Source organism: Candidatus Nanopelagicales bacterium, from assembly GCA_037045355.1.
Classification (GTDB): Bacteria; Actinomycetota; Actinomycetes; order S36-B12.
This window is the reverse complement of sequence record JBAOHO010000022.1, coordinates 1-57,671: the sequence shown is the minus strand read 5'-3', so window position 1 is coordinate 57,671 and position 57,671 is coordinate 1. Positions and strand designations below refer to the sequence as shown.

47 protein-coding genes, 1 tRNA gene and 2 pseudogenes (1 of these 50 running past the window's edge) are annotated in these 57,671 nt (G+C 66.2%); 12 read left to right on the top strand and 38 right to left on the bottom strand.

Going from position 1 to position 57,671, the window contains the following annotated elements; translation table 11 throughout:
- Positions 1-1,467: the 5' portion of a TIGR03767 family metallophosphoesterase gene (locus V9E98_12260; GenBank protein MEI2717738.1), read on the bottom strand. 330 nt of this gene lie to the left of the window's left edge; 1,467 of the gene's 1,797 nt are visible here — the first part of the coding sequence; it begins with the start codon at positions 1,465-1,467; the stop codon falls past the left edge of the window.
- A gap of 154 nt (positions 1,468-1,621) precedes the next feature.
- Here V9E98_12260 and V9E98_12255 point away from each other — a divergent pair, with 154 nt between their 5' ends.
- From V9E98_12255 to V9E98_12245, 3 genes are read left to right on the top strand one after another with little or no spacing between them, the layout of a single operon-like run.
- On the top strand, positions 1,622-3,709 hold the full coding sequence (locus V9E98_12255) for a DUF6421 family protein (protein MEI2717737.1): 2,088 nt from the start codon (positions 1,622-1,624) through the stop codon (positions 3,707-3,709).
- Positions 3,706-4,401, top strand: a complete 696-nt coding sequence (locus V9E98_12250) for an SDR family oxidoreductase (GenBank protein MEI2717736.1) — start codon at positions 3,706-3,708, stop codon at positions 4,399-4,401. The genes V9E98_12255 and V9E98_12250 overlap by 4 nt, the downstream gene beginning before the upstream one ends.
- Positions 4,398-5,432 carry a beta-eliminating lyase-related protein gene (locus tag V9E98_12245; GenBank protein ID MEI2717735.1) on the top strand — a complete coding sequence of 345 codons (1,035 nt, stop codon included), beginning with the start codon at positions 4,398-4,400 and terminating at the stop codon, positions 5,430-5,432. Before V9E98_12250 ends, V9E98_12245 begins: the two co-directional genes overlap by 4 nt.
- 9 nt (positions 5,433-5,441) lie before the next feature.
- Here V9E98_12245 and V9E98_12240 read toward each other — a convergent pair whose 3' ends face one another.
- From V9E98_12240 to V9E98_12230, 3 genes are all read right to left on the bottom strand, one after another.
- Entirely contained in the window at positions 5,442-6,338 is an 897-nt protein-coding gene (locus tag V9E98_12240; protein ID MEI2717734.1) for a phosphatidylinositol mannoside acyltransferase, read from the bottom strand.
- A 283-nt stretch (positions 6,339-6,621) separates the two neighbouring features.
- Positions 6,622-7,845: a type II secretion system F family protein gene (locus tag V9E98_12235; protein ID MEI2717733.1), complete on the bottom strand. Its 1,224-nt coding sequence runs from the start codon at positions 7,843-7,845 to the stop codon at positions 6,622-6,624.
- Positions 7,846-7,850: 5 nt separating this feature from the next.
- Positions 7,851-9,068: a type IV pilus twitching motility protein PilT gene (locus V9E98_12230; GenBank protein MEI2717732.1), complete on the bottom strand. Its 1,218-nt coding sequence runs from the start codon at positions 9,066-9,068 to the stop codon at positions 7,851-7,853.
- Between V9E98_12230 and V9E98_12225 the strand changes: the two genes are divergently transcribed.
- A complete protein-coding gene (locus V9E98_12225) occupies positions 9,067-9,228 on the top strand; it encodes a hypothetical protein (GenBank protein ID MEI2717731.1) in 162 nt (53 codons plus the stop codon). The two genes, V9E98_12230 and V9E98_12225, sit on opposite strands and share 2 nt — an antisense overlap.
- Before the next feature lie 76 nt (positions 9,229-9,304).
- Here V9E98_12225 and V9E98_12220 read toward each other — a convergent pair whose 3' ends face one another.
- From V9E98_12220 to V9E98_12170, 11 genes are all read right to left on the bottom strand, one after another.
- Positions 9,305-10,969 carry an ATPase, T2SS/T4P/T4SS family gene (locus V9E98_12220; GenBank protein MEI2717730.1) on the bottom strand — a complete coding sequence of 555 codons (1,665 nt, stop codon included), beginning with the start codon at positions 10,967-10,969 and terminating at the stop codon, positions 9,305-9,307.
- 432 nt (positions 10,970-11,401) lie between these two features.
- Positions 11,402-12,274: a shikimate dehydrogenase gene (locus V9E98_12215; GenBank protein ID MEI2717729.1), complete on the bottom strand. Its 873-nt coding sequence runs from the start codon at positions 12,272-12,274 to the stop codon at positions 11,402-11,404.
- Positions 12,271-13,434 carry an endolytic transglycosylase MltG gene (gene mltG / locus V9E98_12210; protein ID MEI2717728.1) on the bottom strand — a complete coding sequence of 388 codons (1,164 nt, stop codon included), beginning with the start codon at positions 13,432-13,434 and terminating at the stop codon, positions 12,271-12,273. The genes V9E98_12215 and mltG overlap by 4 nt, the downstream gene beginning before the upstream one ends.
- A 3-nt stretch (positions 13,435-13,437) precedes the next feature.
- Complete coding sequence (ruvX, locus tag V9E98_12205) at positions 13,438-13,935, bottom strand: Holliday junction resolvase RuvX (protein MEI2717727.1); 498 nt, start codon at positions 13,933-13,935, stop codon at positions 13,438-13,440.
- Positions 13,932-16,607, bottom strand: a complete 2,676-nt coding sequence (alaS, locus tag V9E98_12200; GenBank protein ID MEI2717726.1) for an alanine--tRNA ligase — start codon at positions 16,605-16,607, stop codon at positions 13,932-13,934. Before alaS ends, ruvX begins: the two co-directional genes overlap by 4 nt.
- 95 nt (positions 16,608-16,702) lie before the next feature.
- Positions 16,703-17,059, bottom strand: coding sequence for a hypothetical protein (locus V9E98_12195; GenBank protein ID MEI2717725.1), 357 nt, complete (start codon positions 17,057-17,059; stop codon positions 16,703-16,705).
- 367 nt (positions 17,060-17,426) lie between these two features.
- On the bottom strand, positions 17,427-18,689 hold the full coding sequence (locus tag V9E98_12190) for an APC family permease (protein MEI2717724.1): 1,263 nt from the start codon (positions 18,687-18,689) through the stop codon (positions 17,427-17,429).
- 144 nt (positions 18,690-18,833) lie between these two features.
- Positions 18,834-20,144: a replication-associated recombination protein A gene (locus V9E98_12185; GenBank protein MEI2717723.1), complete on the bottom strand. Its 1,311-nt coding sequence runs from the start codon at positions 20,142-20,144 to the stop codon at positions 18,834-18,836.
- Positions 20,145-20,678: 534 nt separating this feature from the next.
- Positions 20,679-22,481, bottom strand: a complete 1,803-nt coding sequence (aspS, locus tag V9E98_12180) for an aspartate--tRNA ligase (GenBank protein ID MEI2717722.1) — start codon at positions 22,479-22,481, stop codon at positions 20,679-20,681.
- 131 nt (positions 22,482-22,612) lie between these two features.
- The gene (gene hisS / locus V9E98_12175) at positions 22,613-23,875 is read right to left on the bottom strand and encodes a histidine--tRNA ligase (GenBank protein ID MEI2717721.1); all 1,263 of its coding nucleotides are present in this window, start codon (positions 23,873-23,875) and stop codon (positions 22,613-22,615) included.
- Entirely contained in the window at positions 23,872-24,714 is an 843-nt protein-coding gene (locus V9E98_12170) for an MBL fold metallo-hydrolase (GenBank protein MEI2717720.1), read from the bottom strand. The genes hisS and V9E98_12170 overlap by 4 nt, the downstream gene beginning before the upstream one ends.
- Positions 24,715-24,809: 95 nt before the next feature.
- On the opposite strand from V9E98_12170, the gene V9E98_12165 reads away from it, so the two are divergent.
- The gene (locus tag V9E98_12165) at positions 24,810-24,989 is read left to right on the top strand and encodes a hypothetical protein (GenBank protein ID MEI2717719.1); all 180 of its coding nucleotides are present in this window, start codon (positions 24,810-24,812) and stop codon (positions 24,987-24,989) included.
- Between the two features lie 62 nt (positions 24,990-25,051).
- Positions 25,052-25,891: pseudogene (locus tag V9E98_12160) on the top strand (DUF349 domain-containing protein).
- Positions 25,892-25,938: 47 nt separating this feature from the next.
- Here V9E98_12160 and V9E98_12155 read toward each other — a convergent pair.
- The 14 genes from V9E98_12155 to V9E98_12090 form a co-directional block, all read right to left on the bottom strand.
- The gene (locus V9E98_12155; GenBank protein ID MEI2717718.1) at positions 25,939-28,554 is read right to left on the bottom strand and encodes a bifunctional (p)ppGpp synthetase/guanosine-3',5'-bis(diphosphate) 3'-pyrophosphohydrolase; all 2,616 of its coding nucleotides are present in this window, start codon (positions 28,552-28,554) and stop codon (positions 25,939-25,941) included.
- Positions 28,555-28,700: 146 nt separating this feature from the next.
- On the bottom strand, positions 28,701-29,795 hold the full coding sequence (secF, locus tag V9E98_12150; protein MEI2717717.1) for a protein translocase subunit SecF: 1,095 nt from the start codon (positions 29,793-29,795) through the stop codon (positions 28,701-28,703).
- Between the two features lie 2 nt (positions 29,796-29,797).
- Positions 29,798-31,519 carry a protein translocase subunit SecD gene (gene secD / locus V9E98_12145; protein MEI2717716.1) on the bottom strand — a complete coding sequence of 574 codons (1,722 nt, stop codon included), beginning with the start codon at positions 31,517-31,519 and terminating at the stop codon, positions 29,798-29,800.
- Positions 31,520-31,551: 32 nt separating this feature from the next.
- A complete protein-coding gene (gene ruvB, locus V9E98_12140) occupies positions 31,552-32,694 on the bottom strand; it encodes a Holliday junction branch migration DNA helicase RuvB (GenBank protein MEI2717715.1) in 1,143 nt (380 codons plus the stop codon).
- Positions 32,691-33,290: a Holliday junction branch migration protein RuvA gene (gene ruvA / locus V9E98_12135; GenBank protein MEI2717714.1), complete on the bottom strand. Its 600-nt coding sequence runs from the start codon at positions 33,288-33,290 to the stop codon at positions 32,691-32,693. Before ruvA ends, ruvB begins: the two co-directional genes overlap by 4 nt.
- Positions 33,287-33,790, bottom strand: a complete 504-nt coding sequence (gene ruvC, locus V9E98_12130; GenBank protein MEI2717713.1) for a crossover junction endodeoxyribonuclease RuvC — start codon at positions 33,788-33,790, stop codon at positions 33,287-33,289. The genes ruvA and ruvC overlap by 4 nt, the downstream gene beginning before the upstream one ends.
- Positions 33,791-33,924: 134 nt before the next feature.
- Positions 33,925-35,706, bottom strand: coding sequence for a wax ester/triacylglycerol synthase domain-containing protein (locus tag V9E98_12125; GenBank protein ID MEI2717712.1), 1,782 nt, complete (start codon positions 35,704-35,706; stop codon positions 33,925-33,927).
- Positions 35,707-35,910: 204 nt separating this feature from the next.
- Complete coding sequence (locus V9E98_12120) at positions 35,911-36,660, bottom strand: YebC/PmpR family DNA-binding transcriptional regulator (GenBank protein MEI2717711.1); 750 nt, start codon at positions 36,658-36,660, stop codon at positions 35,911-35,913.
- 53 nt (positions 36,661-36,713) lie between these two features.
- Positions 36,714-37,322, bottom strand: coding sequence for a pyridoxal 5'-phosphate synthase glutaminase subunit PdxT (gene pdxT, locus V9E98_12115; protein ID MEI2717710.1), 609 nt, complete (start codon positions 37,320-37,322; stop codon positions 36,714-36,716).
- The gene (gene pdxS, locus V9E98_12110; protein ID MEI2717709.1) at positions 37,319-38,221 is read right to left on the bottom strand and encodes a pyridoxal 5'-phosphate synthase lyase subunit PdxS; all 903 of its coding nucleotides are present in this window, start codon (positions 38,219-38,221) and stop codon (positions 37,319-37,321) included. Before pdxS ends, pdxT begins: the two co-directional genes overlap by 4 nt.
- Positions 38,222-38,311: 90 nt before the next feature.
- Positions 38,312-38,860 carry a hypothetical protein gene (locus V9E98_12105; protein MEI2717708.1) on the bottom strand — a complete coding sequence of 183 codons (549 nt, stop codon included), beginning with the start codon at positions 38,858-38,860 and terminating at the stop codon, positions 38,312-38,314.
- Between the two features lie 118 nt (positions 38,861-38,978).
- A complete protein-coding gene (locus tag V9E98_12100; GenBank protein MEI2717707.1) occupies positions 38,979-40,199 on the bottom strand; it encodes a glycosyltransferase family 4 protein in 1,221 nt (406 codons plus the stop codon).
- Between the two features lie 69 nt (positions 40,200-40,268).
- Positions 40,269-40,937, bottom strand: a complete 669-nt coding sequence (locus tag V9E98_12095) for a hypothetical protein (protein ID MEI2717706.1) — start codon at positions 40,935-40,937, stop codon at positions 40,269-40,271.
- A gap of 168 nt (positions 40,938-41,105) precedes the next feature.
- Positions 41,106-41,789: a CDP-alcohol phosphatidyltransferase family protein gene (locus V9E98_12090; protein ID MEI2717705.1), complete on the bottom strand. Its 684-nt coding sequence runs from the start codon at positions 41,787-41,789 to the stop codon at positions 41,106-41,108.
- A 300-nt stretch (positions 41,790-42,089) separates the two neighbouring features.
- Between V9E98_12090 and V9E98_12085 the strand changes: the two genes are divergently transcribed.
- Positions 42,090-44,123 carry an elongation factor G-like protein EF-G2 gene (locus tag V9E98_12085; GenBank protein ID MEI2717704.1) on the top strand — a complete coding sequence of 678 codons (2,034 nt, stop codon included), beginning with the start codon at positions 42,090-42,092 and terminating at the stop codon, positions 44,121-44,123.
- A gap of 103 nt (positions 44,124-44,226) precedes the next feature.
- Here V9E98_12085 and V9E98_12080 read toward each other — a convergent pair whose 3' ends face one another.
- From V9E98_12080 to V9E98_12045, 8 genes are all read right to left on the bottom strand, one after another.
- Positions 44,227-44,988 carry a hypothetical protein gene (locus tag V9E98_12080; protein ID MEI2717703.1) on the bottom strand — a complete coding sequence of 254 codons (762 nt, stop codon included), beginning with the start codon at positions 44,986-44,988 and terminating at the stop codon, positions 44,227-44,229.
- Positions 44,989-45,006: 18 nt separating this feature from the next.
- Positions 45,007-46,815: a substrate-binding and VWA domain-containing protein gene (locus tag V9E98_12075; GenBank protein MEI2717702.1), complete on the bottom strand. Its 1,809-nt coding sequence runs from the start codon at positions 46,813-46,815 to the stop codon at positions 45,007-45,009.
- Between the two features lie 45 nt (positions 46,816-46,860).
- The gene (locus tag V9E98_12070) at positions 46,861-47,640 is read right to left on the bottom strand and encodes a His/Gly/Thr/Pro-type tRNA ligase C-terminal domain-containing protein (protein ID MEI2717701.1); all 780 of its coding nucleotides are present in this window, start codon (positions 47,638-47,640) and stop codon (positions 46,861-46,863) included.
- The gene (thrS, locus tag V9E98_12065; GenBank protein ID MEI2717700.1) at positions 47,522-49,375 is read right to left on the bottom strand and encodes a threonine--tRNA ligase; all 1,854 of its coding nucleotides are present in this window, start codon (positions 49,373-49,375) and stop codon (positions 47,522-47,524) included. Before thrS ends, V9E98_12070 begins: the two co-directional genes overlap by 119 nt.
- A gap of 184 nt (positions 49,376-49,559) precedes the next feature.
- On the bottom strand, positions 49,560-49,988 hold the full coding sequence (locus V9E98_12060; protein ID MEI2717699.1) for an SsgA family sporulation/cell division regulator: 429 nt from the start codon (positions 49,986-49,988) through the stop codon (positions 49,560-49,562).
- A gap of 279 nt (positions 49,989-50,267) precedes the next feature.
- Entirely contained in the window at positions 50,268-50,924 is a 657-nt protein-coding gene (locus V9E98_12055; GenBank protein MEI2717698.1) for a response regulator transcription factor, read from the bottom strand.
- Positions 50,921-52,135: an ATP-binding protein gene (locus V9E98_12050; GenBank protein MEI2717697.1), complete on the bottom strand. Its 1,215-nt coding sequence runs from the start codon at positions 52,133-52,135 to the stop codon at positions 50,921-50,923. Before V9E98_12050 ends, V9E98_12055 begins: the two co-directional genes overlap by 4 nt.
- 260 nt (positions 52,136-52,395) lie before the next feature.
- A complete protein-coding gene (locus tag V9E98_12045; GenBank protein ID MEI2717696.1) occupies positions 52,396-52,794 on the bottom strand; it encodes a hypothetical protein in 399 nt (132 codons plus the stop codon).
- A gap of 197 nt (positions 52,795-52,991) precedes the next feature.
- Here V9E98_12045 and V9E98_12040 point away from each other — a divergent pair.
- Positions 52,992-53,063: transfer RNA gene (locus V9E98_12040), tRNA-Val, on the top strand.
- Between the two features lie 53 nt (positions 53,064-53,116).
- Here V9E98_12040 and V9E98_12035 read toward each other — a convergent pair.
- Positions 53,117-54,444: pseudogene (locus tag V9E98_12035) on the bottom strand (ISL3 family transposase).
- Between the two features lie 356 nt (positions 54,445-54,800).
- Between V9E98_12035 and V9E98_12030 the strand changes: the two are divergent.
- The 4 genes from V9E98_12030 to V9E98_12015 all read left to right on the top strand — a co-directional run.
- A complete protein-coding gene (locus V9E98_12030; protein ID MEI2717695.1) occupies positions 54,801-55,157 on the top strand; it encodes a hypothetical protein in 357 nt (118 codons plus the stop codon).
- A gap of 127 nt (positions 55,158-55,284) precedes the next feature.
- The gene (locus tag V9E98_12025; GenBank protein ID MEI2717694.1) at positions 55,285-56,007 is read left to right on the top strand and encodes a hypothetical protein; all 723 of its coding nucleotides are present in this window, start codon (positions 55,285-55,287) and stop codon (positions 56,005-56,007) included.
- A 101-nt stretch (positions 56,008-56,108) separates the two neighbouring features.
- Positions 56,109-57,344 carry a hypothetical protein gene (locus V9E98_12020; GenBank protein ID MEI2717693.1) on the top strand — a complete coding sequence of 412 codons (1,236 nt, stop codon included), beginning with the start codon at positions 56,109-56,111 and terminating at the stop codon, positions 57,342-57,344.
- 144 nt (positions 57,345-57,488) lie between these two features.
- On the top strand, positions 57,489-57,671 hold a 183-nt coding region (locus V9E98_12015), incomplete at its 3' end, for a hypothetical protein (GenBank protein MEI2717692.1).

The window sequence follows — 57,671 nt, the reverse complement described above, 5'->3', positions numbered from 1 at the left end:
GTCGATGCAGGAGGCCGCTGTGACCTCCCAGAAGCCGCCCTTCCCGTTGGCTCGGGGGTGGGCCACGATCGTGTTGATGTGGGTGTGACCGTTCGACCAGGCGATCACATTGGGATAGTCCAGCAGCATGTCGATGAACTGTTCGGTGTTGATCAGCGGCTCCGACTCCCCCACTGTCGCGACAGCCTTGTTCTCCAGCGTCTTGCTGTTGTGGTGGCTGATGACGATCGCCATCTTGTTCTCATCGCGGGCCGCGGCGAGTTCGTCGCGCAGCCAGTCGAACTGCGACTGCGGCACGGCTCCGTCGGCGCCCATCACCTGATTGCAGGTGTCGAGACCGAACAGTCGCAGGTGCGGGCCGATGTCGGCAGCCCAGAAGGTCTTACCGGTGTCGAGGTTGTCCTGCGTGAACCCGTGCCCGATCGGGCCGGGGTTCGGTTGGGTGGTGAAGTGCTCGGCCATGAACTGCAGTTGGTCGAACATCTTGCGCTTCGGGTCAGGTGTCACGGCCCTGATGCCGTCCTGGCGCCCGAAGTTCGTGGTCAGCACATGTTCCAGCCGGGCCAGAACGTTGCTCTCGCTGCGCAACCCGTCGAAGTACAACTGACCCAACGCCGGATACAGGGCCGGTTTGCGATCCCCGACCGCGAGCGCTCGCAACGCCTCACCGATCTCGAAGGCGCCGAAGTACAGCGTGTCGTGATTGCCGTACACCGCGTACCAGGGGATCGGCAGCCCCCGCGAGGCCACATTCTGAGACACGGCGGCCGTGAGCAGGCCCTCGACTCGAGGGAACCCATAGGCACCGAACTGGTCGCTGTCGGGATCCTCCGGGTGCCAGGCGTAGATGGCCTCCTCCCACACCTGCGGGCCCTCGTACTGACCGACGAGACCGCTGTTGGGGGTGATCGGGACGCCGTCCATGTTGTCGATGTACCAGCGCAGCTCCAGGGTCGAGTGCTGGTCGGCGCTGTCGCCGGTGTTGTACACCGCGGCCATCGGAGCGCCGGTGAGCGGGCTGTACTTGGCGGCCGTCATGGCGGCGATCATCTGCGCCTGAACGTTGACGGACATCGTGTCCTGGGGACGGATCGCGCCCTGCCACGTGCCGGGGCTTTGGGCCATCAACGGCTCGAGACGGGCGGGTGATTGCGCGTCGATGACGTGAATGTCCGTCATGTGCCCCAGGTAGACGATGGAGCGCCGACTCCCCGTTCGTCCCGGGCTTCCCTCACGCCCCAACAGGTCGTAGCGGGGGATGTACGGCTCCCCGGCGGCGGTGGCCAACGTGCGGTACTGCTTGTTTCCCACCGTGCGCTGGCGGATGGTCTGCAGCAACGTCGTGGGGACGTCTCCTCTAGTCGCGGGCGCAGCCAGTGCGCTACCCAGTTCACCGAACGGCATGCCCCACATCGCCGCGAGCCCGGAAGTGGCGGCCAGGAAGCCCCGTCGTGACAGACCCGCCATCGGTTGCCCTTTCGTTCGGTATCGACCCGTTCCTACCAGAACGGACCCGCGCAAGTAGTCGGAACGCACCACCCGGTCGCCTCCGACTTCGCCAGCGGTTGGGACCGCGATGGCGCGGCGATACCCTCGGCAAGTAACCCACTCAGGAGGCGAGATGCGACCGTACGCACGGGTGTTGATTGACGAGGCTCACCAGCAGGCATGGTCCACCCGACCCGAGATCGCGGTCCAGATGAACCCGGGCAACCCTGCCGACGCCGGGTATGTGCGCGCCGCCGAATCACTGACCGCCGCGGGACTCGTCACCACCGCACACATCGACGGTCCCCTCGACGCGGAGGCGCTGGCAGATGTGGACGTCCTCGTACTCCCCCACTGCTCAACCGCCGACTGGGAGGCGACCACCGGCATCGGATCCCCGACCTACAGCCCCGCCGAGATCGACGCGATCGAGGCTCATGTGCGCGGCGGCGGCGGTCTGGTGCTGCTGGGTGAAACCGAACAGGCCAAGTACGGCAACAACCTCGCCGATATCGCCGCACGGTTCGGAGTCACGATGCACAACACCACCGTGCAGGACCCCGGCCACCGGTTCCGCGACGTCCCCACTTGGGTTCTCGCGCAGCCAGTCGCCCACTCCCACTGGGACGTGTGGGCCGGCGTCAACTCCGCATGCGTGTACCGCGGCGGAACCCTGTTCCTCGAACCCGACGCCGACGACCGTGGCTGGCTGTTCGCCGTCACCAGTCCCACCGCGACTCCCCCGGGGGCCGGCCTGATCGCCGGCGTGGAAGCCGACCTCGGGCGGGTAGTCGTCGCCACGGACTCCGACCTGTTCGGCGACGACTCGATCGGCGACCTCGACCACCTGACGTTGTGGCACAACCTCGTGACATGGACCATCGCCGGGCCCGCCGCATTGCCCGCCCAGCGCACGGACTCCGCCGACAGTGACGCCTGGCAGCGACTGGCCACCGCCGTCGAGACCCTGCGCCCCCTGCAGGCCAAAGATGGTTCGGTCGCCGAAGCCGACCGTGACACCGCTTTGACCGCGGTCGCGGACATCGTGTCGGCCATCGAGGAACTGGCACCCCACTTCCCCCACCAGGCCGAGCACCTGGCCGCCACCGTCGTCGACTTCCGGCGGTGGGCGGACGAAGGCCTCGGAGTGCCGGACTTCTTCGACTCGCTGATGACGTTCCATCCCGAAGAACTGCGTGAGAACGGCATCGAACACCTCGCGGTGTTCCCCATGTACACGCAGAACGGCAACCCGAACCGCAACGTCGAGGCGGTCATCAGCCGCACCGTCTGGCCGCAGTGGATCGCGGACATCGAGGCGGGCTCCTATGACAATGCGGCGTTCGTCCCGATCGAGTTCGTGGCCTTCACCGCCGGCTACGACACCCACTCGGCCGTGCTGTTCCCGGAGACCGTCGCCACGCGGGAGACCGCGAAGTTCACGTGGGGTGGCATCTTCTGCGACCGCGAAGCCGCCCGATTCCGTACGGTGTCGGCCGCGTCTGCGGACATCCTCGGTCTGGCCCTGCCGCCGGACGCCGAGCTGCTGCTCAACGATCAGCAACTCGCTCAGGAGACGTTCGTGCTGTGGGACCTGGTCCACGACCGCACCCACAGTCACGGCGACCTGCCGTTCGACCCGTTCATGATCAAGCAGCGCATGCCCTATTGGATGTACGCGCTCGAGGAACTGCGCTGCGATCTGAACACTTACCGCGAGACCGCTGTGCTCGAACAGAAGGGCGTGACGCTGGCGCCCCACGTTCGCTACGCCATCTTGTTCGACCGCCTGTTCCGCTTCCCCACCACCGGCGAGCGGGTCCGCAACTACGACGGCCTCGGTGGTCAGATCCTGTTCGCCTGGCTGCACAAACACGGCGTCCTGAACTGGACCGACAACACGTTGTTCATCGACTGGAATGAGGTCCAGGACTGCGTCGTCGCCTTGTGCGAAGAAGTGAACGCCTTGTACCGCGAGGGCATCGACCGCAGCCGGATGGGTCACTGGCTCGCCGCGCACACGTTCGTCGCCGGACTCGTCCCGCCGCATCCCTCATCCGTGTGGGCGCAGGGCGGTTCCGCGATCCCCGCCGAGACCAAGGCGGCCGTCGATGCCGTGCTCCCCGACGAGTTCCCCCTCAACGTCTTCTACGAAGCGCTGCGCAAGAAGATCGTCGACACGATCGAGTCGACCAAGGGCATGACAGGGGTGGCGGCATGAACGACCGTCCCGTCGCAGTCGTGCTCGGCGCCGGAATGGGTGGCCGAGCCGTCGCCTTGTCGCTGGCCCAGCGAGCCCACGTCGTCGTGGTGGATCGCGCGCTGGACCTGGCCCAAGCAGCGGTCGACCCCATCACAGCCGCCGGTGGTTCAGCTGAGGCGCTGGTCGTCGACCTGACCGACCTGTCCGCCGTCGCAGCGTTCCGCGACGATCTGCTCGAACGTCATGGGCGAGTGGACGCAGTGATCCACCTGGTGGGTGGCTGGCGCGGCGCCGACACCGTCGACGCCCAGTCGATCGAGCAGTGGAACGAACTGTTCCCAGGCATCGTAGGGACAGTCCAGACCACGTCCGTGGCATTCCGGGAAACCCTGGCAACTGCGCCTCACGGCCGGTACGTGATGGTCACCAGCACTGCTGTGCGCAAGCCGTCGGCGACGAACGCTGCCTACGCGAGCACCAAGTCCGCGGCCGAGTCGTGGGTGCGCTCACTGGGTGCGACGTTCGACGGGACCGACGCACGCGCGTTCATCGTCGCCGTCATGGCCCTGGTGGATCAGGCCACGCGTGACGCCAACCCCGACCGTGCCTTCAAGGGCTACACCGACACCACAGCGCTCGCGACTGCCATCGCGGGCCTGCTCCACGATGACTCGCGGGGCAGCGACACCTACCTGGACCTCACCGCATGACGGCCGAACGTGGCTTCGCCAGCGACAACTACGCCGGCGTTCATCCCGATGTCATGGCCGCCCTGGAGCACGTCAACGTCGGTCACCAGCCCGCGTACGGCGACGACGAGACCACCGCCCAACTCGGCTCACTGATGAAGGCGCACTTCGGTGACACCGCGGAGGTCTTCCCCGTCTTCAACGGCACCGGTGCGAACGTCGTTGCCTTGCAGGCCATGGCGCGACCGTGGGAGGCGGTCGTCTGCGCCCAGTCGGCGCATGTCAACGTCGACGAAGGCGGAGCTCCGGAGAAGGTCGCCGGACTGAAGTTGTGGCAGATCCCGACCGAGGACGGCAAACTCACGCCCGACCTGTTGGACACCCAGGCGTGGGGCTACGGCGATGTGCATCGCGCCCAACCCACCGTGCTGAGCGTCACGCAGTCGACGGAGTTGGGCACGCTGTACTCGCTCTCCGAGCTGACCGTGCTGGTGGCGCACGCCCGGTCCCTCGGCATGCGGGTGCATCTCGATGGGGCTCGTATCGCCAACGCCGCTGCCGCGCTCGACGTGCCGTTCCGGGCCTTCACCACGGATATCGGAGTCGACGCCGTGTCGTTCGGGGGCACGAAGAACGGCGCCATGGGCGCGGAGGCGATCGTCGTGCTCGATCCCGAGGACGTCCCCGGCGTCCCGTTCCTGCGCAAGTCGGCGATGCAGTTGGCCAGCAAGATGCGGTTCATCAGCGCCCAGTTGGTGGCCCTGCTGACCGATGACCTGTGGCTGCGCAACGCCCGCCATTCGAATGCCATGGCCCAGCGTCTGTACCGGGCCGTCGCCGATATCCCCGGAGTGAGCGTCACCCGCGAACCACGCGCGAACTCGGTGTTCGCCGTCCTGCCCGCGGATGTCACCGAAAGGCTTCAGCAACGCTTCCGCTTCTACACCTGGGATCCCGCCACGGGCGAGGTTCGATGGATGTGTTCGTGGGACACCACCGAACAGGACATCGACCAGTTCGCGACAGCCATCCGCGCCGAGGTAGGCGCTTGATCCCTGCTTCTAGCGGCGCGGGCGGGGCTTGAGATCCTTCAGCCACAGTGGCTGGAACATGTGCCAGTCCTGTGGGTTCTCGGCAATACCAACGCTGATCTGGTTGGCCCATTCTTGGGTCGCCTTCTGTACTGCGGCGGTCTTATCCAGGCTGAAGTCGATGTCAATGGGATCGAACACGTCACAGGCGGCCTTCGAATCCTCGTTGTAGTAGAAAGAAGCCGGAATGATCTTGGACTTGGCCTCGTAGGCGATGAGGGCTGGTCCGGCAGGTATTCGAGTCTTCTCGCCGAAGAACTCCACCTCGATGCCCCTCTTGGACAAGTCCCGCTCCCCCGTGAACGCGACGAGAGTCCCTGCCTTTGCCCTCGTGATAAGGGTGTCCAACGCGTCAGGAGCTCCGGAGGGGATGACCTCCATGTTGTATTTCTCGCGTTCTTTGGTGAAGCGATCGTAGAGCTTGTAGGGCTTGAGCCTTTCGACCACGGTGCACATGGCACCGTAGTGCAGTGACACATATGCCGCGGCTTGGTCATAGTTGCCCGAATGCGGGCCCACGCAGACCGGCGCAGGGGGACGCTGCAGTTCCCGGGTGACGATGTCGAGGTCTTTGACGACTATGCTGAGGACGCGTTCGTCGGACCAGGTCGGCATCTGGAACATCTCGCACCAATAACGGGCATATGACTGCACGCCATCGCGGGTTATCTTCTCCAGCGCTTGTTTCGAAGTGCCGTCCGGCAGCACTCGCTCCAGATTCTTGCGGTATTGCTGCACGCCCGGAGTGTTTCTCTTCCAGCTTCTGTCGGCGGCAAGCGAGAATATCTTCCTCGCCTGCTTCTCCGGCGTTCTCTTCAGAATGGCCCAGGCAGAAGAAAACGAGTAGTACGCGATCGCTTCGGACAAGGTATCTCGGCCAGATTGAGCGCGGCGTCGCCAGCGGGGTGAACCGAGGCCAGAAGGTGCGGCCACAGCCGACGGCGTGTCTACTCCAAGGGCCATGTGGTCACACTAGTTCCCTTCGCTGAACTCCGCCCAAGGACGGCGCGTCGTCCGGGCCCATAGGCGGCCTACATCGCGTCCGGGACAGGCCCCAGTCGCCTCCGTGTTGCGTGTCTCCTCGCCGCCTGAAGCGGGGCGACCGAAGAGCGGTCTTCTTGCCGGTCTTCCTTGAGCGTGGGGAATCCCCTTACTCGATCAACTCGAAGATCTTGAAGATGGGCAAGTACAAGGCGATGATCATGGCGCCCACGATTCCGCCGACAACCGCAATCATCAGCGGTTCGATGAGTGAGGTGAGGGCGTCAGTAGTCGCTTCCACTTCTTGGTCGTAGAACTCGCTGATCTTGGCCAGCATGGCGTCGAGCGAACCGGTGTCCTCGCCGACGGCCATCATCTGCACCACCATCGGTGGGAAGACCGGATGCTGAAGTAATGGACGGGCCAACGGCTCCCCTGCCCGCACCGAATCCTTGACCTCGTGAACTGCCCGTGCAATGACCACGTTGCCTGAGGTGTCGGCCACGATGTCCAGGGCTTGCAGGATGGGCACGCCGGCAGCGATCATCGAGCCCAGGTTCCTGCTGAACCGGCTCAGAGCTATCTTCTGAAACAACTTCCCGAAGATAGGTGTCTTCAACTTGGCAGGGTCAACAACGTCACGCACTCGTGGATTGTTCTTGTACTTGCGCCAAAGCACTGCCGCCACGATCGCAAACACGATGAGGAACGGCATCAGGATCTTGAGGATCGCGGAGAGTGTGACCAGGATTCGAGTCGGAAGGGGCAACTCCCCCCCCAACTCGGAGAACAGGCCCTCGAACACCGGCACGATGAACAGCAGCATGGCCACGAGGGCCAAGATCGCCATGACGAAGACGACGACCGGGTAGGTCATCGCCGACTTCACCTTCTGGCGCAGTTTGACCTCGGCCTCGAAGTTCGCGGCGATCTGCAGCAGCGTGGAATCGAGGAATCCGCCGACTTCGCCCGCCTTGACCATGTTGATCATCAACGGCGGGAACACGTTGTCGTGTTTGGCCAGTGAGGACGACAGCGAGTTGCCGACTTCGACGTCGGATCGCACTTCGCCGATGACCTTGGCCAGCGCCTTGTTCTCGGTCTGTTCCTCCAGCACGCTCAACGCCCGCAGCAGAGTCAGTCCGGAGTTGATCATGGTCGCGAACTGGCGGCACATGACCGCCAGGTCCTTCAGCCCGACCTTCTCCCCCAGGCCAGGGATCTTGAGTTCGCGGTTGAGTCCCTTGCCGGATTCCTCGATCGAGATGGGGGCGTAACCCATGGAAGTGAGCTTGTTTGCCACCATGGCCGGGGACTCGGCGTCGATCTTGCCCTTGACGATCTTGCCGGTGTGATCCCGGACCTGGTACTCGTACGTGGCGGTGCTGGCCATGGCGATCAACCCTTCCCGCACAACTTGTTGTAGTCGGGAAGATGATGGCACTTCTCGATGCCCGCTTCATAGGTGATGCGACCCTCGCGGACGAGTTTCGCCAGATGCTGGTCCATGGTGTGCATGCCGTGCTGCTGGCCGGCCTGCATCGCCGAGTAGATCTGGTGCGTCTTGCCCTCCCGGATCAAGTTGCGCACTGCCGGCGTCACGACCAGAACCTCGGTGGCCACGACACGGCCCTTACCGTCGAGGGTCTTGCACAGGGTCTGGCACACAACTCCCTGCAAAGCGCCCGCCAACTGCTGCCGGACCTGCTGTTGCTGGTGGGGCGGGAACACGTCGATGACACGGTCGATGGTCTGGGCGGCGTCTTGGGTGTGCAGGGTGGCGAACACCAGGTGGCCGGTCTCCGCTGCTGTCAGAGCCACCGAGATGGTCTCCAGGTCGCGCATCTCACCGACGAGGATGATGTCCGGGTCCTGCCGCAGCACATGCTTGAGTGCCTGGTTGAACGACGTGGTGTCCGTGCCGACCTCGCGCTGATTGACCAGGCACTTCTTGTGTTCGTGGAGGAACTCGATCGGATCCTCGACAGTCATGATGTGCTCTTCGCGGGTGCGGTTCGCATAGTCGATCAACGCCGCGAGGGTCGTGGACTTGCCGGAGCCCGTCGGCCCGGTCACGAGCACGAAACCGCGGGGCATGGTGGCGAACTCCCGCACGGCAGGCGGGATCCCCAGAGCCTCCAGGGACTTGATCTCGAACGGGATCAGCCGGAAGGCAGCACCGACGGCATCCTTCTGCTTGTACATGTTCACGCGGAACCGGCCGCGATCGGGCAGCGTGTACGAGAAGTCGAGTTCGAGTTCCTCCTCGAACCTCTCCCGCTGGGTCTGGGTGATCGCCCCGTACATGGTGCGCTGGATCATTCCGGCGTCGAGCAGTGGGTACTCCTCCAACTGAATCAAGGAGCCGTGCACCCGGATGGTCGGATGGGAACCGACACTGAGATGCAGGTCGGATGCCTTGCGATCGATCATCGTGTCGAGGACCTCAGGCAGCGAGATGTCGTTCTCCTCGGCCTGTGCCTCCGTGCTGGCGCGCTTGTAGGCGTCCTCCCCGACCTGGGGTTCGGCGAACTCAGCGGATCCCTGGGCCGGCGCTGCTGGGGCGGCCCGCCCCAACCCGACGGGTGGTCTCTGGGTAGCCGTCGGGGGCGGCATGGCGGTTGTTGTGGGGCGAGCGGTGGTCGCGGGCATGGGCGGCGGCGGTGCTGCGAAGCGCGGAGAAGCCGGCGGCGGGGCGGCCGGAGGGGGGCTGTGTTTCACGCCTGACGCAGGCGGCTGGAACTGGGGAGCCGACATCAGACCTCCCTACTCCTGAGAGCCATCGGTCGAATCTCGCGATTCCTTGAGCGATCACGGTCTCCGGCTAGCTCGGCGCCTCGTCGGTCGGCGTCTCACAAGACCACCCGCAGTACCTCGTCCAGACTCGTCACGCCCCCGAGCACCTTGGCCATCCCGTCGAGGCGCAGTGACTGCATTCCCTCGGCTCTGGCCGCGGACGTCATCTCGGCTGTGGTGGCACGTTCCACCGCCATCCGCTCCAAGGTCTCGCTCATCTGCATGACTTCGTGCAGCGCGAGCCGCCCCCGGTATCCGGTGTTGGCGCATTTGGGGCAGCCACGCGCCCGGAACAACTTGGGCACCGGTCCCGACGGATCCCACGGGAAGTTGGCCGCCTTGAGGGTCTCGGGCGTCGGCTTGTACTCCTCCTTGCAGCTGGAGCACAGTCGCCGCGCCAACCGCTGGGCGAGCACACAGTCCAGCGCCGATCCGACCAGGAACGGCTCGATGCCCATCTCGACCAACCGGGTGGCGGCGCTTGGGGCATCGTTGGTGTGCAGAGTCGTCAGGACGAGGTGTCCGGTCAGCGACGCCTCGATCGCGATCCGGGCGGTCTCGTGGTCGCGGATCTCGCCGATCAGCACGATGTCGGGGTCGCTGCGCAGGATCGACCGCAGCGCCGAGGCGAAGGTGAGGCCGGCTTTCTGGTTGGTCTGGATCTGGGAGACACCCGGCAGCCGGTACTCCACCGGATCCTCGACGGTGATGATGTTGACCTCGGGCCGGTTGATGATGTTCAAAGTCGCGTACAGCGTCGTGGACTTGCCGGAGCCCGTCGGTCCGACGACGAGGATCATCCCGTACGGCTTGGTGAACGACTGCGAGTATCGCTCGTAGTTCTCGGGGCTGAACCCCAGTTGGGACAGGTTCAACCGGGCGGTTGAGTTGTCGAGGATCCGCATGACGACGGTCTCGCCCCACACAGTCGGCAGGGTGGCGACGCGCAGGTCGACCTTCTTGCCGTGCGCGGACACCGACAGCCGACCGTCTTGGGGCAGGCGGCGCTCCGCGATGTTCATCTCGGCCATGATCTTCAGTCGGCTGACCACGCCGTTGTGGATGTTGCGCGGCGAACGCATCATCTCGTGCAGGACTCCGTCGATCCGGAACCGGACGAGCAGATCATTCTCGTTGGGTTCCAGGTGGATGTCGCTGGCCCCGTCCGCGATGCCCTGCGTGATCAGCAGGTTCACGAACTTGACGATGGGGGCGTCGTCGACCACCGCATGGAGGTTGTCCAGATCCTCTTCGGCTTCTTGGGAGTCGATGACGGACGTGAGATCGTCGAGGTCGGAGTCGGCGCGGTAGGCCCGCTCGATCGCGGCATCGACGTCGTGCCGGGTGGCCACGACCACGCGGATGTCCATTCCGGTCAACGACCGCACATCGTCGCGTGCGACCACGTTGGCGGGGTCGGCCATGGCGAGCACGAGGTGTCCGTCTTCGATGCCCAGCGGCAGGACGTGGTGTCGGCGGGCAACTCCCCCGGACAGGCGACCGACGGCTGAACCGTCGATGACGGTGTCACTCAGATCGACGAAGGGCAGCCCGATCTGAGTCGCGAGGGCCGAGACGAGTTGCGGCTCGGTGAGCGCGCCCTGATCGACGAGGATCCGACCGAGCATCTTGCCGGTGCGCTGCTGCTGTTCTTGGGCGACCTGCAACTGCTCGGCAGTGATGATGTTCTGCGAGAGCAGGATTTCTCCGAGTTGGGCCACACCACCCTCCTCACAGACGCCTCTGAGTAGGTCATCGGCGCTGCCGCTTCAGGCCTGTACCGATGCGTCCACTCGCGGCAAGTACCCCCTGTGGATCGTGCCGGACCGAAAACGCCCGGACGGCTTATTGTGCGGCAGGACGTCAGCTAGAGGCTATCCCCATCGGCCCCGATTGGCGTCCCGGAATGTGGATTCGGCTGGGCGGTCGGCTCCAGACCTGTCCTCCACCTCGGGGTTCAGCGGCGCCCCGGCCGGATCCACATTCCTTCCCCTTGAACAGCTCGGCGGCACCCCGAGACCTGGACCCCGACCCTCCCTGCCGAAGCGCTCGAACCCCCCGCCGAGCCCCGACGCCCCCTGGCGAACTCTCGACCCTCCCTGGCGAACCCTCGAACCTCCCTGCCGAGGCTGAGCGATCACCGAGTCCGACTCTCAGTCGCTGGGTGCCAACGCCAGCGAGAGGGCCTCGGACATCGCCTCGTCGGGAGCCGGTAACCCTGTCATCAACTCCACCTGGGCCACCGCCTGCCACAGCAGCATCCGATGCCCCGCGATCACGGTTCCCCCGCGGTCCGACCAAGCGGCCGCCAGGGTGGTGGGCCACGGGTGATAGGTGACGTCGAGAAGAGTCCCCGGATCGTTCGGCACTTGCTCCGCCAGACTCGCAGCCGCATCACCGGGCAGCGTACAGATCACCACCGGCTGCGCCAGCGCCTCATACAGGTCGCCCCAGGTCGCCACCTCGGGGGGTGTCGGCCAGCCGCCGCACACCTGATCGATGAGACTCCGCGCTGCCTCTGCTCGCCGCGCGGCCACGACCACTCGATCCGCCGCCATGACACGTGCGGCCACCAGCGCTGCGGCGGCGGTCCCGCCCGCCCCGACGATTCCGAGCCCGCGCTGCGATCCCAGTGCCCGGCGCGGGTCGCTGCGGGCCGCGGCCACGCCGGCGGTGACCTCACTCAGTGCGTGGACGATGCCCAGGACATCGGTGTTGTGCCCGATGAGGCGTGGTGTTTCCCCCGGCTGCACGACGACGGTGTTGACGGCCCCCACCTGGTCGGCCATCGCGCTGGTAGCGGCCAGCAAGGGCATGATCGCCTGTTTGAGGGGCGCGGTGAGGGACAGTCCGGCCCACGAGTCGTCCATGCCGGCCACGAAACCCGCGAGTTCATGGCGGTCGACGTCGATCGCCTCGTATGTCCAGTCCAACCCCAGGGCCCGGTAGGCCGCACGGTGCAGCACCGGGCTCAGGCTGTGACCGATCGGGTGGCCGAGGACCGCCGCTCGGCGGTTGCCGGTCACTGGGGGTTGGCGGCTTCCCAGTCGCGCAACTCCTGCTGGAATCGCAGGAACTCGTCGTAGTTGTCGGTGAACTTGGTCTCGCCGGTGTCGAGGTTGACCGTGGCGTAGTACAACCACGTCCCCTTGTCGGGCTTGAGCGCAGCCTCCATCGCGTCGACCCCGGGGTTGTTGATCGGAGTCGGGGGAAGCCCCTGGTGCTTCTCGGTGCGCGTGTTGTATGGCGAGTTCAACTCGAGGTCGGACTCGCTGATGTTGGTCTCGAACTGGTCGAGCGCGTAGTTCAAGGTGGCGTCGAGGCCGAGGTAGCCGTAGGTCTCACCCCAGGTGTCGGGGTCGAGCCGGTTGTAGATGACGCGGGACACCTTGTTGAAGTCGTCCTGATGCGCCTCGGCCTGGATCAGCGATGCGATGTTGAGGACCTCGTAAGGGGTGTAGCCGGTCTTCTTGCTGCGGTCGACGAAGTTCATCTCGTCGGCTACCTCGTTGAACTTGGCGACCATCTGGTTGAGCATGTCCTCCGGGGTTGAGGACTTGTCGAACTGGTAGGTGGCCGGGAACAGGAACCCTTCGGCTCGAGCCGAGCCCGTGCCCTTGGCCCAACTGGGCAGCGGAAGTTTCGACGGAGACTCGACGACCTTCTCGAACTCCTTCGCCGGGATTCCCGAGGCTTCGCTGAGCAGGGCGATGACCTGCTTGACCCGCATTCCCTCGACGACGGTGACGGTGTTGGAGTTGCTGGACTCGGGGTCGAGCAGTCGTTTGACGGCGTCGGAGGCTTTCATCTGCTGGAGCATCACGTAGGTGCCCGGGGTGATGGATGTCGCATCGTTGTTGAGCGCGGCGGCTTCGGCGAAAGCCTGGGTGGAGGCCACCACGTCGGCCTTCTGCAAGGTCGCGCCGATGTCGGTGAGTGTCTCGCCCTCGGTGACCTCGATGACTACCTCACCGGATCCGGGGCCGGGGTAGTCCTCCGCGGGTTGGGCTGCCTGGAACTTGCTGAACGCCCACAGTCCCCCGACAGCGACGGCCCCCACGAGCACGACGATGATCAGCACTGAGAAGAACACGGCGGCGCCGGAGCGGCCCTTCTTCTTCTTGGGGTGCTTGGGCTGCTTACCGGGCGAGGGGCTCTGCTGCATCGAGAGTCCGACGTTGCTCATCAGTCAGTCCTGTTCCACGTTCACACCGGCCAGGCGGCCGGCCGCACTCTCGCGCTCCAGTGCATTTTGCAGGATGGCGACCGCAGCGGCTTGATCCAGCACCTGTCGGGCGTGGCGGGTGCTGCGCCCGGCGGCGCGCATCTGCCGTCCCGATTGTGCGGTTGTTAACCGTTCGTCCACCATTCTGACCAGAACCGTAACCGAAGAATCACTCTGGGCCATATTCCGGGTCAGCCGCGTGGCGAAATCGCGTGCCGCGAGGGCCGCGGGTCCGACCTCGCCATTGAGCCGGATCGGATCGCCGACGTAGACCACCGCGGCTGCTTGCTCCGCCGCGATTTGTGCCACCCGGGACACGGCTTCGGGCCCGGCTGCCACAGTCTCGACGGGCACGGCCACCGTGGTGCCGGCAGCGGCAACGGCCACGCCGATCCGGACGGTACCCACATCGACGGCCAAGCGGGCGCCGTCGGGCAACCGCGCACCGTCGGGCAGGCTCACGCGCGTGCCAGCCCCGTCAGATGGTGCTGGACGGCGGCGAAGGCCGCGGGCAAACCGTCGGGGTCGCTGCCTCCGCCTTGTGCCAGGTCGTCCTTGCCGCCGCCTCGACCACCGATCGCGGGCATGGCGGTGGTGAGCAGATCGCGCGCGGACAGACCGGCATCCCGGGCCTTGTCGTTCACGGCGGCGACTACCGCGACCCGGCCGTCGCTCACGGCAGCTCCGACGAGAGCAACCTGGCGATCCTGGTCGGTCATGTTGCGGGCGCGCAGGACCATCTGGCGCAGGTCGCCGGCGGCCACTCCGTCGGGGACCCGGAAGGTCCACAGGCGGAAGTCCCCGATGTCCTCGCCGCGTCCCATGATGTCGTCGACCGAGGCGAGCAACTGGGAACTGCGGATGCGTTCGAGCTCCTTCTCGGTCTCCTTCAACCGGGTCAGCATCTGTTCGATGCGGTCGGGGAGCTCGTCGGGGCGGACCTTGACCATCTGGGACAGCTGCGACACCAGATGGTGCTCGCGGGCCAGGAACTGGTAGGCGTCGGAGCCCACCAGGGCCTCCACACGACGGACTCCGGCCCCGATCGAGGACTCGGACAGGAACTTCACCACACCGAGCTGCCCGCTGCGGGCGGCGTGCGTGCCGCCGCACAGTTCGTGGGCCCAGTCGCCCACCGACACCACGCGCACCCGTTCGCCGTACTTCTCACCGAACAGGGCCATGGCTCCCATGGCGACCGCGTCCGCCTGAGGCATGGTCTGAGCGGTCACGAGCAGGTCGTCTTGGAGCACGTCGTTGACCAGGGCTTCGGCGTCGGCGAGCACGGAATCCGGCACGGCCGTGGGGCTCGGGAAGTCGAAGCGCAACCGACCGGGCGCGTTCTCGGATCCCATCTGTGTGGCGGTGTCGCCCAGCATCTCGCGGAACGCGCGGTGGATCATGTGGGTCGCCGTATGGGCTCGGCTGATGCCTTGGCGCCGTGGAATGTCGACCGACCCGTGAGCGGACTCCCCCCGCCGGGCCTCGCCCCTGGCGACGGCGCCGCGGTGGACATACAGACCGGGCACCGGACTTTGGACGTCGTAGACCTCGATGAGGGAGCCGTCAGCGGTGACGATCGTGCCGTGGTCGCCGAGTTGCCCGCCGCCTTCGGCGTAGAACGGGGTCCGATCGAGCATGATCTCGATCTGATCGCCCTCCGAGACAGCCGTGACATCCTCGCCGTCCCGCAGCAGTCCGACGATCGTGGCGTCGGTCTCGACCTCGCTGTAGCCGGTGAACTCGCTGCCTCCGGAGCGTTCGAGAACGGCCCGGTACGCCGTGACGGGGGTGAGGCCCTCCTTGCGAGCGCGGGCGTCGGCCTTGGCCCGGTCTCGCTGCTCGGCCATCAGGCGTCGGAATCCCGACTCGTCGACGCTCAGGCCTTGCTCGGCGGCCATCTCGAGGGTCAATTCGATCGGGAATCCGTGGGTGTCGTGCAGCACGAAGGCACGGTCGCCGGACAGTTGCGTTCCGCCGGAGTCCTTGGTCTGCGCCACTGCCAGGTCGAACACCTGAGCGCCGGTCTTCAGAGTCTGGAGGAACGTGGTCTCCTCCCCGGAGGCGACGGCTTCGATCCGGGGTTGTTCGCGGACGAGTTCGGGGTACTGCGGAGCCATGGCGTCGATCGTCGCGGAGACCAACTGGGTCATCACCGTGTCGCGGGCGCCGAGTAGACGCATATTGCGGATCACGCGGCGCATGAGGCGCCGCAGCACATAACCGCGGCCCTCATTGCCGGGCACAACCCCGTCGTTGATCAGGAAGGTGCACGTGCGGGCGTGGTCGGCGACCACGCGCAGATGGACGTCTGACTCGTGATCGGCTCCGTAGCGGGCACCGGTCAGATCCGTGGCGATGCCGAGGATCGCTCGGCTGGTGTCGATCTCGTAGATGTTGTCCACGCCCTGCAGCAGGGCGGCCATGCGCTCGAGGCCCATGCCGGTGTCGATGTTCTTCGCGGGCAGGTCTCCGAGGATGTCGTAGCCCTCCTTGGCGGGACCCGTTCCGCGGATGTTCTGCATGAACACGAGGTTCCACACTTCGAGGTAGCGATCCTCGTCGACGATCGGTCCGCCCTCTTTGCCGAACTCGGGGCCGCGGTCGAAGTAGACCTCCGAACAGGGACCGCACGGCCCCGGAACGCCCATGGACCAGAAGTTGTCGGCCATCCCCCGACGCTGGATCCGGTCGGTGGGCAGACCGACATCGCGGTGCCAGATCTCGGCCGCCTCGTCGTCGTCGAGGTAGACGGTCACCCACAGCCGATCCGGGTCGAAGCCGTAGCCGCCGGAGTCCTGCGAGTCGGTCAGCAGTTGCCAGGCGTAGGGGATCGCCAGTTCCTTGAAGTAGTCACCGAACGAGAAGTTGCCGGCCATCTGGAAGAAGGAGGCGTGCCGCGTGGTCTTGCCGACCTCGTCGATGTCCAGTGTGCGCACGACCTTCTGCACTGAGGTGGCCCGGGGGTACGGCGGGGGGGCCTCGCCCAGGAAGTACGGCTTGAACGGGACCATGCCGGCGTTGACGAACAGCAGCGTGGGGTCGTCGAGCAGCAGCGACGCCGACGGCACCACCGTGTGGTCGCGATCGGCGAAGAACGTCAGAAAGCGCGACCGAATCTCAGCGGAGTCCATCGGGCCATTCTGACAGGTAGGACGCAACCCGCATCAATCAGCGGGTGACCTCCGACTGGTGGCCGACGATGCCCACCGCGTCGACGCGTCTGCGGTCAGCGGGCGGTGCGTCGGTAGGTATTGATCAGTCGTACTGCGGCGGTACCCGCTCTGGTGCCGGCTCCGCTGCCGGAGCGATTCGGTGCCGGTTCGTCGGCGGGCGTCTGGACCATCACCGGTTGTGCTGGTTCGGCGTCGATGACGCGAGCAGTGGTCGCTTCGCCCGTCAGGTCGACAACGTCGTCCTGCTCGGCGGCTCGGATGCCGCGGTAGACGGCTGTCGCGGTGCGGGTAATGGCGGCGGTGTTGCCGGCGACGCCGCGTTCCTTGGTCTGCTCCCACACGCGTTGCCCGCGGCGGTAGGCGTAGATGCCACCGACGGCGCCGATCCCCACCCAGACGAGCCTGCTCATCCTGTCCCCTTCGTCGCGGGTCGGTTCCCGGTCATCGGTCGGTTCCCGGTCATCGGTCGGTTCCCGGTCATCGGTCGGTCCCCGGTCATCGGTCGGTCCCCGGTCACCGAAGGGTTCAGTATGCCAGCGATATCCAGTGAGACCGTCATTCGTCACCCGGAAGCGCCACCCGGAAGCGCCACCCGGAAGCGCCACCCGGGAGCGACACCCAGAAGCGGCACCCAGAAGCGGCACCGGGAGCGCCACCGGAAGCGACAGCCGAACAGACCCCCGGAATGAGCCGGTGTCCGCTCCTCCCGCCTCACGCAGCCTCCGAGCTCAAGGCGAATCAGGCTCAGCGTCGGCCGTCAGCCCTGGCCGCGTCCGGTCAAGCCTGCGCTTCGGGACGGTCGATGGTGCGCAGCCGGATGAGGCGGAAGATGATGCCGATGGCGAACACGGCCACCCCCGCCACAACAGCGGGTGCCGGCAGGGTGACGACCAGCACGGCGCATCCGATCATCCCCAGGATCTGCAGTCCCCGGGGGTAGCGGCGGTTCTGCTCATCCTGGGTCAGTGCGGCCGCGTTGGCGATCAGGTAGTACAGAAGCACGCCGAACGACGAGAATCCGATCGCTGTGCGCAGATCAGCCACCAGAACCAGGACACTCACCACCGCGGCGAGTGCGATTTCGGCGTGGTGCGGCACCCGGAAGCGCGGATGGACTGCGGCCAACCACTGCGGCAGATCGTGGTGGCGCGCCATCGCAAGACTGGTGCGACCGACACCGGCGATCAGGGCGAGCAAGGCTCCCAGCGAGGCAGCGGCGGCTCCGATCCGTACCAGAACCGCGGCCCATTCCCAGCCGACCTGCGTCACAGCCTGAGCCAGCGGTGCCGGAGTTGCGGCCATTCCCGCTGGACCGATCGCGACCAGGGTGGACACCGCCACGACGGCGTAGATGGCGATGGCCAAGAACAAGGCGACCATGATCGCCCGCGGTATCGCCCGCTGGGGATCGCGGACCTCCTCCCCCATGGTGGCGATGCGGGCGTACCCGGCGAACGCGAAGAACAACAGCCCCGCCGACTGCAGGACTCCGTACCAGCCCCCGGACCACCATTCCCAAGAACTCGGGGCCGAGGTGGAGTCCCCGAGGAAGCAGGCGACGACAACCAACGCCAGTGTGGCCAAGACGATGCCGACAATGATCCTGGTGAGTCCCGCGGTCCGCGTGACCCCGCGGTAGTTGACCGCTGCGAGGCCTATCACCGCTGCCACGGCCACCGGCTTCTCCCAGCCCGGCGGAGCCGCGTAAGCGGCGAAGGTCAACGCCATGGCCGCGCAGCTGGCTGTCTTGCCGACGACGAAGCCCCATCCGGCCAGGAAACCCCACCATGGGCCGAGGCGTTCGCGGCCGTAGATGTACGTGCCGCCCGATGTCGGGTATTGGGCTGCGAGTTGGGCGGAGGCTGAGGCGTTGCAGAAGGCCACGATCCCGGCGAGCAGGAGACCGATCAGCAGCCCGGCACCGGCGGCCGCGGCGGCCGGTGAGAACGCGGCGAAGACCCCGGCGCCGATCATTGAGCCCAGCCCGATCACGATCGCGTCACCCGTCGACAGTCGACGCGCCAACTGCGGGCCGGTCACAGGGCTGCTCCTCGGTCGCGCAAGATCTCGCCTGTCACTTCCTGGTCCACAGACGCCGCGCACCTGCTTGCCGCTGCGGGGGAGGTCTTCTGATGACGCCGTCGCACTGGATTCGTCACTCGAGGCTCCCAACACCCGGAAGCACTAGGCGCCATCATTCGGCTGCACCGCCCGCACGATGTCACGCAGTCGTTCGGCTGCGCTCGCAGCGCGGTCTTCGGCTCCGTGTCGAGTGGGCTGGTAGTAGGAGCGGCGCAGAACCGCGTCAGGGGCGTACTGCTGAGCCACCACACCGTCAGGGTGATCGTGGGGGTACGTGTAGCCGCGACCGGCACCTTCCATGCGGGCACCTTTGGTGCTGGCGTCGCGGAGGGCGGGCGGCACCGGCCCGGTGCGTCCCGAGCGGACATCGTCGAGCGCGGCGGTGATGGCCCGTTTGACCGCGTTGGACTTCGGTGCCAGCGACATGTGGATGACAGCGTGGGCCAGCGGGTACGCGGACTCGGGCAGTCCGATGAACGACACGGCGTCGTGCGCTGCAGTCGCCACCAGCAGCGACGTGTGGTCGGCCAGTCCGATGTCCTCACTGGCCAGGATCACCAGACGTCGTGTGATGAACCGAGGATCCTCGCCGGCGGCGATCATGATCGCGAGATAGTGCAAGGCGGCGTCGACATCACTGCCCCTGATGGATTTGATCAATGCGCTCGTGACGTCGTAGTGGCGGTCCCCAGCGCGGTCGTAGCGTGGCGCCGCCTGCTGAACGGCGGTCTCGACGTCCGGAAGCTCGACCGCCTGTCGCCCCCCGGCGGCGACCTCGAGCAGTGTGAGCGCGCGGCGGGCATCACCCCCGCTCATCCGCACGATCAGATCACGGGCGTCCGGACTCACCGACACCGAGCCCCCGAGCCCACGGGTGTCCGTCAAAGCCCGATCGACCACGATCTGCAGGTCCTCGGATTCCAGCGGCCGCAGCGGCACCAGGATCGAACGACTCAGTAGGGCGGGAATGACCGCGAAGGAGGGATTCTCCGTCGTCGCCCCCACCAACGTCACCCACCCGTTCTCGACGGCTGGGAGCAGGGCGTCCTGCTGGGTCTTGCTGAAACGGTGCACCTCGTCGATGAACAGCACGGTGGTGCGGCCGTGCAGCTCTTGATCGCTGCGGGCGGTGTCGATGACTGCCCGGACGTCCTTGATCGTCGCCGACACAGCGGACAGTTCCCGGAACGCCGATCCCCTGCCTGCCGCGATCAGCCGCGCGAGAGTGGTCTTGCCGGTCCCCGGTGGCCCCCACAGGATCACTGAGGTACCCGGCCCGCCCTCCAGCAGTTTCGCCAGCGGGGTCCCCGGCCCGATCACGTGTTGCTGACCCACGACCTCGTTCAGGGAATCGGGGCGCATCCGCGCAGCGAGCGGGGCCCGAGCAGGATCCGCGAACAGGCTGTCGGTCATTGGGTCAGCCTACGAGCCAGGTCTGGCGCCGGGCCGGACCGCGCGGCGATCTGGTCCCTGCCGAGACCCCGGGACGGCCCGAACGACCGCTGTGGACCGCAGTTGGCGGGGCAGTGCGGCCGGGCCGTGCAGTCAGGGCCACCTACCTCGCCACATCCGGCGACATCTGCGCACCGAATGGCGGGCTCGCGTCCATCCGTGCGCCAGTAGGTCGATGACCAGCCAGTTCGCTACTCGGGCCCGGAGCCGGAAATGGCCGAGGGGTAGCGGGCCCACGACTGTCGACGAGAAGGCCGAGGGCCGTGTCACACGCGACCTTGCCGACCGATTGCCGCGAACCCGCCAACCGAGGACGCGATGTCGCCGGATGTGGCGACATCGCTGGGGTCGACCCGAAGGTGCTGGGTCGGCACCGCGACATCCCGGGCTCTGGCACCCTGAAGGTGCTGGGGTCGGCACCCACAAAGCTGCGCGGGGCCCCGTTCGGCTGCCCGTACCGTCTTCCGCTGCCGTCACCTGCGCGGAGGGGGTCCTTCAGTTGCGCATGCGGTCCGGGATGACCTCGCGGCCGGGGAAGTTGCCCGGCGGGGCCTGATCTTCGTCATCGGGGACGACGTCGATGCCGGACTCGGCGCGCTGGGCCATCGTGATGGGCGCGGGGGCGCCGGTCAGGGGATCCTGGCCCCCGCCGGTCTTGGGGAACGCGATGACATCGCGCAGGCTGGTGGCGCCTGCGAGCAGCATGCAGATGCGGTCCCAGCCGAAGGCGATGCCGCCATGCGGTGGGGGGCCGTAGCGGAACGCCTCGAGCAGGAACCCGAACTTCTCGTTAGCGTCGTGCTCGGAGAGGCCGAGGATCCGGAACACCTTCTGCTGAACGTCGCGCTGGTGGATACGAATAGAACCGCCACCGATCTCGTTGCCGTTGCACACCAGGTCGTAGGCCCAGGCGAGCGCGGAGCCGGGCGATTCCTCGAACCGCGGCAGCCACTCCGCATTCGGCGAAGTGAAGGGGTGATGCACAGCTGTCCAGGCCTGGCCGCCCTTGCCGTCGTCGATCAGTTCGAACATAGGCGCGTCGACCACCCACACGAAGTCCCACGACTCCTCCGGGATCAGCTGAAGACGGTCGGCAATCTCGAGTCGGGCTGCGCCGAGCAGTGCCCGGGCCTGGCTGCGGGGCCCAGCGGCGAAGAAGACGCAGTCCCCGGGCTGAGCGCCGGCCGCGCGGGCCAACTCGGAGCGTTCCTGATCGCTGATGTTCTTCGCGACCGGCCCACCGAGTTCGCCGTCCTCGCCGACCGTGACGTAGGCAAGCCCCCGCGCACCACGCTGCTTGGCCCACTCCTGCCAGGCGTCGAAGGTACGCCGGGGCTGCGAAGCCCCTCCGGGCATCACGACCGCGCCCACGTGTTCGGCCTGGAACACCCGGAACGGAGTCGCACCGAAGAAGTCCGTGAGGTCGACGAGTTCCAGATCGAACCGGGTGTCCGGCTTGTCTGTGCCGTAGCGGGCCATGGCCTCGGCGTAGGTGATGGTGGGGATCTCACGGATCTCGTGGCCGATGGTGTCGCGCCACAACGCCCGCACGATGTCCTCGCCGACCTGCATGACGTCGCGCTGGTCGACGAACGACATCTCGATGTCCAACTGGGTGAACTCGGGTTGCCGGTCGGCGCGGAAATCCTCGTCGCGGTAGCAACGCGCGATCTGGTAGTACCGCTCGATTCCGGAGACCATCAGCAACTGCTTGAACAGTTGCGGTGACTGGGGCAGGGCGTACCAGTGCCCCGGGGACAAACGGGCCGGCACCAGGAAGTCGCGCGCACCTTCGGGTGTGGAGCGAGTCAACGTCGGAGTCTCGACCTCGATGAATCGTTGCGCGTGCAGAACCTCGCGGGCGATCCGGTTGACCTCGCTGCGCATGCGCAGGGCCGCGGCAGGGCCGGAGCGGCGCAGATCGAGGTACCGCCAGCGCAGGCGAGCCTCCTCGCTGACGTCGACGTGCTCATCGATGGGGAACGGCAGGGCGTCGGCCTCGCTCAGCACCCCCACGGCGTCGGCGACGACCTCGATGGCGCCTGACGGCAGGGCCGGGTTCTCGTTGCCTGGTGGCCGCCGCTCCACGCGACCGATGACCCGCAGGCAGAACTCCGAGCGCAGGGGGTGAGCGACGTCGGGGTCGCGCACGACCACCTGCACCACACCGGAGGCGTCCCGCAGGTCCAGAAAGGCGATTCCTCCGTGGTCACGGCGGCGGGCGATCCATCCTGTCAGGGTCACCTCGTGGCCGATGGCGTCCTCGTTGAGGGTGCCCGCCTCATGCGTGCGCAACATCAGTGCTGTCCTTCCGGTTCGCTGGCCCGTTCTGCTGACTTCTCGGCACGGGATGACTCGCTGGACGTGTCACCGACTGCCTTCGCTGGCTCTTTCACGCGAGTGCCTTCGCTGGGTGCTTCATCGCGTGCTCACTCCCGGCCGCCGACAATGCTGGTCCCGACATCGGCGACGGGAACATGACGCTGGTGACCATCACGCAGGTCCTTGAGTTGGACGTTTCCTGCCGCGACCTCGTCGTCGCCCATGATCAGCGCCCAGCGGGCTCCGCTGCGGTCCGCGGCCTTCATGGCTCCTTTGAGACCTCGCCCGCCGAAGGCACTCGTGGTGGCCACCCCAGCGTCGCGCAGCGCCTCGATCACCGGGATCGCGGCGTCTTCCGCGGCCGGGCCGAGAGCCACCACGAATACGTCGACCCCAGGCTGCGCCAAGGGGGGCAAGCCTTCGGCCTCGCGGGCGAGGAGCGTGCGATCGGTGCCCAGTCCGAAGCCAATTCCGGACAGGGCAGGCCCACCGAGCACCTCCATGAGTCCGTCGTATCGGCCACCACCGCCGATGCCGGACTGCGCCCCGAGCAGCGGATGCGAGAACTCGAAGGTGGTCCGGGTGTAGTAGTCGAGACCGCGGACCAGGCGCGGCGCCTCGGACCATGTCACGCCCATGAGCGACAGAAAATGCCGGACCTGGTCGTAGTGGGACCGACACTCCTCACACAGGTGGTCGACCATCAGCGGCGCGTCGCCCAACTGGTCTTGCACCGATGCACGCTTGTCATCGAGGACCCGCAGCGGATTGACCTGGGCGCGCACGCGGGTCTCCTCGTCGAGATCCAGCGTCTGCAGGAACTCGGTCAGCAAGGCACGGTAGGCCGGTCGACACGACGCGCAGCCCAGCGAGGTCAACAGCAGCTCGTACTGGGTCAGTCCGCACGCCCGGAATCCGCGATCAGCCAGGGCCACGACCTCGGCGTCGAGGCGCGGATCATCCGACCCGATGGCCTCGACCCCGACCTGCTGCAGCTGTCGGTAGCGACCCTTCTGGGGTCGTTCCGCGCGGAAGAACGGCCCGGCGTAGTAGACCTTCACCGGCAGTTGACCGCGGAAGAGGTTGTGTTCGATGACCGACCGCATGACTCCGGCCGTACCTTCCGGACGCAGCGAGAGCGATCGGCCGCCCCGGTCCTCGAAGGTGTACATCTCCTTGCTCACAACGTCGGTGGACTCCCCCACCCCTCGCGTGAACACGGCGGTGTCCTCGAAGACAGGCAACTCGATGTAGCCGTAGCCGGCGAGTTCGGCCGGCCGAGTCAACGCCTGCCGCACGGCCAGGAACTCGGCGGACTGAGGCGGCACGTACTCGGGGACGCCCTTCGGGGCCTGGAGGCGGTTGCTCACATTCCCCTCCTTGGAGGAAGCGGCCCTCTCCCTGAGGGACGCTGCCCTCTCCCTGAGGGACGCTGCCCTCTCCCTGAGGGACGCTGCCCGCTCCCTGGGGGACGCTGTCCGCCCCCTGGGGGACGCTGCCCTCCCTCTGGGGGACGCAGCATCTGCTCGGACGTGATCTCCAGCAGGAAGGGGTTGGTGGCCCGCTCACGCCCGATGGTGGTCTGGCCACCGTGACCCGGGAGAACGACGGTGTCGTCGTCCATCGGCAGGACCACATCGCGCAGCGAGCGCAGCATCGCGGAATGGTCGCCACCCGGAAGGTCAGTACGACCGATCGAGCCTTCGAACAACACGTCTCCACTGAACAGCAGAGGCGGGACGTCGTCAGTCGCGGCATGGCGATACATGACACTGCCGGGCGTGTGCCCTGGGGCGTGGTCGGTGTCCACGGTCATGCCCGCCAACTCCAGCCGTTCGCCATCAGTGAGCAACTTGATGTCATCCGGCTCCAACTGGAGCTCACCGTCGGGTACCAATTGGCGGAGCATGTGGCGCATGTCGGGCCCCAGTGACTGGGCCGGATCGGAGAGCATCATCTCGTCATCCGGGTGGATGAACGCGGGAATCCCATAACCGTCCGCCACCGGCACCACGCTCCAGGTGTGATCGAGGTGACCGTGGGTGAGCAGGACAGCGATGGGGCGCAACTTGTTGTCGGCGAGAATCTCCTTGAGCGGGTCCACCGAACCCATCCCGGGGTCGATGACGATGCACTCGCTGTTCCGGCCCGGGGCCACGACGAAACAGTTGGTGCCCCACGGTCCGGCAGGGAATCCGGTGACGAACAACAGAGCTCCTTCAGGCGACGCAGGGACCATTCTGCCCTGGCTACGCCTCGGGGGTGCACCACCGTACACTCACTGAGGGAAACAGCGGAGGAGCCATGGCCAGTAGCAACCAGCGGCAGCGTCAACTGGCGCGGGAGAAGCACCTGCGCCAGCAAGCCAGACGTGAGCAGAAGAACACCAAACAGGACCGCACCAAGATCATCGCGATCGTCTTGATCATCGCCATGGTCCTGCTCACCACCGGCGGGTTCATCCTCGGCCGGATCTTCTCCTGAGGTCTGCGGTGGACGGCAATTCCTCGGGGCGGATCGCCGACGACGGCACGGTCTACGTGACCATGCCGGATGGGTCAGAGCGAGCCGTCGGTCAGTGGGCAGCGGGAGATCCCGAGGCCGGGCTGGCGTATTACCGGCGCCGCTACGAGGATCTGGTGGTCGAACTCGACCTGATGAGCAAGCGCCTGAAGAACGGGAACGCCAGCCCGCAACAGGCGCTCGCGGTCGTCGAAAAGGTCCGCGAGGCTCTGCCTGAACCCGTCTTCGTGGGTGACATCGCCGCGCTCGAGACGAAGGCCGCTGCCCTCGTCGAGGCAGCTGAAGCCCGCCGTGCTGTCATCGCCGAGGAGAAGAAGGCCGCGCGTGAGGCAGCGGCAGCCCGACGCATTGAGATCGCCGACGAAGCCGAGCGGCTCGGGAAATCCACCCAATGGAAGGCCACCGGGCAGCGTTTCCGCGATCTGCTCGACGAATGGAAGTCACTGCCCCGGTTCGACAAGGCTGCCGAACAGGCTCAGTGGGAGCGTTTCAGTGCCGGTCGTTCGCAGTTCGACAAGGCCCGCCGGCAGCATTTCGCGGAACTCGACGCATCCCGGGCCGAGGCGGTCAAGGCCAAACAGGACTTGGTACGCCGCGCGCGAGAGTTGTCGGACTCCACCGACTGGGGGGCGACGAGCCGCGCCTACCGCGACCTGATGGCCGAGTGGAAAGCCGCCCCCCGCGCCGGTCGTGCTGACGACGACCGACTGTGGGCGGAGTTCCGGGCCGCACAGGATGTGTTCTTCAGTGCCCGTGGCGAGGCGGACTCCGAACGCAATGCCGGCGAACAGAAGAACCTCGAAGCCAAGCGGGAGATCCTCGCTCAGGCGGAGGGCCTCGTCCCGGCCGGCGACCATCGCGCCGCGCGGGCCCAACTGAGCAAACTGATGGACCAGTGGGATTCGATCGGCTACGTCCCCCGCAGCGAGAAGGCCGGACTCGAGCGCCGACTGCGGGCCGTGGAGTCGAAACTGCGCGACGCCGAGAAGGACCACTGGCGCCGGACCGACCCAGCCGCCCGTGATCGAGCCGAGCGGACCGTGGAGTCGTTCCAGGCATCGGTGGCGAAGCTGGAGAAACAACTCGCGACCGCCCAGGAGTCAGGTGACGCCCGCAAGATCGCCGACGCCGAGAAGTCGCTGGAGTCGAGCCGGGCATTGTTGGCCGCAGCCGAATCAGCGCTCGCCGAGTACTCGTCTTCCTGAGGCGGGCTCAGCACGGACGGCTGGTTCACACGCGGTAGGCGTCGAACACTCCTTCGACCCCGCGCACGGCGCGCAGCACTGCGCCCAGGTGTTGGGGTTCGGCCATCTCGAACGAGAACCGACTGATCGCGATGCGGTCCTTGTTGGTCGCCACTGACGCGCTCAGGATGTTGACGTGATGGTCGCTCAGAGCGCGGGTGACATCGGACAGCAGGCCGGCGCGGTCCAACGCCTCGACCTGGATGTTGACCAGGAACACGCTCGACTGGTTCGGGGCCCATTCGACGTCGACGATGCGGTTCTCCTGCTGGGCGAGTTGGCCGGCGTTGATGCAGTCCTTGCGGTGCACTGAGACACCCGAGCCGCGGGTGACGAACCCCATGATGTCGTCGCCGGGCACCGGAGTGCAGCAGCGGGCGAGCTTGACCCACACGTCCGGTTGTCCCTGGACGACGATGCCGGGGTCGCCGGTGGGCTTCTTGTGGGCCCGGTGCGCGACGGGTTGATCCTCGGTGACGTCCTCGACGCCGCCACTGAGGGCGACGAGCCGTTCGACCACTGATTCCGCGGACATTCGGCTCTCGCCGATCTCGGCGTACAAGGCGCTGCACGTCGGCGAGCCGCAGGTCGGTGGCCACACTGCCGAGCGACTCGGCGCTGAGCAGCTTCTTCAGCGGCAGCCCGCGCTTGCGGACCGTCTTGTTGAGGCGGTCCTTGCCCCGCTCGATGGCCTCCTCGCGGCGCTCCTTGGAGAACCAGGCCTTGATCTTGGTCCTGGCGCGGGGGCTCTTGACGAACTGCAGCCAGTCCTGGCTGGGGCCGCTGTTCTCGTCCTTGCTGGTGAAGATCTCGACGGTGTCGCCGTTGGACAGCTTGGATTCCAGCGGGACGAGGCGACCGTTGACGCGCGCACCCACACAACGATGGCCGACCTCGGTGTGCACGGAGTAGGCGAAGTCGACCGGCGTGGCCCCGGCGGGCAACGCGATGATGTCGCCCTGCGGGGTGAAGACGAACACCTCGGTGGAGTTGAGGTCATACCGCAGTGAGTCCATGAACTCGTCGGGGTCCTCGGTCTCACGCTGCCACTCGAGTAGTTGCCGCACCCAGGCGAGGTCGTCCGGGCCGCTCTTGTCGCCGACGGCGCCGTTCTTGTAGCGCCAGTGCGCGGCGACACCGAACTCCGCGGCCCGGTGCATCTGCTGGGTGCGGATCTGCAGTTCGACGGGCTTGCCCTCGGGTCCGATGACGGTGGTGTGCAGCGACTGGTACATGTTGTACTTCGGCATCGCGATGTAGTCCTTGAACCGTCCCGGGACCGGACTCCAACGGGCGTGGACGACGCCCAGCGCGGCGTAGCAGTCGCGCACGTTGTCGACGAGGATCCGCACCCCGACGAGGTCATAGATGTCGTTGAAGTCGCGGCCGCGCACGACCATCTTCTGGTAGATCGAGTAGTAGTGCTTGGGTCGCCCGGTCACGACCGTTCGCAGTTTCGCCTGCCGTAGATCGCTGTTGAGTTCCTCGATCACCTTGTTGAGATGCTGGTCCCGGGCGGGCGCCCGCTGCGTGACCAGGTGGACGATTTCTTCGTAGACCTTGGGCTGGAGCGCCGCGAATGACAGGTCCTCGAGCTCCCACTTGATCGTGTTCATGCCCAGGCGATGGGCCAGCGGAGCGTAGATCTCCAGGGTCTCCGAGGCCTTGCGTCGCTGTTTGACCGTCGGCAGCCAGCCGATGGTGCGCATGTTGTGCAGACGGTCGGCCAGTTTGATCACCAGGACGCGGATGTCGCGGGCCATGGCGACGACCATCTTGCGCACGGTTTCAGCGGCAGAGGCCTGACCGTAGGTGACCCGGTCGAGTTTGGTGACACCGTCGACCAGACGTCCGACCTCGTCGCCGAAGTCGGCGGTGAGTTTCTCCAACGAGTACTCGGTGTCCTCGACGGTGTCGTGCAGCAGTGCCGCGGCCAACGTGGGGCCGGTCATGCCCAGCTCGGCCAGGATGGTGGCGACCGCCAGTGGGTGGGTGATGTACGGCTCCCCGGACCGTCGCAGCTGATCCTTGTGCAACAAGCGCGCGGTTTCGTAGGCGCGTTCGAGCAGCCGCAGATCGGTTCGGGGGTGGTACTGCTTGACCGTCCGGAACAAGGGCTCGAGTTCCGGGTAGCCGCTGCGGGCGCCCACGGTGATCCGGGCGAGTCGGTCGCGGAGCCGGGTGACCTGCTCGGTGGCTGCCTGAACTGACGCCACCGGGCCGAAACCGGTCGTCGACGGGCTGGTGGGCGGTGTTGTGCCGGTCGAGGTCTCCTCGGACATTGCCACCTCCCCTCAGGTCTTCAGGGATCGCTGCGCTCCCCCACGGGGCGCTGCGCTCAGTCTACGAGAGCCCGCAAGACCGCAGTGGTAGACGAACAAACGATGGTCTGACGCGACCCCGCAGCGACCGTGGGCGCTGCCCAGACTCACTGGCGCCGTTTGGAGCGGCTCTGACGTTTGGGCTGCTGTCGCACGCCTGACTCCGTGATGGTGCGCGACACACCTTTGGCGCCACCCCCCACCGCTGCCTCCTCAAGCGCCTCCTGCGCATCGTCGGACTTGCGGCGCCGCGACAGTACGCGGCGCTCAAGAGCCTGCACTTCGGGTTCTCGGTTCTTGAGTTGAACCAGGAAGGGTGTGGCGACGAAGATCGACGAGTAGGTGCCGGCTGCCATGCCGACGAACAGCGCCAGGGCGAGGTCCTTCAACGTCCCCGCCCCGAGCAGGCCGGCGCCCACGAACAGGATGGCAGCCACCGGTAGCAGCGCCACGATGGACGTGTTGATGGATCGGATCAGGGTCTGGTTGATGGCCAGGTTGGCGGCCTCGGAGTAGGTCAGGCGGCTCTGGCCGAGGATGCCCTGGGTGTTCTCCTTGACCTTGTCGAACACCACGACGGTGTCGTAGAGCGAGTAACCGAGGATCGTGAGCAGACCGATGGCTGTCGCCGGGGTGACCTCGAAGCCGAGGATCGAGTACACGCCGATCGTGATGATGAGGTCGTGGGCCAGCGCCACCAAGGCGGCGACCGCCATGCGCCACTCGAAGTAGATGGCCAAGAAGATGCTGACCAGGATCAGGAAGACGACGAGGCCTTGCAAGGCTTTCTTGCTGACTTCGGAGCCCCACGTCGGGCCGACGACTTGGATCTTGATGTCATTGGCGGCGACGCCGCACTCCTGGCCCAGCGCCTGGGTGAGGGTATTGCCCTGTTCGTTCGACACGGTCTCGGTCTGGACGCGCAGACTTCCGTCGCCCAACTGGGTGACGATGGCGGAGCCACCGAGATCGGTGTTGACGGTGGTGCGGACCTGCTCGACCGTGCACTGCGAGGCGGGGATCTGAAACTCGGCGCCGCCCTTGAACTCGATGCCCAGGTTGAGCCCGCGGAAGATCAACGAACCGATGGTGACGGCCAGGATGATGCCGGAGATGAGATACCAGACCTTCGTCTTGCCGACGAAGTCGTAGGAGACCTGGCCCCCGTAGAGGTTGTGGGCGACGTCGCGAATCTTGGACATCGTCAGATCACCGCTCCATCATCGGGACCGCTGCCACTGACCCCGGTCGTGACTTTGGGTTTGGCCTTCTTGCGGCGGGTGGGTTCTCGCCGGACCCCCTGCAGCGACTCGACGCCCAGGCGTTTCGGCGAAACACCCGTGAAGGCGCCGCCCTTCTGCATCCACTTCGTGTTGGCCATCAGATGTGCCACGGGGCGGGTGAACCAGAACGAGATGATGACGTCGACGACCGTGGTCATGCCCAGTGCGAACGCGAAACCACGCACGTTGCCGACGCTCAGGAAGTACAGGACGATCGCGGCGAGAATCGATACGAAGTCCGCGGCGAGCAGGGTGCGCCGCGCCCGGATCCAACCGTCGTCAGCGGCCCGACGCAGGGACTTGCCGTCGCGGATCTCGTCGCGCAGACGTTCGAAGTAGACGATGAACGAGTCAGCCGTGATGCCGATGGACACAATGGCGCCGGCGATGCCGGCCAGTGTCAGGGTGAATCCGATGGTGTTGCCGAGGACGACGAACAGGCAGTACGTCACCCACGCGGCGATGACGAGGCTGAGCACCGCCACCACACCCAGGACCCGGTAGTACAGGATCAGGTACAGACCGACCAGGATCAGGCCCATGGCGCCTGCCAGGATGCCCGCGCGCAGCTGATCGTTGCCGAGCGTCGGGGACACACTTTCGACCGACTGCTGCTCCAACGTGACCGGCAAGGCGCCGAACTTCAGCACGTTGGCGAGGTCGTTGGCTTCCTCGGCGGTGAAGTTGCCCTCGATCTGGGCCTGGCCCCCCAGGATCGGTTCCCGGAATGACGGTGCGGAGACGACGACACCGTCGAGGACGATCGCGAACTGATTGGTGGGCGGTGGCTGTGCCGAGAGTTTCTTGGAGATTTCGGCGAGCTTGCTGGCTCCCTCGCCGTTGAAGTCCAAGGTGACGACCCAGCCGCCGGCGCCCTGCTGCGGCAACTGGGCCTGCGCCGAGGCGATGTCGGTGCCCTTGATGAACGCGGGTTCGAGCGAGTACTTGGCACTGCCGTCGTTGGCGCAGGTGCCGAGCCACTTGGCCGGGTCATCGGCGGCGCCCCCGCCCTGGTTCTCGGGCAGGGTGCAGTCGAGGGCCAGTAACTCCTGCTGGAACTTGGCGTCGTCGCTGTCGGCCTGCACTATCTGCTGACCTTCGCCCTGCGGCACCTCTGCGTTGCCGCTGGCCGTGTCGGTCTGATTGTTAGAGCTGGTCTGCTTGTCTTTGTTCTTGCCCTGGGTCTGGTCCTGGTTCTGGCTGTTGTTCTGACCCGAGCCGTCGTTCTGGGCGTTCGGGTCGACGGGGGCAGGGTTGAGGATGTTGTTGACGGGTCGGAAGTTCAGCAACGCGGTGCGGCCGACGAGTTCGACAATGCGGTCCTGCGTGACCCCCGGCACGGACACGACCAGGACGGCGTCGTTGCCCGAACCCTGAATGGACACGTCTGCCTCGGCGACGCCGATGCCGTTGACGCGCTGCCGGATGATCTCGACCGACTGCTGCAACTGTTCCTCGGTGATCGTGGCGCCTTCGGTGATCGGCTGCGGGTCGAGGATGACCTGGGTGCCGCCGCGCAAGTCGAGCCCGAGTTGCGGCGTGTGAGCCTGTCCGGGCCAGAAGGCCCACACCGTGAGAGAGATCAACAGGACGGCGAGCAGACCCAGGATCCGCCAAGGGCGGTATCCGGTTGGTGCGGCCACAGACTCCTCCAGATCGCGGTGACCGACCTACCTTACCCGCCGTCGGCGGCGCCGCTGTCCAGGTCGGCGGAAAGCGCGAGTTGCGCTGGCGCGGGCACCGGGGGCGTGGCTCCCAGATGGCGCCACCCTGCTGCAGTGGCCTCTCGTCCGCGTGGGCCTCGCGTGATGAATCCCAGCCGGAGGAGGAACGGTTCGGCCACAGTTTCGACCGTCTCGCTCTCTTCCCCGACAGCCACCGCCAACGTGTTGAGCCCGACTGGTCCGCCGCCGAATCGGAGCACCAGGGCATCCAGTACGGATCGGTCGAGCCGGTCGAGGCCGAGTGCATCAACCTCGTAGAGGTCCAAGGCCGCGTGCGCCGTCGCTCGATCGACCGTGCCGTTGCCGTGCACCTGCGCATAATCGCGCACCCGCCGCAGCAGTCGATTGGCCACGCGTGGGGTGCCTCGGCTGCGGCCGGCTATCTCGGCGATGCCGTCGGTGTCGGCGCTCACGCCCAAGAGCGCCGCCGATCGGGTCAGGATGGTGCTGAGGTCGGTCTGGTCGTAGAAGTCCAGGTGGGCGGTGAACCCGAAGCGGTCACGCAACGGGCCGGGCAGCAGCCCAGCGCGCGTTGTGGCGCCGACCAGGGTGAACGGTTCCAGGTCAAGCGGGATGGCTGTCGCCCCGGGACCCTTGCCGACGATGATGTCGACACGGAAATCCTCCATGGCGATGTAGAGGAGTTCCTGCGCCGCCCGCGACGTGCGGTGGATCTCGTCGAGGAACAGGACCTCACCCGGCTGCAGGCTGGTGAGCAGAGCGGCGAGGTCGCCGGCGTGCTGCAACGCGGGCCCACTGGTGATGCGGAACGGCACTCCGAGTTCGGTGGCGATGATGGCGGCCAGCGTGGTCTTGCCGAGGCCGGGAGGACCCGACAGCAGAACGTGATCGGGCACTCGGGAACGTCCGCGGGCCGCGGTCAGCACCAAGTCGAGCTGGTCGCGCACTCGAGGCTGCCCGACGAACTCCGCCAGCGACTGCGGCCTCAGGGCGGAGTCCAGTGCTGCCTCACCCGGTTCGCGGACGGGGTCGACGAGTCGATCCCCGTCGGGGGCGACGGGGGCGGAGGGAGCGGCGGGAGTGGCGGGGGCGGAGGGAGCGGCGGGGCCATCGTGAGCGTTGGGGGTAGTCATGTGCGCTTCAACTCCCGCAGGGCTGCCTTGAGCACCTGAGCGACATCGGCATCCTCAGCGACTTCTCCGGAGACGGCCGCGACTGCTGTCTCAGCCTCGCGCTGGGACCAACCGAGGCCCATGAGGCCACTGACCACATCTCCGTTCCACTGGGGGGTACCCGTCGGAGCCGGGTCGGAGCCAGCGCCGGTGCTTGGCGGCCCCAGACGATCGCCCAACTCGAGCAGGATCCGCTGGGCACCCTTGCGTCCGATCCCAGGCACGGTCATGATCTGTCGCTCGTCTTGTTGCTGGACCGCGCGACGAAGTCCGTCGGTGGACAGTGTGGCCACCAATGCCTGGGCGGTTCGAGGGCCGATTCCGGAGACCGTCTGGACCAAGTCGAAGACTTCTCGCTCGTCGAGATCGGTGAATCCGTACAGAGTCCACGAGTCCTCGCGGACGACGAGGCTGGTGGGCACCTGGCAGGGGGTGCCGGCACTGAGCGCGGCAACCGTGGCGGGCGCGGCCTGCACGCGGATGCCGATGCCGCCGACATCGATCACGACGTGGTCTTCGGCGCGACGGTCGACGGTGCCGCGGACGTACTCGATCATGCGATCACCTCGGACAGACGGGCGGCGAGAGGTGCTCGCCACGAGTGACAGATAGCCAGAGCCAGGGCATCGGCAGCATCGGCCGGAGTGGGCTGCTCCGGAAGGCGCAGCAGCCGCATCACCATGACGGCCACCTGCTGTTTGTCGGCCCGACCACTTCCGGTGACGGCCGCCTTGACCTCGCTGGGGGTGTGCAGCGCGATGGGCAGCCCTGCCTGCGTGGCGGCGAGCAGCGCGACGGCCGCGGCCTGGGCGGTGGCCATGGCCGTGCGCGTGTTCTTCTGAGCGAACACTCGCTCCACTGCCACCACGTCGGGACGCTGCGCGGTGATGATCGCGGAGATCTCGCCGTGGACGACCGCAAGTCGCTGCCCCAGATCGTCTGCGGGACTGGAGCGGATCACCGAGTAGTCGACCAGACGGACCCGTCGCCCGGGCAAGGAGTCGACCATGCCGATCCCACATCGGGTCAATCCGGGGTCGACTCCCAGAACGCGCACGCTGCCTCCCGTGGCCCCGCGGCCGAGGCCGCAGTCGAACGTATGTTCGCACCCTAGCGCGGCCGGACCCGCTCTGCGGGCATCATCGTCACGGCGCGTCCCGCACCAGGACCGCGGGCCGACGGGGCAGTTGCCTAGGAGGGCGTCTCCTCGGGGGCAGACTCCGGAGCAGCGGTCCTCTTCTTGGCGCTCTTGGCGCGCGCGGGCTTCTTGGCCGCCGCGGGCTTCTTGGCCGCCGCGGGCTTCTTGGCCGCCGCGGGCTTCTTGGCCGCCGCGGGCTTCTTGGGATCAGCGGGTTCTTTGGTGGCCGCGCCTTTTTTCGTCGCCGCCCGGGGTTTCTTGTCCTTGGTCGCGGCCCGCTTCGCGGCACTCTTCTCCGTGGAAGTGCTCTTCTCCGTGGACGTGCTCTTCCCCGTGGACGTGCTCTTCTCCGAGGACGTGCTCTTGCCCGAGGCGGTGCCCTCGTCCCGTGGGGCCGCCGGGTCCACCGGACCAACCGGCGCGCCGGTGACGTCCGCGAAACCCGCCCGCAGATCCGTGATGAAGTCGTCGAGGTCCGGTATCGCGGCGGTATCTGCGGACACACCCACGAACGCTGTGCCGTCGTAGGTGACCATCGTGATGTTGCTCGCTGCCCCCACGGTGGGAACGAGTGGCCAGGTACCCACCACCCGACTGCCGCAGATGTAGATCGGCATGGGAGGGCCGGGAACGTTCGAGGTCGTGATGTCGCTGGCCCGCGCCACCGAGGCGAGCACGGGGACGGGCACCATCCAGGTCACGTCCGCCAGTGGGTTGGCCAACGACAGGGCCGGTTCGTCGCGCCAGCGTTTGACCTCGTCGTGCGCTGCCTTGATCCGGTCGTCGATCGAGCAACCGTTGACGGGCAACTCGAACCTCGCAATGGTCACGGCGTTGGACGCACTGCCGTCCTTGCTGGCCTTGCGCAGGCTGATCGGGAGATTGAAGCGCAGCCGCCGCGTGGGGCGGCCATGTCGATCGTGGTACTTGGCAACGCCCGTCACGACAGAGCCAAGGAACACGTCGTTGACCGTGTCGCCGCGCTTCTTTGCGGCCGAGCGCATCTGCTCGAAAGGCAACTCGAACGTGGCGAACCGGTACATGGTCGACCGGGAGCCCATCAGAGGTGACAACGCAGAATCCGGCATCGAGGCGAAGCGACCCAACGATTCGGCCATGTTGACCGCGTCGGACCACGTCGCCACAGGGTTCTTGACACTACCGATGGCCAGTTCGGCCATCACCTTGGCGCCGGAGATCGCGGCTTCGGCCACCCGGCTGATGTTGTCGGTGATGTTCGCTCGACTGATCGTCGTGACGGAGACATCGTGTCCCGTGGGCGGCGGAGGCGCCTTGGGTTCGTCAGGATTGCCTTCGGGCGTGAGCTCGAACAGGTTGGCGGCGATCAGGATCGTGCCTTGCCCGTCCGCGACCGCGTGATGCAGTTTCAAGATCAGCGCGGACCGGCCCTCCGGCAGTCCCTCCACCAGCACCGACTCCCACAACGGCCGGTCGTGATCGAAGTCCGTGAGACTCATCCGCCGGGCTTCGTTCAGCACCCCGGCCCAGCCGGCTCCCTCGGGGAGTCGGAACCGGTGCAGATGGATATCGAGGTCGAAATCCGGATCGATCGCCATCCGCGGACCCGAGACTCCGGTGGCTCCGAACAGAGGCCGTTCGCGCAACACGGGGACCAGTCGGGTCAGGCGATCGAACCGGGCGTGCAGTCGTTCCCAGTCCGGGGTCGAGTCCATCAGCGACACGGCGACGATGGACGAGCGCAGGCCCCTGTCCCCCGCGGCAGTGCGCCAAGTGGCCGCATCGAACCCGGTCATCTGTTGGCCGACGGCCCGCAGGTCGTTTGCGCTGCGTACGGCGCTGTCAAGGTCGCTCACGTCGTCTGCCTCCTCGTGCTGACGCTGGTGCCCCGGGTGGCTTCCCGGCCGCACTCAAGCGGTGATCTGCGGATTCGTCTTCCCTGCGAATAGACCCACTATTCACTCGTCATCCGCCTGGCATCTCACCGCTTCCGAACGAGAAACAAGCCATCCAGGACTCCCCCGTGACACTAGACGAGGTGATCGGTCGTTGCGACCGCATCAGCCGACGGCTTCCATTACTTCGTCCGACACATCGAAGTTCGCGTACACGTTCTGGACGTCGTCGGAATCCTCCAGGGACTCGATCAGCCGGAAGGTCTTGCGCGCGGCCTCTTCGTCGAGCGCGACGGTGACGCTGGGCAGGAACGTCGCTTCCGCCGAGTCGTAGTCGATCCCGGCTTTCTGCAGGGCGGTGCGAACCGCGACGACATCGGAGGCCTCGCTGACGATCTCCCAGGATTCCTCGAGGTCGTTGACCTCCTCCGCGCCGGCCTCGAGCACCGCATCGAGGATCTCGTCCTCACCGGCGGCATCGCGCGACACGATCACAACCCCCCGCCGGGCGAACAAGTAGGACACTGAACCGGGGTCGGCCATGGAACCACCGTTGCGGGTCATCGCGGTCCGGACTTCGCCCGCTGCCCGATTGCGGTTGTCGGTCAGACACTCGATAAGCACGGCGACGCCGGCCGGACCATATCCCTCGTACATGATCGTTTCGTAGTGCGCGCCGCCCGCCTCGGCACCCGACCCCCGCTTGACCGCGCGGTCGATGTTGTCGTTGGGGACCGAGTTCTTCTTGGCCTTCTGGATCGCGTCGTAGAGGGTCGGGTTGCCGGCAGGATCGCCACCGCCCTGGCGGGCGGCCACTTCGACGTTCTTGATGAGCTTGGCGAAGAGTTTGCCCCGCTTGGCGTCGACCACGGCCTTCTTGTGCTTGGTGGTCGCCCATTTGGAATGCCCCGACATACATCGCCTCCCTAGTGCCCTGGGTCAGTGCCCCGAGCTTGTGCCTCGAATCGTCAGATCATCGTGCGGAACAACCGGTGCAGGCGGTCGTCGGACGTCAACTCCGGGTGGAACGAGGTCGCCAGCACCGGCCCCTGCCGAACGGCCACGATCCTATCCGCTGTGACACCGGAACGATCCGGTCGAGAGATGGTGCCGAGGATCTCGACGTCCGGTCCCGCGGATTCGACCCACGGAGCCCGGATGAAGACCGCCGGGAAATCCGGCTCACCGATTACCGGGATCGGGACCGGTTGTTCGAAGGATTCGACCTGGCGCCCGAAGGCGTTACGGCGCACCGTCAGGTCGAGTCCACCGAACTGGCGCTGATCGGTGCGACCGTCCAACAACCGATCTGCCAGCATGATCAACCCCGCGCAGGTGCCGAAGGTGGGCATCCCTCGGGCGACCCGTTCGGAGACGGGGTCGAGCATGTGGAGGTCGATCGCCAGACGCGACATGGTCGTCGACTCTCCGCCCGGGATCACCAGAGCATCGACGGTGTCGAGCTCGTCGGAGGTGCGGACCGTTCGTGCCGTGATCGACAACGAACGCAGGATCCCCAAGTGTTCGCGAAAGGCTCCCTGGAGCGCCAGGACCCCGACCAATGGGTCCGGGGTCACCAGCCGCGCTCGGCTAGGCGGTGATCGACCGGCAGTTCCTCGACATTGATGCCGACCATGGCCTCGCCGAGGCCGCGGGAGACCTTGGCCAGGACATCGGGATTGTCGTAGTGGGTGGTCGCCTGCACGATGGCGTGTGCGCGCTGTGCGGGGTTGCCGGACTTGAAGATCCCGGATCCCACGAAGACGCCGTCGGCGCCGAGCTGCATCATCATCGCCGCATCGGCGGGAGTCGCGATGCCACCTGCGGTGAACATCACAACCGGCAGGGACTTGGCCTCGGCCACTTCGACGACCAGATCGTAGGGCGCCTGCAGTTCCTTGGCGGCCACGTACAGCTCGTCGGGCGACATGGCGGACAGGCGATTGATCTCGGCGCGAATGGTGCGCATGTGCGTGGTGGCGTTGGAGACGTCGCCTGTGCCCGCTTCGCCCTTGCTGCGGATCATCGCAGCACCTTCGGTGATGCGGCGCAACGCCTCACCGAGGTTGGTGGCCCCGCACACGAACGGCACGGTGAACTGCCACTTGTCGATGTGATTGGCGTAGTCGGCCGGAGTGAGGACCTCAGACTCGTCGATGTAGTCCACCCCGAGCGACTGCAGGATCTGAGCCTCGACGAAGTGTCCGATCCGGGCCTTGGCCATGACGGGGATGGAGACGGTCTCGATGATGCCGTCGATCATGTCGGGGTCGCTCATGCGGGACACGCCGCCTTGTGCCCTGATATCCGCCGGCACCCGTTCCAGGGCCATCACCGCCACTGCACCGGAGTCCTCGGCGATTCGGGCCTGTTCGGGGGTGACGACGTCCATGATCACGCCGCCCTTGAGCATCTCAGCCATACCGCGCTTGACGCGGTCGGTGCCGACGGCAGGGGTGGTCTGGGACTCGGCCATTGCGGTTACCTCCACTGAACGGATCACACCGGATCCGGGTGACCCATCGTAGGCCGTTTCGACACGACTCCCCAACCCATCGCGCAGCGGTCAGCGGATGCCGAAGCCCGCTGGGGGGGTGTCGTCCATCTCGAAGGTCTGGGGCCAGGGCGTGTGCCCGGCCAGCCGGAACACCCGCACGAACCACTGGTACCGCACGTCCCGACAGGCACGAACCGCGTCGTTGAGGAAGCGGCGAGACAGTTCGACCCGGCGAGTGGTGCTCTCCAGATCGACCATCAAGTCCTGGCCGCCAGGCACCGAGGCCAGTTCGGTGACAGATTCCGGATCGTCGAACGCGGCACCGAGAACCTGCGTCAGGTTGGACTCCGCGAGGCTTCGTTCGAGTTCGTTGTCCGGCGGGACGCGACGGACCTCGTGGGCAGCGTCAGAGATCACGGCAGCTGCCACCGGGTCCGGCATTCCGGCGGCTGATACTTCCGCGGCCACGGACGCCCGCTCGAGTAGGGCGCGGTCCAAGGCGATTCGCCCGGCGTCGACCCTGCGGTGCAGCCGATCGAGTCGACCGGCCGTCGATGACAGGTACCAGAAAGCCACCGCGAAGGCGATAGCGACCACGATCCATACCCACCAACTCATACGCGGACCTCAGCCGAGACGTTCCCGCGCGGGACGGCCTGGGTTGGCTTCGACAGGCAGTGTCCGGCCGTCTGCCCCGGCAGGCATGACCGCGGGTGCCGATGCGCCGATGACAGCGTCATGAGGTGTCTCCGGACCGAGAAGTTGGGGAGGGATCCTGGCCGGAGAACCGGGCCAGCCGGCCGACGAACTGCCCGCGCAGATCCTCTGTGACCTTCTCCCCCGGCATGCGCACGCTGCGGTAGACGTCGACGATCTCGCGGGTGACGCGACTCCAGTCGTACAGCCATGCCCGCTCCCGGCCGACCTCGGCCAGAGTGCGGCGCGCGTCGTCGTCGGAGAGCAGATCACTCACCACTGCTGCGAGATCGGCGGGGTCTTCGTTGCGGAAGTGCCGTCCCGCACGGCCGTTGTCCAGTACGCGCCGGAATGCCTCGAGGTCGCTGGCGGCAACCGGGGTGCCGCTGGCCATGGCCTCGAGCAGCACGATGCCGAACGACTCGCCGCCCGTGTTGGGGGCGACATAGACATCGGCGGAGTGGAACGCGCGGACCTTGTCCTCCTCGGACACCAGGCCGAGGAATGTCAGGCGAGCAGCGACGTCGGACGGCAACTTCTTGGTGATGTCCTCCTCGTCCCCGGGACCGGCGATCAGGACCCGCACCCCCGGATGCCGCTCGGCGATCGTGGGCAGGGCGGCGAGCAAGATGTCCAACCCCTTACGCGGTTCATCGAGTCGACCGAGGAAGAACAGCGCCTTGCCCGGTCCGGGCCAGTCCGGAAACGGCTCCGCGTCCGCGAACGACGCACACTCGACACCGTTGGGGATCAAGACGGCGTCACCACCGACGTGGTCGACAAGAGTGCGCCGGGCGAGCTCCGACACGGCGATGCGCCCCCGCGTCTTCTCCATGACGGTCTGCGCGAGGTAGAAGCCCGCTGACAGGACCCGGGACTTCTCCATGCTGGAGTGCCACGTGGCGACAATCGGGCCCTGGGCTGCCCATGCGGCGATGGCCCCGATGCTCGGGGACAGCGGCTCATGGATGTGCATCACGTCGAAGTCGTGCGTCCGAATCCATTCACGGACCCTGCGGGTGGACCGGAATCCGAGATTCAGCCGGGCGACCGAACCGTTGTAGCGCACGGCGACAGGTCGACCCGTGGAGGTGACGTAGGGCGGGACATTGTCGTCATCTTCGGCGGGCGCCAGAATCTCGACCGAGTGGCCCTCACGAAGCAGCGCTCGCCTGAGGTCACGCACATGGAACTGCACCCCACCGGGCACGTCCCACGCGTAGGGACACACGATGCCGACTTTCAGCGTCTCGTCGATCACCGCGACTCCGCGCGGGCCAGTCGCCGGGGGTCGAGGTCCGCGCGCCACAGCGGTTGAAGCATGTGCCAGTCACTCGGGGTGTTCGCTGATGCCGATCTCGAAGCGGGCCGCGAGAGCCTGGGTCATGGTGGCGACGTCGTGTTCCTCCGTCCCCGTCGTCGGGACGGTCAAGGGATCGAACACGGTGGCCGCCGGTTGCCCATCACGGTAGATGAAGTTCACGGCGAGCAACGTGGCTCCGGTGCGGCGGGCGACGAGAGCTGGGCCGGCCGGCATACTCGTGGGCTCACCGAAGAACGTGACGGGGACGCCGTGGCGAGACAGGTCGCGGTCGCCGACCAATCCGATGATGCTGCCCGGCCTCGGCCCGATCGACCAGTGTGGCGACGAGGTCTCCCTGCCCGAGTGCCCAGGACTTCCATGCCCAGTTCTTGGCGGAAGGCCACGAACCGTGCGGAAGAGACGCTCGGGCTTGAGTCGTTCCGCAACGGTGGTGAGGCTGCCGTACTTCTGGGCGATGAAGGCAGCGCCGTGGTCGTAGTTGCCGCCGTGCGGGCCGGCGAACACCAGCTTGCCCCCGTCGGCCAGAGCGGCGTCGATGTGTTCGAGGCCCGTCGACCTGGAAGTCGAGGATGCGGCTGCGGGGCCAGTCGGGCATGCGGAACGCGTCGCACCAATAGTGGGCGTAGCTCTGCAATCCGGCTCGCGAGACGTCTCGGATCTCCGCCGGTGAGGCATCAGGCAGTACGCGCGTCAGGTTCTTCTCGTACTGCTTCACCGATGGCCCGTGACGACGCCATGTCTGGTCGGCGAGTCGGCGAAACAGCGCGTAGGCGCGCTTCTCGGGCATCTTGCGTACGGTGCTCCACCCGACGGAGTACCCCCAATAAGCGAAGGTGTCGGTGATCACGCACTGGTCCCGGGGTCGGTGGTCGGTCCCGGGACTCCTGCTGAGGGTGGAGCCTCGTCAGCGCCTGGTTCGGGGGAACGGCGAACAAGTTGGCCACGGACATGCGTGAAGCGCTGTGCGATCGTGACCAGCGTCAGCACAGCCAGCAGGGCGGTCGCGGCCGGAAGGACCCACACGACACCCAATCCGGTGATGAAAGCCGCCAGCAAGATGACGATGAGGCGCTCGGCCCGCTCCGCGATGCCGACGTTGGCTTCGGCGCCGACACTTTCGGCCCGGGCCTTGGCGTACGAGACCGTGAAGCCCCCGACGAGACACACCCACGCCGCCGCGGTCTGCCAGGATTCGCCGCGCGTGGCGAAGTAGATGAGCACACCGCCGAACACGGCGCCATCGGCGACCCGATCCAGCGTTGAGTCCAGGTAGTTCCCCCACGGGCCCGCCCGGCCCGACAGGCGTGCCATGGTGCCGTCGAGCAGATCGCTGAAGACGAAGATCATGATGACCAGGACGCCGGCGACGAACTGCCCGCGCGGGAAGAACCACAGCGCCGCGATGCTGGTTCCCGCCGCTCCCACGTAGGTGACCGCGTCGGGGCTGATGCCGAACGCCAGGAGCCGCCGCGCCACCGGGTCGATCACGCGAGAGGCCACGTTGCGGGCTTGCTGGTTGTTGAGCATCGAGAGCCTTTCCGGGCTGCCTGAGCAGCTTTCCGGGCTGCCTGAGCAGATGGTAGCCCCGGGCTGTGTGAGGACTGCGGCGTGACGCGCCCCGACGCCGCCGGCTTTGATCGGCCCGGTGTGCGCCAGGGGGCGGATGCCATGAGCGCCGGGGGGCGGATGCCATGAGTGGGTGGCCACCGCCTCGGCACTATGGTGAGACGACGAACAGCGACAGTGTCCGGGGAGGTCACGCATGCGCCAACCAGCCATCCGAAATGTGGTCCTAGTGGGCGCCTTCGGAGGGCCGGCAAGACCACCGTGGCAGAGGCGATGCTGCAGGCCGCCGGGGCGATCCACGCCCGGGGCTCGGTGGAGAAGCAGACGACCGTGTCCGATCACACGGACATCGAACACGAACTCGACCGGTCGGTGATGCTCACGCCGTTGTCCTTCTCGTTCGACAACACCCGGATCAACCTGTTGGACACTCCCGGCTACGGGGACTTCGTCGGGGAGTTGCGGGCGGGATTACGGGGGGCCGACGCCGCGTTGTTCGTCGTCGCCGCCGGTGATGGCATCGATGCCGGCACCACGATGCTGTGGCAGGAATGCGCCGCCGTGGGGATGCCGCGCGCCGTCGTCGTCACCAAGCTCGATCGCGAAGAAGCCGACTTCGACGAGGAGATCGCCCTGTGCCGGCGTGCTTTCGGCGATGGGATCCAGCCCATGTATCTGCCGATGCTGGCTGACGACGAGACCATGGCCGGTGTCATCGGCCTGTTGACCCAGAACGTGTACGACTATTCCTCGGGCAGGCGACAGGTCCGGTCATCGGAGCCGCAGCACCAGGAGTTGGTCACCGATGCCCGCAGTTCGCTGATCGAGGGGATCATCACGGAGTCCGAGGACGAGACCTTGATGGATCGGTTCCTCGGCGGCGAGGACCTCGACATCGGCATGCTCATCGATGATCTGGAGAAGGCCGTGGCCCGGGGGCATTTCCACCCGGTTCTCCCGGTGTCGGTGGGCCCCGAGCGTGTGGTCGGAATCATGGAAGTCCTCGAACTGCTCGTCGGCGGGTTCCCCACGCCCGCCGAGCACGGGCTTCCCAAGGCCACTGCCCCTTCAGGCGGTGCGACGGTGCCACTTCAGTGCGATCCGGACGGTCCCCTGTGCGCCGAGGTCATTCAGACGTCCAGCGATCAGTTCGCGGGTCGACTGTCGTTGGTGCGCGTCTTCAGCGGAACTCTGCGAGCGGACACCGTGCTGCACGTGTCCGGGCATTTCCTGTCCGACCGCGGCCACGAGGACCACGATGAAGACGAGCGCGCCGGCGCCATCAGCTCCGCGCGAGGATCGACCTTGACCCCGGTCGCCTCCGGCGTGGCCGGAGACATCGTCACGGTGGCGCGGCTGTCGCGCGCCGAGACCGGCGACACATTGAGCGATCCGGGCCAACCGCTGCTCGTCGAACCATGGCTGATGCCCGATCCGTTGCTGCCTTTGGCGGTGGCCGCGGACACCCGTCAAGACGAGGACAAGTTGTCGACCGCCCTGGGCCGGCTCCAGGCCGAGGATCCCACTGTCCGGGTCGAGCGCAACGCCGAGACCCATCAGGTCGTCCTGTGGTGCATGGGTCAGACCCACGCCGATGTCCTGCTCGATCGCCTGCGGCGCCGATTCGGGGTCAAGGTCACGGCACAGCCCGTGAAGATTCCGCTGCGCACGACGTTCGCGGGATCCGGCAAGGGACACGGTCGGCTGGTCAAGCAGTCAGGTGGCCATGGGCAGTACGCCGTTGTCGACATCGAGGTGCGCCCCACGGGACCCGGCGGAGGTTACTCGTTCGTGGACAAGGTGGTGGGTGGCGCGATCCCGCGCCAGTTCATCTCGTCCGTCGACAAGGGGGTCCAGCAGCAGATGGCGTCCGGCCTGTCGTCGGGGTTCCCCGTCGTCGACATCGAAGTCACCGTGGTGGATGGCAAAGCACACTCCGTCGACTCGTCGGACATGGCATTCGCCACCGCCGCCGGGCTCGCCCTCAAAGAAGCCGCGATCGCAGCTGGTGAAGTCCTGCTGGAGCCGGTCGCCGAGGTCACGATCGACGTGTCCGACGAGTATGTCGGTGCCGTCATGTCCGACCTCGCTTCACGTCGGGGCCGGATGACCGGGTCGGAGTCGCTCGAGGGCGGCATGACCCGGGTCCTCGCAGTGGTGCCGGCGGCCGAGTTGACCCGTTACTCGATCGACCTGCGGGCCATCAGTCATGGGGCGGCGACCTTCACGCGGGCTGACGGCGGCTACGAGCCCGTCCCCGAGCGGCTGCGTGCCGCTCTGCTCGCCGAGAAGTGAGGCTCGCCGAGAAGCAAAGGCTCGCCGAGAAGCAAAGGCTCGCCGAGAAGTACAGGCTCGCCTGGAGCGAAGGCCCGCCGGGACTTGAGGTTCTCCGCGCGCCCTACAACTGACGTGAGAGGGCTTCGGCCTCAGCCAAGCCCGAGCGGAGGTTGTCGAGGTCTGAGGTGAGTTGGCCCAGGACCTCGGAGCTGTGGTCGTGGGTCACGGGGTCGTCACCCAGGGCCACCAGTTCTCCCATCCGCGACGCGAGTCCCTCCAAGCCCACCACGGCGGTCTGCATGCGGGTCAGCAGTGTGTCGCGCAGACGCCCGAGGCGGTCGACCGACTGCACCTGCGACTCCAACGCGGTCAGCGTCTGCTGCCGTTCGGCCTTCAGCGCCGGGTCGACCTCGGCTGCGACCGAAGCGGCAGCGCGCTGGTACTCGGCGTGCAGCACGTCCGGTTGGGCGGAGAAAAGTGAGCCGTCAGCCACAGTGACCCGACCGGCCAGATCCGCGAGCCGATCGTTGACGATCAGCACCTCGTCATCGACCCGACCGACATGGCCCGTCAACCAATCGTCATCGGTGGCATCCGCCAACGTCCTGATCTGCCGCTGAGCACGTCCGGCGCGCGCGAGCAACGCCGCCTGCGGAGAATGCTGGGGCGGTTTGGGCAGCTTGCTGGGTTTACGCTTCGGAGCCTCTGCCCCCGAGCGCGACCCCAGTGCGACCTTCGTGCCGAGTACCGCGGCCCCGATGCCCAGACCGATCGGGATGGCGACCGGCCCGAGTGCCCCAGCGAGCACCGCCCAGCCCAGACCCCCGCTGACGCCGGCAACCAACCAGCCCCAGGGATCCTTCAGTTCGTCGCCGGCCGCCATGAGGTGAGTATGCCCGGATCAGAAGTTCGACAGGACGCTCGTGAGCACCTTCTCGATGCTGGTCGGATCGTTGGCCTCGTAGTACTGGCCGCGGGAAGCCTCGGCGATGCGCTCCAACGCTTCCGTATCCGCCGCTTCGCCGTATCCGATCGTGAACACCCGGACGCTGGTGTCGACGCTCTCGGCGCCGAGTTGATCGAGTAGCCCGTCGAGATCAGTGTCGGGCGGATACTCGTTGCGGCCGTCGCTGAGCAGGACGATCGCATTGATCCGTTCGGTGTCCAAGGTCTTGAGGCTCTCCTTCTGCGCCTCCCGCAAGGTCGCGTACAAACCGGTGCCGCCGTCAGCCAGCAGTTCCGCGATGTCCCGCTTCATCACCGGGACGGTGTCCTTGGCAGGACCGATCGGGACGAGTTGCCGGTACGGCTCCCCGTTGTCGCCTTGGCCCGTCGAGAACACCCACAGACCCACTTGGTCGTCAGGGGCGAATCCGTCCAGGGCCCCGATGGCCGCCTGTTGCGCCAACTGGAGCTTGTTCGCCCCGGCGCTGGGGACCGGTTCGCCCATCGACCCCGAGACGTCCATGACCATCAGCACGTGGGCGCGCTTGCGCAGTGTGTCCCAGGATTGCTGGAGGGCGGCGAGCACGTTCGGGGCGGGAGGCGAGAGAACGGTCTTGGCGCCGGCCGGCAGCATCCCGTCCTCCGGTCGGATCACATCCCCCGGAACCCCTTCGAAGGTACGGAAGCCGGCTTCAGTGAAGCGGCGCTGCTGGTCCGGCTCGCGCACCCACTGCAGGAAGTCGGCGGCGGCGGCCTTCTGTTCGGGCGACACCCAGGTGGCATCGAGCACCAACCAAGGGTTGTCGGAGATCAGGGTGCCGTCGCTGGGGTACACGGCCGCGAGCGGGACACTCGGGGGTGGTTCTTGGCCCAAGGTGGCCGGATTACCGGTCGGGTTGCCCCGGTTGTAGTCGAGCACGGACTTCTCTTCGACGGTCACGGCACTGACGTAGGTGAGGCCTTGGCCCCGGGCAGCCTCGTTGGCCATGTTGGACAAGAACGTGAGAGTCGTGTCGCCGTAGTGCACGACGCTGGACTCGAGGTTGCGCACGAATTCCTGTGTCTTGGGATTGCGCAGGTCCTTCAAGGTGAGATCACTGGCGAGCCCGGTGGCCGCGTAGTAGGAGGCGATCGTGGCGTTGAGACCTGACGTGGAGTAGTACGGGTTGGTCTTGCCGAGTTTGAACCGGCCCCATTCCGGGTGGTTCTTCTCGGCCCAGCCCTTCGGGGACTTGGCAAGTTCGGCGAGGTCGCGCCACCCGATCTGCTTGTCGGGCCAACCCAGGGCCTCGGCCATCGGTCGCGGCATCGCGATCACGAGCGGTGTCTGGGCGATCGAGTCCCGGCTGGTGGGGATGATGTCGGGCTTGTCGGCGGCGGCGAGGTCCTGTTGGACGATGACCGCCCATGACGACGAGGCTGGCGTCCAGACAGTGGGCAGCGGTCCGTCGACGTCTTCGCGCCATCCCCGGGCGAGGGCCTGGGCGGCCCCGCCGCTGGCCTTGGAGTTGACCGTGACGGCGACGCAGTTGCCGTCGACCTGGCGGCCCTCGTCGTTGTATTCGGTGGCCAGCTCCGACAACAGTGCGGCCTTCTCGCTGGAGGCTGCCACCGTGACCTGAGTGCAACCTGACGTGTCCGTGTTACCCGCGCCGTTGTTTCCAGCGTCGCTGCCCGAGAACAGTTGGCGAACACCTAGCACGAGCAGCACGCCCACGATGGCCGCGACGATCAGCGGAACCTTGGACTTCGTCGAGCTGCTCACAGGCCCATTGTGGGGGTTGTCGGCGCCGAATAGGTCACCAAAGGGTCACCATGCGGCGGCCAGTATCGCCCGCGTATCGGGAATCTCCTGCGGATGGACCTTGGTCCGGGCGATCAGCGGCATGAAGTTCGCGTCCCCGCCCCAACGCGGGACGACGTGTTCGTGCAGGTGGGCCGCGATTCCTGCGCCGGCGACGGGTCCTTGATTGACCCCGATGTTGAACCCGTGCGGCTGCATGGTTTCGCGGATCACGGACATCGCGCGCTGAGTGAACGCACCGAGTTCTGAGTACTCGTCGCCCGTCAGCTCCGTGATATCGGCGATGTGGCGATACGGGCAGATGAGGAGGTGGCCCGTGTTGTAGGGATAGAGGTTCATCACAGCGAAGACCAGGCCCCCGCGCGCCACAACGAGCCCGGCGTCGTCGTCCAAAGTGGGAGCCCGGCAGAACGGGCAGTGCTCGCCACCGGTGTCGTCCGCCGGCTTGCCCTCCCCCTTGATGTACGACATCCGATGCGGAGCCCACAGCCGCTGGAGCCCGTCCGCCATGTCCGACTCCGCGTGCGGGTCCCGCTCGCCTTCGTTCACGCGCGGCGCTCTCTGAACGGCTGCGACGATCTCTGCCACAGCGTCCGCGATGGGAACAGCGTTGTTCTGCTCACCGCTGCGATACCGGAAGGACACCGCGTTGCGGGACACGTCGTCGTCACCGGCCAAAAGCATGAAAGGGACCTTCTGTTTCTGAGCGTTGCGGATCTTCTTCTGCATCCGGTCGGCACCGGTGTCGACTTCTGCTCTGATTCCGTGGGCTTTGAGTTGAGCCACCACCTCTTGCAGGTAGGGGATGTGATCGTCGGCGATCGGGATCCCGACGACTTGGACCGGCGCCAGCCACGCCGGGAAGGCTCCCGCGTAGTGCTCCAGCAGCACCGCGAAGAACCGCTCGATGGAGCCGAACAGTGCGCGATGGATCATGATCGGCTGCTGACGGGAACCGTCGGGCGCCGTGAACTCGAGGTCGAACCGCTGCGGCATCTGGAAGTCGACCTGAATTTGTCGACATCTGCCAGGTGCGCCCGATGGCGTCCTTGGCCTGGACGCTGATCTTGGGGCCGTAGAACGCGGCACCGCCTTCGTCCATGACCAGTTCCAGCCCTTGGCGCTCTCCCGCCTCGCGTAGTGCTTGGGTGGCCTCGGCCCAGTCCTCCTCGCCGCCGACGCTCTTGTCAGGGTCACGGGTGGACAGTTCGAGGTAGAAGTCGTCGAGCCCGTAGTCGCGGAGCAGGTCGAGCACGAACGTCAGCAACGAGTCCAACTCGGCCGGCATCTGTTCCTTGGTGCAGTAGATATGGGCATCGTCCTGGGTGAAACCACGGGCCCGGGTGAGCCCCTGAACGACTCCGGATTTCTCGTAGCGGTACACCGTGCCGAACTCGAACAGCCGTATCGGGAGTTCTCGGTACGAGCGACCTCGGGCACCGTAGATCAGGTTGTGCATGGGGCAGTTCATGGGCTTGAGGTAGTACTGCTGCGGCTGGCGCTTGATCTCGCCATCGGGGCCGTATTCGGCATCGAGGTCCATCGGCGGGTACATGCCGTCCGCGTACCAGTCGAGGTGGCCGGACTTCTCGAACAGAGCGGCCTTGGTGATGTGGGGGGTGTTGACGAACTCGTAGCCGGCCTCTTCGTGCCGCTGCCGCGAGTAGTCCTCCATGACCTTTCGGACGACACCACCCTTGGGGTGGAAGACTGCCAGCCCGGAACCGATCTCTTCGGGGAAGGAGAAGAGATCGAGTTCGGCACCGAGACGTCGATGGTCGCGACGCTCGGCCTCTTGGAGGAATGTCAGGTAGGCCTGCAGTTGCTCCTTGTCGGGCCACGCCGTTCCGTACAAGCGCTGCAACTGCTCGTTCGCCTGGTCTCCCAGCCAGTAGGCGGCGGCGGACCGCATCACTTTGAATGCGTTGGGCGGGATGTAGCGGGTGGATGGCACATGCGGTCCGCGGCACAGATCGCTCCACGACCGATTCCCCGTGCGGTCCAGGTTGTCGTAGATGGTGAGTTCCTTGCCGCCGACCTCCATGACGTCGGCGCCGCCCTCGCTACCGATCAGCCGCAGTTTGAAGGGCTCCGCGGACAACTCCGCTCGGGCCTCGTCCTCTTCGACGACGCGGCGCGCGAACCGCTGCCCGCTCTTGACGATCGCCACCATCTTCTTCTGTACGGCGGCGAGATCCTCGGCGGCGAACGGCTCCGAGACGGAGAAGTCGTAGTAGAAACCGTCCGCGATGGGCGGGCCGATGCCCAATCGGGCGTCGGGGAAGAGGTCCTGGACGGCCTGGGCCATCACATGGGCAGTCGAGTGACGCAGAACGTTGAGTCCGTCCGGGGAATCGACCGTGACAGGTTCGACCACCGCCCCCGCAGGAAGCGGTTGGTCGAGATCGGTCAACTCGCCATCGACCCGGACCACGACCACTGATCGGTCGTCTCCGACCAGGTCTTGTCCGGTGGCGTCGTCGGCGACGGTGCGTTCCCGCCCATCGAAGGTGATCCGCATGGCCCCATCGTAGGGGGGCTCGGGTCGCCCGGTTGCCCGGCTTCGGAGCACATCCGCTGTGACATCGGAGCGGGGAAGGAGCGAGCGCGAGGGCCCGTCAGGGGGGGATGGCGTCAGCGGAGGGGGATGGCGTCAGCGGGCGGGTGGCGTCAGGGTGGGGATGGTGCCAGCGCTGAGGACGACGTCAGAGCGGATCGGCCAGAAGATCGTCGATCGTGCGGTCCAGGTCGAGGTACATCCACTCGGAGCCCTCCGGGACCATGTCGAACGTGTCCCCCAGAAACGCGGCGACGTCGTGGCGCGGAGCCTCGATGTCGGCGGTCCCACTCGGGGACGACAGCGACAGGTTCAAGATCGGGCCCCGGCTCGGGTGCGCCGGACGAATCCGGATGTCTCCTTCGCCGACGGCGTCGCTCATGCCCTGTTTCAGAAGGTCGCGGGCGAAGGTCCAGGTGATGTCTCCCTCCGCGGTGCGGAAGGTGACCGAGACGGCGTAGGGATCGAGGGCGGTGTAACCGAGCGTGGCAGCCATGGACACCCGGTTGTCATCGTCGACGACAACCTGCATCAGCACGTCGCTGGACAGCATCGGTGCGGGTTGTGATGGTTTCATGTCTGCTCCTCCCAGCCCCGGTGTGCCCATGACCCGAACCACCACACCTGACCCCCGGTGTAGAAAAGGTCACAGTCCGGTCTGGCACCCCTGGCGCCTGCCCAATTCAGACGCCCACGCGGGTTCCTATGTTCCCCGCGCCGGTCACGATTAGGCGACGCCGCGCGGGTGACTCCCCAAGTTCACCCTTACAGACGGTTCGGACCCACACGAATCGGACAAGTGCCATTACTCCGAACGCGCCCGCGATTACTCCGTTCGGGACGGATGGCGGGTCGATCAGCAGTCTGAGGGCCGGCTCCAGCCCAGTGTGGGTAGGTGTCGTTGCGCCCAAACCGCAGCCTGTACCCGGTCGGTCACCCCCAGCAGTGCGTAGATCGTCGTGAGATGGGTCTTGACGGTCTTCTCGGAGATGCCCATCTGCCGGGCGATGAGCCGATTCGAAAGGCCCTCGGCAACCAATGACAAGACCTCGCCCTGCTTGACCGTCAGAGTCACGTCATTCTGCGGCGCCGGGTCGCGCCGCTGCGCCTCGACCAGTGAGCGAGCCACGCGCGGATCCAAGGGGGACCCACCGTTCGCCGCCGCCACGACTCCGGCGATGACGTCGGCTGCGGCACTGTCCTTCATCAGGTAGCCGACCGCACCGGCCTCGAGGCTGGCCATGACCTTCTTGCTGTCCGCGAAGGTCGTCAAGATCACTACTGCCACATCGGGTGCGCGGTCGTACAGCAGCCGCGTTGCGGCCACACCGTCGAGCACCGGCATTGAGATATCCATGAGGACGACGTCGGCGCGTTGACGGATCGCGCGCTCCACCGCCTGTTCACCGTTCTCGGCCTGGGCGACAACCTGCATCTCGGCACGGGTCTCCAGCAGCATGACCAGGCCTTCGCGCATGACAGCGTGGTCGTCGGCCACGACAACCCGGATCATCGACCCGGCACCGCAAACGTGACCAGTGTCCCGCGCCCCGGACTCGAATCGATCGCGTAGTTGCCGCCGACCGACGTCGCCAAGTCGCGCAGTAGTGCGATACCGAAATGCCCGGCAGGGACTTCCGCGGGGTTGAACCCGGAACCATCGTCGCGGACCGTGAGCACTGCCCCACCGTCGGAACGGGGCCTGACACCAACCTGGACCTGAGTCGCCGCCGAGTGTCGGGCGGCGTTGTGGATCGATTCCCGGGCTGCCCGATAGATGGCCGATTGCTGGGAGTCATCCAACGTGACCGGATCAGGCATCGACACCTCACCTCGCATTGAAGGTGGCAAGCCGGACACCAGATCGGCCAGGGCTGCGTTCAGTCCGGCCTCGCTGAGCGATTGAGGATAGATGTCCAGCAAGAGAGATCGGAGACTGCGCACTGCGCTCCTCGTCGTCATCGCTGTGCGGTCGAGTTTGCCACGAGCTGCGGGGTCGTCAGCCTGATCCGCCATTGCAGCCAGCGCGTAAGTGACCCCTGCCAGATCCTGCACCACTCCATCATGAAGGTCCGCGGCAATCCGGCGACGCTCGGTCTCCGAGGAGTCCAACGCGTGGTGCAGCAACCGCTCCCGCACCGTGTTCTCCTGCTGGAGTCGTCGCGCCATCCGCCAGGCCAGCCCGATCAGGATGCCGGTCAGGACGACGAGTGACCCCACCAGAACTGGCGTGAAAGCCGCCATGATCCGTTGGGCCGCCTGGTCGATTGCGGACTGACTGGCGTAGATCTCGAACAGATAGCGGTTGTCCCCGTCGGCTTCAACAGGAAGGTAGACCTCAACCAGTTCACCGAAACCTCGTTCATATCGGTTCTCCGGCTTGCCGAGGTCGCTGACCTCTGCGGCGATACCTCCATCGTTGAGGATCTCGCGTTCATCCGGCCCCAACTCGAATCGTTGGCCGATCAGCCGCGGCTCCGTTGCATACACAATGGTCCCGTCGTCGGCCCACAGGCGGATCGCCACGACCGGATCAGCCAGCAATTTCTGCCTGGCCAGTCTGTCCAGTCCGGACAGCCCCACCGAACGAGTGAGGTCGGCCCCCTCCAACTCCGGCTCCACTGCTGCTCGGGCCATGACTTCGGCCAACTCCGTGGCGTCCCGCAGCGCCTCGTCGGCAGCCACTCGCTGTGCGATGACGTACGAAACAATCGCCAACGCCACCAGGGCAATGAAGCCCGGGACCGCGAATTCGCGCCACCTGGCGTCCCACCGACTTCTGGAGCGGCTGGGTGGTGTTCACGGGATGATTCTTGATGCTGCAACCGCCCTTGGGAACCGATCCCCTTCCTCGGCGGGTCGACACTCGGTTCCTTCTTGACCGTCGGCAGGAGCAAGCGCCGGCCGACCAATCACCGGGCTCCTCGCAAGGGCAGTTCTCACGAGGGCCGTGACCTGAAGCCGCAGGGGGTCCGGACCACCGGTCAGATCGACAGTGTGGCCAGACAGACCTCACCGGTGCGCACGTTCTGAGACCGTGCCGTGATCGTGTCCGGCCCTTCGCTGCCAACCGTCCGGCGCTCCACACTGAACGATCCGCTGGGGGCCGTCGTGCGCCGATTGCCCTGGGCGAATTGGGCCCCGTTCCGCGAAATCACAAATGCCCAGGTCTGGCCCACTCGATTCGAGTCCACCTCGAACTCGACTTCGAGTCCGCCGTCACGTTCCTTGGCCTTGAGTTTCCAGTCGGTGCGTGCTGAACAGTCCCCGATGACGCGCACCTCAGCGCGGTTGTCATCCTTGGCAGCACCCACTCCAACCGGAATCAACAGAAGCGCGGTACCTGCGGTCAGCGCGATGGCGGTACGTGTGGTCGTGTTCATCGACGATCTCCTTGGTCGTGGTTGAGTCAACCGTCCCGCACCTGCGAACGCCCGACCATAGGACCATTGGTCCGCCAGGTCCTAGTCCCTGACTGCCTCCCTGTTCCGCATCGCTTGCCCCGTCGAGTGGGCGGGGCGCGAATCGTGCGGTGTATTCTCGTGACGCTTCAGATGTATGGCCCTCCGGGGTCACAGATGGTCGATTAGCTCAGCGGTAGAGCACTCGCTTCACACGCGAGGGGTCACTGGTTCGAACCCAGTATCGACCACCCCGAAACCCCTTGGTTATCGGGCCCTCCTGACGGATCTCGTGGGTCATTGGCCGGCCGGGCAGGGTCGGTGGATGGCCGCCGAGGGCTGAGCATCGCCAGCGCGATGAGGGCCTCGGGAGATTGGAAGCCGTAGCGCCATTGCGGGTGATCAGTCGGATCTTGGTGTTGGTGGACTCGATGAGTCCGTTGGACAGGTTGTGTTCGATCGCGGCCAGGATCCGGGCGCGGTGTTTGACGATGCTCTTCTGCAGTTTGACGAACGCTGGGATGCGGCAGCGGCGGGCCCAGCTGATCCACCGGTCGAGGGCTTCGGCCGCGTCGTCGTAGGGCAGCTGGAACACCAGCCGCAGGCCTTCCTTGAGCAGGTACGGCGCGGTGCAGCCTGGGGTCGGTCGTCGGCGATCCACGTCGAGCTTGGCCTGCTGGCTGTCGGTGAGGTTCTCGGGGTTCTTCCACAGCGCGTAGCGGGCACCCTTGCAGTGCCTTGGCCCGCTCGCTGGCCGGGCCGCGGCGGAGCGTCGGCGCGTGGCCGTGCCGCGGACCGCGCGGTTCGCCTCGTTGCGAGCTCGGTTCGGGCGTCGTTCCAGGCGTCGCGGCGGACCTCGTCGAGGGCGTCGGTGGCCCAGCGCACGACGTGGAACGGATCGGCGCACCCGCACCGCGTGCCGGACAGTCGGCGCGCGACGATGGCGTCGATGAAGTCCGCCGCCATCGGCGCTGACGTGGGTGATCTGCGGCGCACCGCTGCCGGGCCGAGCAGCGTCGAAGAACTCGCTCACGGTGGCGCTTGTCGCGACCCGGGCGCGGCCCACACCAGCCGCCGGGTGTCGTGGTCGACCACGACGATCAGGTACTTGTGGCCCCGCTTGTAGGAGATCTCGTCGATCCCGATCCGGCGCAGCCCGGTCGAGCCGGTCGCTGCGCGGCATCGATGTCGGCCCAGACCCGGGTGATGATCGACCCGACCGTGCGCCACGCGATCCGCATCAGCTGCGTCACCGTGGACTTCGACGCCTGGGTGGCCAGCCACGCCACCTGCTCATCGAAGGCGTAGCGTGTGGCCCGGCGCCGTGGCGCGCCCACGGCACCGACTGCGACCACCACCCCATGGACCGCGGCAGCGTCACCCGCGGGGCGTCGGCCTCCAGCATCGCCGCGGACCGTGCCCAGGTCCAGCGCTCGCCACCGCCGGCGTCCCGCGCCCGGTGTCATACCCGGACTGCGCGCGCCGGCATACGCCCGCACCGGTCCCGCGTGCCGTCTCGTCGCGGCCGCACGTGCGCGACCAGCGACCTCGGCATCCTCATCGAACTCGACGCCGCTCGATCACCGTCTTCTCGACGCCCAACAGAGCCCGCCATAGGCTGACATCACGCACGCCGCTCTCCTGTGTCACTGGTTCCTGTTCCTTGACAGCTCAGAAACCTAGACAGGAAGCGGCGTGCGCCTCGTTCCGGGTCGCTCAGACACCCACAGGTACGTCAGAAGAGCCGGTTATCAAGGGGTTTCTCTCACGCCGAAACAGAACCCGGCCACGTGCGGATCGACGCGGCGGTGGCGCATATTGGCAATGACGCCGGGTGAGGCCCGTGTACTGGACAGGTGCTCATCGTCGCGGCGGATGTGGTGCAGAAATCGGCGCAATAGCACAACACTCAAGCGCGTAGCGGTTTCAGGGACGAATCGCCCCGCAGGTCCTTGGTCGCCGGTGATCTCGCCGGTCTACACACCTACATGCGCGTTGAACCAAATGCTCTGGTGGGCATCGGCATCTGGGTCCTCTACGTGGTGATCATCACCGTTGTTTCGAAGATCAACGGGGTCCCTTACGACGAAATCGGGGACTCCACGTCGAACCTGCTGCGTGGGGCCGTGATTTCGCTGGCCATCGGCGGCCTGATCATCGCGGGGCTGTCGGCCTGGCCGTCCTGTGTCCTAGGTGTCGCTGCTCGATTGCTGCGTCTTCGACAACCTGTCCCGAGTGCGGCGTCCACTTCCAAGGCTGGGCTGAGGACTTCGCAGGCTTGCGACCGTCCTTCCTTCGTACCCACACCGGGCGTTATGTTCTGCTCACTGCCGCCGTCCTCCTGATACTGGTCATGCTCTATACTCTGCTCTGGCGGCACTGATGGAGACCCAATCCGCCCATCTGACTGCGATCCAGTGGTTCACTCGGTTTATCCGGCCTTCTCCTTTGCTCCCGTGATAGGCTGCCCACATGTCGAATGGTCGAGTATTCCAGGTCTGTGCTGTTCTCTTGGTGTCTGCGGGTGTGATGCCCATGGCTCGTGCGGAGACATGGGATGACTATGCGCTGATGCAGTCGAGATCAGCGGGTCAGTTCTGGTCTGGTGGCACGGTTGCAGGGCAGTGGGCGTGGTCGCCGCAGAGCGTTTCCTCATCGGACATCTCATGGGGAGATCCGGCTTCCTGGCCTCCTTCCTATGGTGAAAAGTTCCTGCGCTCGGCGGATGGACAGTGGGTGCTTGTGGATGGGTACTCGGATGGAACCGGACTCCCAACCCGCAACGTACAGCGGGTGACCAGCGAGAGCATCGGTGATGCGAACTGCAACGGCATGACACCAGTTCCCTTGGATGCGGGGCGTCAGCACTATGTCAGGTGGAACATTCCTAGCACCGGATACTGTCTGTATGCCGAAGGCACGATCAGCGGACCCAATCCCGATGGCAGTACGTTCACCGTTCACTTTGCGCATCGGCAACGATGGAGCCCACCTGTTCGCTGTGCGAATGCCTATTTCAGTCGCGAGACCTGCATCGCCCAGCGGGAGGAGTGGTGGGATGATAACGGCAGTCCGTTTGCGCTCCGCATCGATCGGACCCAGCAGCTCGCACGCGGCTTGGGAGTCGGCTTCACCATCCGGCAGACCTTCCCAATCACCTGGGGAGCCGACGGTCGCTACTTCTGGCGTTGGTGATGTTTGATCCTGTCACCTTGGCCAGTTGCGATATCATTGCTTTGTGAAGCTGCTCCGCTGGTTCCTTCCGCTCCTGGTTGCTCTGCTGATCGTGCGGACTGGTGCCCCCAATGCTGTGCGGTCGCGATGCCAGTCGTTGGCTGCGCGGCGATCCGGTCCTGCAACAGTCACTTGCCCAAGAACTGATTGCGTTCGAGCTGCGAGATGATGTGGCTCGCAGCACAACCGCGAAAAATCGCTTTGCTGGTGAGTGGGCGCTCGTGACTCATCAAATGACAGCGTTGGGACTGGCTCAGCTCTGTCTGGCGCATCCAGAGTGGAAGGAACGATATGTGCCGATGTTGAGCCGTGCCGCGCAGAAGAGTTTTCTGCCGGAGATGCGTGACGCTTCGGCAGGCGTGCGTGGCATGGGGAAGATGCGCTGGAGAGTTTGTCGGGAACGCACGGACACGCCTACCTCAGCTACTCTGCACTCGCTGTGGGAATGGCTCGGCGTGGTCTCGATCCCGAACTTTCCCAAGTCGATTGCGGATCGACACGATGCCCTGATCGCTGCGTATGAACGCCGACTACTCGCTTCTGCCACGGGGCTCATTGAAACCTATCCGGGCGAGGCGTATCCCACCGATGTAGCCGCCGTGGCAGCGGCGATTGCCGTGCACGGTCGAGTTACCGGAGAGAATCATCACAGAGTTCTTGCGCACTGGGCGGAGCGAGTGAAACGGGTGCAGATCGACGCTGCCAGTGGCCTGGTCATCCAGCGGATGGGGGCCCGATCTGGTAAGCCGCATGATGCACCACGCGGCTCTGGAACTGGACTTGCTGCGTACTTTGCGGGCTTTGCCGATCGTCGCACCGCGCAGCTTCTGGCCGATGGTCTGTTCAAGCACGAATCGACATTCTTTGGGTTCGGTGCGATTCGTGAATACGCAAGTGGACACCATGGATTCGGAGACATTGACAGCGGGCCGGTGATCTTTGGGGTGTCAGTATCTGCTACCGGTTTTGCGCTTGCACCAGCGCGAGCGTTTGGAAAAGAGGACTCCCTTCGAGCGAATTTATCGCACCACCCATTTGTTTGGTATGCCGTTCAGCTGGGCGGGGCGGACACGTTTTACATCTGGAGGTCCGATCGGGAACGCACTCCTCCTCGCGTTCCTTACCTCCGGTCCCGAGGTGGCACCATGGAGATCCATGCTTCGCTGCTGTGCCCCGCTGCTACGGACCCCTGCGATCGTGGTGGTCTGCTATCTGCTGCTGTATACGCTGTTTGGGTCACTCACGGAAAGTGGCGGACTGATCACACCGGACGGTTCGGTGAGCTTCGGAATCGATGATCCTGGGCGTCTTTTTGCTGGGCCTTCGAGTGGCGGTGGTGTTCGTGTTGCCCGCGCATACCGCGTACCGAATCGTAAGGACGCTGCTGAGCCATCCATAGCAAGTTGGATGTAGCCGACTGGAATCGTGATATGAGAGGCCAGATGTTCGAGTCGGTGAAACGCTGCTTGCGCTGTGGGCCTTTGAGTGGGCAACCGCTTACCGAAGGACAGTGGCTATGGCTGGGCTATCTGCTGTTGCTACCGCTGTATCTGCTCCCCCTGTGTATGACGCGCTTTCTGCCCGGTCTGGATCTGCCGCTTCATCTGTCTTTGATCGATGCAGTC

Excerpts from the sequence above, each read along its gene's own strand:
- secF (MEI2717717.1), bottom strand. The coding sequence starts at position 29,795 with ATGTCCAAGATTCGCGACGTCGCCCACAACCTCTACGGGGGCCAGGTC.
- V9E98_12165 (MEI2717719.1), top strand. The coding sequence starts at position 24,810 with ATGGCCAGTAGCAACCAGCGGCAGCGTCAACTGGCGCGGGAGAAGCAC.
- V9E98_12185 (MEI2717723.1), bottom strand. The coding sequence starts at position 20,144 with ATGACCGACAGCCTGTTCGCGGATCCTGCTCGGGCCCCGCTCGCTGCG.
- V9E98_12120 (MEI2717711.1), bottom strand. The coding sequence starts at position 36,660 with ATGTCGGGGCATTCCAAATGGGCGACCACCAAGCACAAGAAGGCCGTG.
- V9E98_12230 (MEI2717732.1), bottom strand. The coding sequence starts at position 9,068 with ATGCCGCCCCCGACGGCTACCCAGAGACCACCCGTCGGGTTGGGGCGG.
- V9E98_12045 (MEI2717696.1), bottom strand. The coding sequence starts at position 52,794 with ATGAACACGACCACACGTACCGCCATCGCGCTGACCGCAGGTACCGCG.
- V9E98_12090 (MEI2717705.1), bottom strand. The coding sequence starts at position 41,789 with ATGCTCAACAACCAGCAAGCCCGCAACGTGGCCTCTCGCGTGATCGAC.
- aspS (MEI2717722.1), bottom strand. The coding sequence starts at position 22,481 with ATGTTGCGCACGCATGAGGCGGGCACCCTCAACGAGGACGCCATCGGC.
- V9E98_12080 (MEI2717703.1), bottom strand. The coding sequence starts at position 44,988 with ATGGCGGCCGGCGACGAACTGAAGGATCCCTGGGGCTGGTTGGTTGCC.
- V9E98_12055 (MEI2717698.1), bottom strand. The coding sequence starts at position 50,924 with ATGATCCGGGTTGTCGTGGCCGACGACCACGCTGTCATGCGCGAAGGC.
- V9E98_12245 (MEI2717735.1), top strand. The coding sequence starts at position 4,398 with ATGACGGCCGAACGTGGCTTCGCCAGCGACAACTACGCCGGCGTTCAT.
- V9E98_12030 (MEI2717695.1), top strand. The coding sequence starts at position 54,801 with ATGCGCGTTGAACCAAATGCTCTGGTGGGCATCGGCATCTGGGTCCTC.
- V9E98_12095 (MEI2717706.1), bottom strand. The coding sequence starts at position 40,937 with ATGCCTCACCGGCGGAGATCCGAGACGTCTCGCGAGCCGGATTGCAGA.
- V9E98_12060 (MEI2717699.1), bottom strand. The coding sequence starts at position 49,988 with ATGAAACCATCACAACCCGCACCGATGCTGTCCAGCGACGTGCTGATG.
- V9E98_12105 (MEI2717708.1), bottom strand. The coding sequence starts at position 38,860 with ATGAGTTGGTGGGTATGGATCGTGGTCGCTATCGCCTTCGCGGTGGCT.
- V9E98_12195 (MEI2717725.1), bottom strand. The coding sequence starts at position 17,059 with ATGAGCAGGCTCGTCTGGGTGGGGATCGGCGCCGTCGGTGGCATCTAC.
- pdxS (MEI2717709.1), bottom strand. The coding sequence starts at position 38,221 with ATGGCCGAGTCCCAGACCACCCCTGCCGTCGGCACCGACCGCGTCAAG.
- V9E98_12250 (MEI2717736.1), top strand. The coding sequence starts at position 3,706 with ATGAACGACCGTCCCGTCGCAGTCGTGCTCGGCGCCGGAATGGGTGGC.
- ruvA (MEI2717714.1), bottom strand. The coding sequence starts at position 33,290 with ATGATCGAGTACGTCCGCGGCACCGTCGACCGTCGCGCCGAAGACCAC.
- thrS (MEI2717700.1), bottom strand. The coding sequence starts at position 49,375 with ATGCGGATCACCTTCGATGGGCGGGAACGCACCGTCGCCGACGACGCC.
- V9E98_12225 (MEI2717731.1), top strand. The coding sequence starts at position 9,067 with ATGGCGGTTGTTGTGGGGCGAGCGGTGGTCGCGGGCATGGGCGGCGGC.
- V9E98_12255 (MEI2717737.1), top strand. The coding sequence starts at position 1,622 with ATGCGACCGTACGCACGGGTGTTGATTGACGAGGCTCACCAGCAGGCA.
- ruvB (MEI2717715.1), bottom strand. The coding sequence starts at position 32,694 with ATGACTACCCCCAACGCTCACGATGGCCCCGCCGCTCCCTCCGCCCCC.
- V9E98_12155 (MEI2717718.1), bottom strand. The coding sequence starts at position 28,554 with ATGTCCGAGGAGACCTCGACCGGCACAACACCGCCCACCAGCCCGTCG.
- mltG (MEI2717728.1), bottom strand. The coding sequence starts at position 13,434 with ATGAGCAACGTCGGACTCTCGATGCAGCAGAGCCCCTCGCCCGGTAAG.
- V9E98_12025 (MEI2717694.1), top strand. The coding sequence starts at position 55,285 with ATGTCGAATGGTCGAGTATTCCAGGTCTGTGCTGTTCTCTTGGTGTCT.
- V9E98_12235 (MEI2717733.1), bottom strand. The coding sequence starts at position 7,845 with ATGGCCAGCACCGCCACGTACGAGTACCAGGTCCGGGATCACACCGGC.
- alaS (MEI2717726.1), bottom strand. The coding sequence starts at position 16,607 with ATGGACTCCGCTGAGATTCGGTCGCGCTTTCTGACGTTCTTCGCCGAT.